This is a genomic window from Halobacillus faecis (assembly GCF_007991335.1).
Classification (GTDB): Bacteria; Bacillota; Bacilli; order Bacillales; family Halobacillaceae; genus Halobacillus; species Halobacillus faecis.
Map to the genome: position 1 here is coordinate 230,687 of NZ_BJYD01000017.1, position 57,671 is coordinate 288,357.

The following is a 57,671-nucleotide window of genomic DNA, read 5'->3' on the forward strand; positions in this document are numbered from 1 at the left end:
TGTATCTGCGTATGTGAACATATCTTCCGGTGTACGATGTGCCGAGATGATCTCTTTTTCATAATCGATCGAAAGCTCATCCAAAACGCTGCACGCTTCTTTCATCGTTTCCCAATCTGAAATGCTGCCCATGATGATGCCTACACTTGCCATCGAATCCCTCTTTTCTTTCGTAGCATTAAAAATGCCTGCTCGACGCCCCTCAAAAAATGAGAGGAGTCGAACAGGCACACGTGTGTCCGGTCTGAGAAAGCGCTAAAGCTTAAGCTCCCCTCATAGTCCGGAAATTTACGGTTCCCAGGTAGAGACGTACGGGCCATATCCCCGTCATATATGAGGTCGTCTATGCAATTCTGCCTTCATCATATCAATTTCTGTTTGCGGATGTCAACGCAAATATCGAACATTAATAAAAACGTTACAATTAATCGTTCGGTTTTATTCCTTCACCGCATGAAATACGATCGTTTTTCCTACAGGTTCCATCACTTTTTCCCCATTACGGGTTTCTTCGCGGAAAACAGGTTCTTCCGCACGACGGATCGGAGTATAACCTTCTTTCTTCATGCGGTCGAGACATTGACCGATCGTTTCATTTTCCTCGACTTCAAAGCGCTTCTTGTTGTTCTTTTTGGGCATCGCGAATTTTTCCTCTCTTTACGGATTTCACCCAGAATCCACCATGGATCTGCTTCGGTTCATACGCCACGATAAAAGCTTTTGGATCAATATCCCGAATCGTTTCGTACAACGACAGCTCATACTTCCGAGGCGTCAGAATCTGCATCGCTAGACGGTCACCTTCCATGCCATACGCGTACCAGCTTGTAACCCCGTATCCTTTTTCACGAAGTCTGCGGGTGAATTCGATGTCTGGGTCTGAAGATATCACATTAACTGTAATATACCCGAGAGCAAGCTTCTCTTCAATCTTCATCCCGACGATGACACCAAGACCATACCCGACAGCATAAGCTATGACGTTTTCAATTTGATCCAGGCGGTCGAGGACAAGCCCCAGTCCGAAGATGTACGTCACGATTTCGAACATGCTGATGAACGCAGCAAAATACCGCTGCCCCTTCAGTGTAAAAATCATCCGGAGGGTGAAAAACGAAACATAGACAATGTTGACAGCTAAAATGATTCCAATCAGCAATAATGGATTTTCAAGCATATTAGAGAGCCTCCTACGCTAGTGTTTGGCAAAAAACGTGACATTCACCTAGTCGATGTTCTTTGCATACACTATAAACCATGAGAAGAGACGTGCACAACAGATTTACAACGCAATCTATGACATTTTTTGGAGGCCGATGAAATGAATCAATTCAAAGATTGGAAAACCAACCTCGACCGCTTCTTCGGGCAGGATTTCTGGGGAGACTTCGACGGCATGATGAAACCCGCCGTTCCGGCCATCAACCTGTATCAATACGACAATGAACTGCTCTGCTTCGTCAATATCCCCGGGATGAACCACCCGAAGAATGTTGACGTCCTCGTCGATCATTCAACATTGACTTTGAGTGGAAAAATTGAGATCAACAACCGCGGTGGACATCAAATCAAATCAGAGATCGCCGACGGCTCGTTTGAAAGAAGCATCGATCTTCCTTTTCCGGTAAGGCATGACAAAGTGGAAGCGACGTATAAGCATGGACTGCTCGTCATACAGCTCCACCGCTATATTTCCGATTCCACAAAACAGCGACCGATTACAATTCGCCATTTAGAGGATGAATAAAACCGGCAGCCGATTGCGGCATGCCGGTTTCTTTTTGCCGATCGTGGCGGGTCACTCTAGCTTCCGCTGACATATTAGCAGCTTTGGTGCTTTTATTAGCAGGTTCAGCGATTATATTAGCAACTTCCAGCATATATTAGCGAGTTTCCCTATTATATTAGCAACTCCACCTTATCGGTGACATTAGCCATTCTATCAGGATCTTTACGCCAGGAAGATAAAGTACAGCACAAAAATAACAAACAGGAAGTACATAATCGGATGAATTTCTTTTCCGCGCCCCTTCAACACCATCGTAATTGGATAGAAAATGAACCCGATGGCAATACCTGTCGCAATGCTGTAGGTCATCGGCATTGCAGCAATCGTAAAGAAGGCAGGAACCGCGATTTCAAACTGATCCCAATCGATATTTTTCAGCGCGGAAGCCATGAGCACCCCAACAATAATCAATGCTGGCGCTGTCACTTCCGCGGTAACCACAGAAAGTAGCGGAGAGAAGAAAAGCGCCAAAATGAAGAATCCAGCTGTCACCACAGATGTGAAACCTGTACGGCCACCAGCTCCGACACCAGCCGTGGACTCAATGTAAGAGGTTGTCGTCGAAGTACCGACAGCTGCACCAACAACTGTTGCCGCTGAATCGGCAAACAACGCACGGTTGGCACGCGGCAATTTATTATCTTTCATAAAACCAGCTTGCGTCGCTACAGCTACAAGGGTTCCAGCCGTATCGAAAAAGTCGACGAATAAGAACGTCAAAATGACGACAAGCATTTCAATCGTAAAAATTTCACCGAAATGGGTGAAGGCAGCACCAAAGGTCGGCGCAACGCTAGGAGCTGTGCTTACAATTTCTCCAAAGCCAGCCGGGGGAGCAATCAAACCTGTCACCATTCCTGCGATAGATGTCAGGACCATTCCGTAAAAAATACCGCCTTTTAATCCCATTGCCATCAGCATGACACTGACGATGATTCCAAAGATGGAAAGCAACGTCGGCCCTGCCGTCAAGTCTCCAAGCTGTACGAGTGTCGCATCACTGTTCTGCACAATCCCGGAGTTCTGAAAACCGATGAAGGCGATAAACAAGCCGATTCCGGCACCTACCGCGAGCTTTAAGTTTGCAGGAATCGCATCGATGATCATCGTCCGCAGACCTGTTACCGTTAACACAATAAAAATAAGTCCAGAAGCCAAAACGCCTGCGAGCGCTGTTTCCCACGGAATCCCGAAACCTAAAACGACCGTGTAGGCGAAAAATGCATTCAAGCCCATGCCCGGAGCAAGAGCGATCGGATATTTCGCAAACAATCCCATTATCAGTGTACCGACAGCCGCTGCGATCGCCGTCGCTGTGAATACGGCTCCTTTATCAATCCTTGTTACACCCTCAGGAAGCTGCTCAATCCCATCAAGTGCAAGGGTAGATGGGTTAACGAACAAAATGTATGCCATTGCGAGGAAGGTCGTTAAACCTGCCATAAACTCTCTGCGATACGTCGTCCCAAACTTTTCAAACTTAAAAAACTTACTCATAAACGTTTCCTCCCCTTTTCCCTCATTCTCTTCGGATCGGGCACTCTCTTTATTTTTGTCCCTGACCCTTTTCTTCTTTTTTTGGTGCCTGGCACCACAAGACTATGCCCTGGTGCCTGGCACCAAACGGAGCACAAAAAAAAGACACTCCTGGAAGCTCCAAGAGTGTCTACATCTATACGAAGGAAATGGACGAAAGGTGAAACCTATAGAGGTCTCCCTTATCATCTATTCACCAACGTAGTCAGACCGATTTACGGTAGTCTGGTAGAAACTCATGGGCCTTATCCCCAAAATTATACGACGGTGTTGCTTTATTCATTTGTCTCTATCTTACAGGCTTCGACAAGATTCGTCAACCCTAAATCCGAACATTATTATCTAAATTAACTTTAATGTTCGATTATTCCCACTCAATGGTTGCTGGTGGCTTACTCGTCACATCGTACACGACACGGTTGATGTGATCGACTTCATTTACGATTCGAGTAGAGATTTTCTCAAGGACGTCCCAAGGAATACGTGCCCAATCCGATGTCATTCCATCAATGGATGTCACCGCACGGATCCCGATCGTGTAATCATACGTACGTTCATCGCCCATGACCCCAACGGAACGGATGTCCGGAAGCACGGTGAAGTATTGCCAAATGTCACGGTCAAGACCTGCTTTTTTAATTTCATCACGAAGCACATGGTCAGATTCGCGAACAATTTCAAGTTTTTCCTCAGTGACTTCTCCAAGCACACGGATGGCAAGACCCGGTCCTGGGAAAGGCTGGCGCCATACAATATGCTCAGGTACACCCAGCTCTGTTCCAAGCGCACGTACTTCATCTTTGAACAATGTGTTGAGAGGCTCAATCAATTCGAATTGCATGTCCTCAGGAAGACCACCGACATTGTGATGAGACTTGATCGTCTGTGCTGTCTCTGTACCACTTTCGATAATATCAGTGTACAACGTCCCTTGTGCCAGGAAGTCGATTTCCTTCAATTTTTCTGCTTCATCATCAAAGACATAAATGAATTCATTGCCGATGATCTTCCGCTTCCTCTCAGGATCGGATACACCTGAAAGCTTGCTCATGAAGCGGTCTTTGGCGTCAATTTTGACAATGTTCATATTAAAGCCGTCTCCAAGGGTGCGCATAACATCATCTGCTTCATTTTTACGGAGAAGCCCATGGTCCACGAAAATACATGTAAGCTGATCACCAATGGCACGGTGAATCAAAGCAGCGACGACAGAAGAATCCACGCCACCACTCAAGGCACACAACACTTTACGGTCGCCGACTTGTTCACGAATTTTCTCCACTTCCATCTCGACGACATGTTCCATTGTCCAATCATCGGTCGCCTCACAAACATCGAAAACGAAACTGCGGAGGATGTCATTTCCATATTCAGAATGACGGACTTCCGGGTGGAACTGAACACCGTACATGCGCGCTTCATCGTTGCTGATGGCGGCTACCGGGCAGGACGGGCTTGTCGCATCCACTTGGAACCCTTCCGGAGCTTCGATGACTTTATCACTGTGACTCATCCAAACCGTTTGTTCTCTCGGTGTTTTAGCAAAAATAGCCGGCTCTTTTGCCACGTTAATATCTGCTTTTCCATATTCACGCTCTTTGGCACGTTCGACTTTTCCACCAAAATGATGGGTCATCAATTGCATACCATAGCAAATCCCAAGGACTGGAATGCCAAGTTCGAAAATCTGCTCATCACAACGGAAGCTTTCCTCCCCGTAGACGCTGTTCGGTCCACCGGATAGAATGATCCCACTTGGGTTCATCGATTTAATCTCTTCGATGCTCATTTTGTGAGAATGAAGTTCACTATACACACCGAATTCACGGATTCTTCGTGTAATCAATTGGTTATACTGGCTCCCGAAGTCCAGCACGAGAATCATACCTTGCACTTGTTCCATTTGTTCCACTCCTTGATCTATAGACTTTATTTTTCATAAAAAAATGGATGGATTCCCTGCCTCAAATCTACGACGACGAAGGCAGAAATCCATCCATGTACATACATGTCACGTGATTCCCACCTTCATAGTCAGGGCGTTTACGGTGCCCCGGTAGAGACTCTCGGGCCATATTCCCGAGGATATACGAAGGAAGAATGCATCTGATAATTTTCATTCATTCTATCAACCGCATGAAAAGGAATCAAGACAATGTCTTTTTGATTAAATTTTCCCATAATTCAGTGACTTTAGGCCAGTGTGTACTTTGGGCCTCATTCCTGTAGATGACACGCTCGTAATGGTTGGTCAACCGCCGCATGTCATTCGACTGATAATACCGATCAACCGCTAATGCAAACTCACGTAAAGTCTGTTCCGGCTTCCGCTTGAACCCTTTATGATCAAGTACTTTCAATAGGTAATGATAGGCTTTTTCGTACGTTTCTTCATCTTTGTTTTTCCGGTACTTACGAATGAGCAGCGCTGTCATCCAACGGTACCTTGTAAAGTAAAGAATGATCGCTGCCACAAGAATTGCGCTTAACAACACCCATAACCATGTGTAACTTTGATTGGAAGACCCTGCCGCTCCTGCAGCATCAGACCTTTCTTCTTCTTCTATTTGCTGCGGATTCCCCATTTGGTCTTCTGGTGTTTCACTATCCGGGGCCGCTGCTGGATCTTCCCCTTCTTCTGTTTCCACATCTGTATAGAAGTCCGTGTTGTTCGTGAATCCTTTGGTCGGCTCAAAAGGCACCCAACCGACCTCAGGGAAATAAACCTCTACCCAGGAGTGGGCGTTCCCGCTTGTGACTTGATATACATTTTGTAAATCATCACTAAGATCGGTATCCCGTGTGTCTATGCGCTCTCCTCCAGTAAAGCCTTTCACCCACCGGGCTGGAATCCCTTCAGATCGAAGCATGACGACCATCGATGTTGAAAAGTTATCACAATACCCGAGCTGGGATTCGAACAAGAACTGATCGACATAGTCTTCATTTTCGTCTGGAACGGGCACATCAGTCGTTGAGTATTCAAAGCCATTGGAAGAAAAGTAAGACTCGATGGCTTTGGCACGATCATATCGGTTGTCTTCTGCCTCGACAATTTGACCCGCCAGGTTTCTTACACGGTTCGGCAAACCATCTGGAAGCTGAAGATACTGATCACGTATTTCTTGAGGATCGTCATCTCCCGCTTCACGTAATTGATCGTATTCAAAAGATGGGTACTCATAATTGGCGATGAACTCATTCACCTTCGCCGGCGATTCCCCTTTTAACGTGTCCATCTCCCCCGTGTTCTCGTGGACACGAAGTTCATAGTCGTTTGGGAACCTGACGAGGGAAGATAATCCATAGGGATAGACCAACTTCCGGAAAGAGGCCTGGCGTGACATTTCAATCATGACCGTCTGCTCTTCCACTTCTACATTGTCCGTAAATAATTCGTAGGTGATGTTTTGCGGGTCCATGTTGGTCACTGGCTCTTCCAGCGTATCTTCCCAACCTTTGCCTGTGTAGGTATCCTTCGACTCGATGCGCCAATAACGCTCTCCATCAGCGGTCGCACGGAACACTGGGGTATCGTCTTGAATGAAAGAACCCCCCAGCCGGCTGTCGTCTTCCCCATAACCGACTTTTTGAACGGTGCCACTGCCACTTCCACCTGGTCCAGCTCCGCCTGCCGCACTTTCAATATAAGGGACAGGGTCCGGCCATTGCGGATCAAGTTTCGGTGAGGCGTAAGCAGCCGCAGAGGAAAACAAAATGATCGCAAGAAGTGGGAGAGCCCATACTTGTGCTTTTTGCAATCCTTTAAAGGAAATCGATTCTTGATCCATCACTTTGGCAAAACTCGATAACCCGAGTGCGACCATGCCAAGGATGAACGTTCTGACAATTGCCCATTTACCATCATAAACCGTAAACGTATCGACGACTGTGACATAAATCAGTGTCAACAAAACAAAAAAGAACATCCGGCGGGCAACGACGAACCAGTAATACAGCAAATAGCTCATCAGCCATAAAAGAATCAAAAACAGTAAACTACGGAAAAGTGGCGTCATCTGCCACCATTCCTGTAACTGGATCATCTGGATATTAAATAGAACCTGGTCATATAAGACTGAAAACCAGTCACGTGAAAAGATGCGTTCTGCAATATAGAGTCCATCAATGATGAAGGCAAGACCAAGCCCTTTTAAGGGGATGGAGAGATACCACGGCACTTGTATAAAGGACACAAAGAAGCAGAACGTCGCATAGATAAGAAACACACGAACATCATCAGTATCAGAAATCTGCTCCATCGGCCGCATCCATTCACAGAACAAGAGAAAACCAGTAATATAGAGAATCAGTTTATAGATGAACGATTGTCGCTCTTCCATCATGTGTTCACCTCGAATTGTTGTTTCGTCAGCTGTTCCTCATTCAACACGTTGACAACGACACCCTGACTTTTCATCTGCTTCACCGCTTGATGGTCCTGGAACGACATTTGTCCATGAGGACGCACATAGAAAAAGACGACACGCTTACTCCTTTTTGCGAGTTTACTAATGGCAACCTGGATATCCTTATCCAAATGATGACTGACGATCATGAGCATCACACCACTAGGGATCAAGGACTTTTCGCGTTCCATCTGTTGCGCAAAAGGAATACGCCCGACAGGACGGATCTTTGCTAAATGACCTTGCATTTGCTGTTGATGGGCGTGATCCTGGTGAAAAGGAAAATATTTACGACCATCACCAAGAGACATGAAAGACAAGGGGGACGATTTCTTATGAAACTCCCTCATCAAAGAAGCCGTGAATTCCACAGCTCCTTCAAAACTCAATTCATTCATAGTCGGATGATAGACCCCATTCAGGATCAGCATCATGTCGACGCTTTTTTCCTGTTCGAATTCTTTCGTCATCATCTCGTTCTTCTTGGCTGTTGTTTTCCAGTCCACCCAGGCAAAGCGATCACCAGGCATGTATTCACGGACACCTGTTACCATGTTCGTGTTCTTTTCATTCAGCTTGAAAGAAGGGCTCGCCCCCTGTTCAAAACTGTACACCCTGTCCTTCATTTTCACAGGTCGGACATAAGGAAAAACAAGCAATTTGCTTTCTTGGTGATACACATGCTCTTTTTTCACAAAGCCAAAGAAATCACCTGTTTTGATCCGGAGTGCCTTCAGCTTATGGTCTCCGCGTGGGACCTTTTCAAGTTGATAACGGTAAGTAATGGTTTTACTGAACCAAGGAAAAACGACCTTTTTCACTTGACGAGGTTCAAAAAAGTGATCCGTTTTATCCATATCTTTGTATTTATCCAAGTGCTCGTCGACTTTCTTCAGCGATTCCGGTAAGTGTTCTTCGATAATACAATAATAGATCGGAAAAGGAACTTTCCTTTTCAACTTCACTTCGACGTCGATGGTTTCACTTCCCATAGCCATCCGTTTGGAAAGATTCCGTTCGATTTTCCAATTATGAACCGGATAGATGAGGACGGCTGCCATATATAGGAGAAACGGCAAAAAGGCATAAAAGAGAAACCAACTGACAAAACCGCCCTGAAACATGGCGTAGGAAAAGAGGATAGCGAAAAGGATCGCTACGACAAGGCTTCTAGCGATGATTCCAAGTTTCCGTCTCATTCACTGATGTTCCTCTTCACTGGAATGGACGTAGAAGATAGCAGACTGTCTATGATCGACTCAGCCGTCTGTCCTTCAAACCGTGCTTCAGAAGTAAGGATCATACGGTGAGAGAGGACATACGGAGCCATGAATTGAACATCATCAGGCACAACATAGTCGCGGTCGTGAATGAATGCATAAGCCTTGGCCGCTTTCATGAGGGCAATGGATCCACGAGGGCTGACCCCAAGGTAAACGCCGTCATGAGTCCTTGTCCCTGTCACAAGATCGATGATATAGCGGTTGACCGTACGATCGACATAAACATCCAACACTTCTTTCTGCAAACCAACGAGCTCTTCCCTTGTGAGCACAGCGGATATGCCTTCGATCGGGTGGCCGTTTGATGTTCTAGAAAGCATCTCCATTTCCTGCTTCGCTGTAGGGTATCCCATCTTCATTTTAATAAGGAAACGGTCGAGCTGGGCTTCCGGCAATGGATAAGTCCCTTCATACTCAATCGGGTTTTGCGTTGCCATGACGAAAAATGGATCACTGAGTGGAACCGTATTCCCATCCACCGTAATACTCGTCTCTTCCATCCCTTCCAATAAAGCAGACTGGGTCTTCGGGGATGTACGGTTGATCTCATCTGCTAAGACGATATTTCCGAGGATCGGACCAGGTCTAAATTCGAATTCCATACTTTTCGGATTATATATCGATACACCCGTCACATCAGAAGGTAGCAGATCTGGCGTGAACTGGATGCGTTTAAAGTCACAATCCAGAGATTTAGCCAGCGTTTTCACAAGCATCGTCTTCCCGACACCCGGAACATCCTCTAAAAGGACGTGCCCTTTCGCAAGTAAGGCGACAAGGCTCAACATCGCTGCTTCTTCCTTCCCGATCATGACCTTCCTCATATTTTTAAGTACTTCCGATATTTTCGGTTGATACAAAAATGTCTGCTGAGTCATTTGGTGTACCCCTTTCTCCCTAAAATACTATTTTTTCTGAAAAATCAAGCTCCTTTTAACTATACTATAACGCACGGGCATGAACAAAGGTTGCGAACCATTGGATATTAAAGGAAATCGCGCCGTAACAGGTCTCATCCATTATAAAAAAATTTGTCGATAGAAGAAGAATAAAATTCTTAAGAGTCCTTCTGATTTTTCAAAAAATGGTTAACTTCCATGACTTTTTGTGGTATCTTGAATTTGAGCCATCTTAATTAAAGATAAAAGAATTCAAAGAGACGAAAGTTTGTATAGGTATAGGTGGCGGGAGCCTCAGCGTTGAGCTGAGGCTTTTCATATGTATGGACTTGTGAATGTACGAGCAGAAAGTCTGGCACCATCGAAATCTTTCCGGTGCCTGGCACCAGAAAGATTGGAAAGCGCAAACACCCTACTCCACTGAAAAATCCTCCTCCATCCAACAAAAAAAGCGCAAACTTCCGTCTACGCTCGCATCGGTAAGGTTATAGAAAAACAGTGCTTCCTGCCGTCTGTTTCCAATTGAATCAGCCCGCCATGGCGTTCAATAATCTGTTTACTAATTGAAAGTCCAAGCCCCGAACGGCCATCCGAACGGGAAGGATCGACGCGGTAAAAGCGATCAAATATTTGATCCTTTTCATCTAAAGGGATCGCCTTTCCCTCTCCTTTCACCTTAATTACATATTCTTCACCATCCGGCCTTCCTACAACCTCCACTCCATTCACACCTTCGTGGTACTCAAGAGCATTTCTCAATAGATTCGTCAGAACCTGCTGGATGCCTTGTCTATTTACTGGCACTTCTGCCTGTTCAACCTCACTCTTCAGTCCAATGCCTTTTTTCTCAAACTCCAAAGTGAACATTTGAATGACCTGAGTGATGACTTGGGTCATTTCCTCCAGGTTGACCTCCAGTGGTTGAGAGAGGGATGTCGTTGTCCAGGATTCCATGTCGTCCAGCCGGGAAAGCAGTTGAGAAACTCGGTCGGTTTCTTCTGCCAGGGAGCGGTAAATCGTCTGATCCCCAGAAATCACCCCTTTTTCAAGGGCCTCCAAATATCCTTGCAAATTGGATAAGGGGGTCCGCAGCTCATGAGATAAATCACGGAGCATTTGGTGGCGGGAACGCTCCTGTTGCTGCAACCGGTGGTTCATTCGATTGAAGTGATCCACAAGTTCTCCTATTTCATCATTGGTATGGACGCTCAACCTGCCTGGATAAGTTCCTGTTTTCATTGTTTCCATGGCCGAGGTCAGCTCTTTGATAGGTACAAGCACTTTCCTTGTCACCGTAGAATATAAAAAAGCCCCCATCACAATGACCACTCCTCCAATTCCCCATGCGTAAAGGAGCAGAGAGTTGTTGAAAGTCAGCTGGGCTTCACGCTCAACACCTGTAAGATCAGCAGCGAGAAAACAGGCCGTCTGATAAAGCGTCATTCCTGTAACGATGACAACTCCGATGAGAAGAGCAATGTTTACGATTGTCATCTTCACCCAAAGTTTTGGCGGCAGGAGCCGTTCAATGAGTCGCATATTTATACCCCATTCCTCTTACCGTCACAATCCTCTTCGGAACAGAGGCATCCGTTTCTATTTTTCGACGGAGCTTTTTAATGTGCGCATCAATGGTACGGGCCATAATGTCTGCTTCTCCGTGCGGATGGATTTGCTCAAGCAGCTGCTCTCTCGTAAACACTTGATCTTTGTGGTCCATCATAAAATAAAGCAGATTGAACTCGTAGTGCGTCAACTCCAACTGTTCACCGTCCAACCATACCTCCCCTTTCCGCGGCTTCACTTCAAGGCCTTCATGGGAAAGCTTTTGACACACATGACCTGTCCTCCGTAAGACCGCTTCCACATGCGCCATCAACTCTTCCGGGCTGAACGGTTTTGTCATATAATCATCAGCTCCGAGGCGCAGTCCTGAAATCCGGTCTTCCGTCGTTCCCTTTGCAGACAGCATAATCACACCGGGAGAGTCTTTGCTTTCTTCCTTTACAAAGCGGCATAATTCCTCCCCGCTCCATTTAGGCAGCATTAAATCAAGGATCAGCAGGCAGGGGCGATGTAGAAGAAAGAACTGCTTCCCTTCTTCTCCGTCAAAAGCCTGTTTCACGCTGTACCCTTCGTTCACTAAGTAAATGCTTATGAGATTTGAAATCTTACGGTCATCTTCAACGATCAGTACTTCCGGTTTCATGTAACCACCCTTACATTTCTTCCATCCTTTGTACCATCATATCGTAATTCATCGCCCCCAGCATAACAGAACTGATCTTCCCTTCTTCATCTACAAAAATAGAAGTAGGTACGGGATTGACTTCATATTGGTTGGCAACAGACACGTCTTGATCAAGCAAGACAGGAAACGTCAACCCAAACTCATTCACGAAGTCCTGGACTCCTTGTACGCTTGCTTCCGTATCTGTTAAATTGACGGCTAATACTTGGATGTCTTCATTCTGAGAGAACTCCTGCATATCCGGCATTTCAGCCCGGCATGGCGGGCACCACGTGGCCCAGAAGTTGATCATTACCTTCTCTCCACGATAATCTGACAAAGAAACCTCTTCATCATTAAGGGTCTGCAGGGTGAAATCCGGCGCTTGCTGTCCTTTTTCCAAACCAATGTCGACTTCTTCCGTGGCCGGCCCTTCAGCGACCATCTTCTCTCCTTCAGCAACTGGATCCTGGGTTTCTCCTTCATATACAAAATCATAAACAGCCCAGACAAATAAGGCGGTTACAATAACAATGAGGCCCCATTTCTTCATTCAATCCCTTCCTTTCGATTAAAAAATCATTCCTAGATTGGCAAACCACGTATCCTGGACTAAATTCAACAGCAACGTTGAAATCCTCGTCATATACCCGGTATAGAGAAACGCACCGGCTAAAACCATCGCAACTCCGCCGATTTTCATAATCTGCTCACTATATTTCAAGATTACTCGTGTGGATCCTATGAAAAAGGAGAAGACGAGAAACGGCAGGGCAAAACCGATAACGTAAACGACGGTGTACAAGATTCCCTGTGTAGGATTGCTTGCTGACAGCAGAAGAATGGAGGCAAAAATCGGCCCGATGCAAGGCGTCCACCCTGTTGCAAACCCCATACCTGCAAAAAAAGTTCCCGCCAGGCTCAGCGACGTTTTCGGTTTCGTCTGCACCCTTTTCGTTTTCATAAACCAGCCGACCTTCAACCAACCGGCAACGAACAGTCCCATCAATATAATGAAAACTCCTGCGAGCCGCTGCAGCAACAGGCCTGAGCTTCCGGTTAAAATATTTTGTACAGCACTCCCTACATAAGAAGCGCCAATCCCTAAACTGATAAATATCGAAGACACGCCTAGAAGAAAGAGGATCGAATGTGTGAGTAACCTCTTTTTCACGTGAAGACTACGATTCTCTTTCATTTCTTTCACACTCATCCCGGTGATATAAGATAAATAGGCCGGGAACAAGGGCAGGGTGCACGGTGATAGAAAAGAAATGATCCCTGCGCCGAGTGCAAGCCAAAGCGTTACATCAGCCCCCATGATTCTTACCTCCTTTTTTCACTAAAACCAATACTAAACTCATTAAAGCGATCACAAGATAAAATACAAGATCCATCCGATACCCCATCAGGTCAGGAGCTCGATAAAGCCCCGCTGCGAGCACAGCCCCACTGAATGCAAAAAACACACTCCATAGACGCTGCTTATGTAAAACAACCATGACAAAGAAGCTGAAAGCGAAGATGACATCAACAAGATGTCCTTGATCCAACACGAGCCTCTCTAATAAGGAAAAGCTCACCATACTACTTGCCATCATGAGGAAATAAGCCTGCACATAAGGCTTATGGACATGACGTTTCCGCCACTCCCACAAGACTGTAGCTATGGAAGCGATATAAAATTCAGCCGTTCCACTTGGATAAGCGAGTACCGAAAGGGGATAGTCTAATAAAAGCTCCCATTGTGTCAAACCTTTTGCTCCTATAAAAAACAGAAGCCAAGTGGTGAGGATCGATGCATAGTGATCCATCGGTATCTTCTTTTCCTGTTGTGAAGAAAGAACCCAAAATACAGCCAGCCCCAAAAGCAATGCGATGACCCTGATGACCAGCAGTGGTTGCAAAATCATATCAAACCCTCTTTTCCTTCTGTCCATCCTAAATCACTTGTGTGAAAATATCATGAAAGAACAGTTTTTCATAATCATTTTCCCATAATAAAAGAAGCCTCTGGACTTCAAGAGCCCCGGCCTCCACAATCTTACACTATTATTCTCCCTGTTGGTTCTTTCATTATTTCAGCCATTCTCAATAAAAGAGAGGACATCTGTCATAGAAAATGCACCATTACGGGGGTGAAGTTGTTCGAAAACTTCTTTCATGAACGTAAAGTCTTCTAAATGATCCAAGGACCAATCATGATGACTGAGGTTATGATTTTGGACAATCTCCCCAATAGCTGACTCCCCTACTCTTTTCACGATAAACGGGGTGACCTGTTCAAAATCAAGAGACGAGCTTGCATTCATGTAGGCATCTTTCAACACTTCATAAGTAAAGACTTCGATATCCATTCCTTTTGGATAAGTCCTGTGAAGAGTATTGGAAGCATACAAGCAATTCGGGTAACACTGAAGAAACATTCCAATCGCTTGATCAACGATGGCAGGATCTATAAGAGGGCCTGTTGCAGACAACCGAACAATCACATCCCCGTTATATTTTCGACCCGTTTCATAAAATCGGCCAAGCACATCTTTTTCTGAACCACGGAACGTCTCGACATGTACCTGCTGGCACAACTGAACAATTGGATCATCGGTTTCCTTCGTCGATGTGCTGACTATGAGTTGATCAATCCTCTTAGAACGCCTCACTCTTTCTATTAAGTAGGCGAGAAGCGGTCTCCCACCCACCTTGTTTATGGTCAGTCCCGGACAATCGGTTTCATTCATCCCCGCCTGTAGAATCGCTAAAACCTTCATTTTCTCCCCCCTACTATAATCATCTTATGATAAAAAGAGGAGCATCATTAATCACAAAAGAGCCAAGGTGCGATCCTGCGTCACCTTGGCTTTCTTTATCATTCGTATTCTTTTTCTATATTCTTCGTACTTCGAACCGTATCGATCGGTCGAACATAATTTTCAATCTCTTCACGCTTTGGCTCAAGCTTCGGTGGAAGTGACAACTTTTCCCCAAGGGTTTCATAGGGTTCATCCCCCATGAATCCTGGTCCGTCCGTTGCCCACTCAAACAAAATCTGTGGGGAAACTTTGGCGTATAAGGAACCGAAATAATGACGATTGACAAAGCCTGAGTTCCTTAAGCCAAATTTTGATAACCGCTGGATCCATTCATCCAATGCATCCTTGTCTTCCACACGGAAAGCAGCATGGTGGACGGTTCCATATCCTTGGCGTGCCGGAGGGAGAATGGAGTTATATTCCACAATGACAGAACCCCCATTGCCACCTTCCCCCACTTCGAACAAGGTGAACGCTCCTTCTTCATCGACTTCCCTGAAATTCATGACCTTCTCAAGCATTTCCTTGAAGTATTCCTTATTGTCTACTCTCACGTATAAGGGGCCAAGACCAGTAATGGCGTACTCCAATGGGACGGGACCTTTTTGCCATGGGGTCCCCGGTGCTACTCCATCATCGTTTTCATCCGATACCAACTCATAAGCTTGATCATCAAAATCGACGAAAGGAAGCACTTTTTTGCCGAACCGTTTCTGAATTCCTTTGTGCTTCACTTCCAGGCGGTCGAAGCGTTTTACCCAGTAGCCCAAGGCCTCATCACTTGGTACACGGAAAGACGTTTTAGCGATTTCATTCGTTCCATGGGACCCTTTTGGAATGCCTGGGAAATCGAAGAACGTCATATCCGTACCAGGATTCCCCTCATCATCTGCGAAGAATAAGTGATACGTTTCGATATCATCCTGGTTGACTGTTTTTTTTACAAGACGCATGCCAAGGACATACGTGAAAAATTCATAATTCTTTTCTGCGCTGCTTGTTATGGCGGTTACATGGTGAATGCCTTTCAATTCATTCATTCGATCGCCTCCTATTTATCTAAAGCTTCTTCGTAATTATCTCAGTTTCAAGATAAATATAATACATCTCCTTTCCCTTGTCAATTTATTGAGTTCATACAATACCCGTTCCGCTCATACCTTCTGTAAAGGGAAGCTCCCTTTTTCACCCGTCCACCTCTACTGATTTTTGGGGTGAATTCTACGTTTTAACAAAAGAAAAGGAGGTCGTATGCACATGGAAACATTCTTCGTGATCGTCAACATCGCTCTTATTTTTGCTCTTATTTTTGTCCTCATCCGTTTGCAGCAAAAACACGTTTCTTTCAGTAAGCGAGTCTTTGTGGGTCTTGGGCTTGGGGTACTTTTAGGTGTTTACTTGCAGTTTGCCTTTGGTACCGATTCCAGCATCACCGCGCAGACAACGGACTGGTACAACATAGCCGGACGTGGATATGTACGCTTGCTTATGATGATTGTCATCCCGCTGATCATGGTGTCGATCATACAATCCATTATCAATCTCGAAAAAACTTCAGAGCTAGGAAAAGTATCTCTGTGGATCATCGGTGTTCTCGTAGGAACAACGGCCATTGCAGCACTTGTGGGGATCGGTAGCTCCTTTTTGTTTGATCTTGATGCAAGTCAAATAGAAGCCGGTCAAGCTGAAGAAAGCCGGGGATTATATTTAGAAGAACGACTGACAGAGGTTCAGGATATGTCCACCCCTCAAAAGATTCTCGAATTTATACCGGCGAACCCTTTTCTTGACATGACAGGAGATCGGGCAACGTCTACCATCGCGGTGGTCATCTTCTCTGCCTTCATCGGCATCGCTGTTCTCGGCGTGCGTCGCAAAAAACCGGAACAAGCAGAAATGTTTGTCAAAATCGTCAACTCCTTTTACGCGGTCGTGATGCGGATCGTTACCCTTGTCCTCCGCCTCACTCCCATTGGAATTCTAGGACTGATGGCTGTCACTGTAGCAAAAACAGATATAGCTGGAATCCTTGAATTAGGAAAATTCGTACTCGCTTCTTATGTTGCCTTAGGTGTGATGTTCATCCTCCACCTTTTATTGATCGGAATTTTCGGGTTAAATCCTTTCACCTATTTACGAAAAGTACTGCCTGTTCTCAGTTTTGCCTTCACATCAAGGTCCAGTGCTGGAACAATCCCATTGAATATTTCTGCTCAGAAAAACAGCCTTGGGGTTGAAGAAGGGGTGGCGAACATGTCCGCTTCCTTCGGTGCCACCATCGGACAAAATGGCTGTGCCGGTATCTATCCAGCCATGCTCGCGGTCATGATTGCCCCTTCTGTCGGGATCGATCCATTAAGCCCTGGCTTCCTGCTTCAGCTTGTTTTAATTGTGGCCATCAGCTCATTTGGAGTCGCCGGCGTCGGTGGCGGGGCGACATTTGCGGCATTAATCGTCCTCTCTTCTATGAACCTCCCTGTCGCTCTTGCCGGATTGCTTATTTCGGTTGAGCCTCTGATTGACATGGGACGTACGGCCTTGAACGTCAATGGTGCCATGACTTCTGGAACATTGACCTCACGCGTGATGAAGACCTTAAATCTTGAGCGCTTCAACGACAAAGAAGCAGTTGAAAAAGATATCGCCTTATGATTCAAAAAAGGCCTCTCCAATTAAGGAGAGGCCTTTTTCATCTATTGCGCTGTACTCACATCATCCATACCATCCTGATTCCCGATCTGCCATGTTCCTAAACGTCGAGGATCTCCGCCTCCGTACATTTGGAGGACATCCCCGTTTGTGCGGATCCCAAGTCCCTGGATGCCGCCATAGAAAACAGGAGAATCATGTTCAATAACAGAGTAGCCTTTCAAATCCCTTAAACGGGCGATGGGCTGCTGCTCGATCAAATTTTCAACATGGACGACGTTATCTTCTGTATAAAAACGACTGCGGCTGATGGCTTCCTGTAAGGTCAGCTGTTCACCAGTGTCTTCATTCCGCCCATACTCGTACTGGATCAAGGTTTGGATCAGCATCGCCGGAATCCTTTTTCCACCTGGAGAACCGATGCCGAGCACCGCTTTTCCATCTTTTTCAAAAATCATCGGCGAAACGAAAGAACGCGGGCGTTTGCCTGGTTCATAAGCGTTCATGGAATCCTCCGCTGTATCGAAATTGTTCATTTGGTGGTTTAAGAAGAAACCATCGATGTACAATCCTGAGCCGAAGAATTTCCCCAGCGAGTTGGTCGCAGAAACCATCATCCCGTCCTTATCGACAACAACAAAGTGCGTCGTATTGCGGTGATCCGCTTTTTCGCCTGGTGCGGTGTACAGATCCGCGGAGCTTGTCAGTGCACCTCCACCGACGGAAAATTCTTCTTCAAACAACTGCTCTGTATATTCCGTAGAAGTCAATTTTTCCTGCTCGACTTCCTCAAATGCAGGGTCACCCAGGGTGTACACACGATCGGTGTAGACCTTGTCGACGATTTTGTTCACAAGGTGGATATAAATATCTTCGTATTGTTGATCATTGACGATCTGTTCCATATTCTCAGGGAGATTCCCATCCAGAAAGGCAGGCCATCCGCCACCAGGAAGGGCATATTCCTCCTCCAAAACTTCATCCAAATTCGCTTCCAACTGCTCCAGCATCTTCAATGCCTGGATTACAATAATGCCAGATGTCGGAGAGGAGCCGGCATATAAGGTCTGGCCTTTGAATTCACCTTTTGGTGCAGGACGTTTACCGACTTCATATGCTTCAAGGTCACCTGGTTGAAAACCGAGTTGACTTGTAAGAGAATCAGCAACCTCCCCTTCATAGAAAGATCTAGCCCCTTCTTGTTGTAGTTTCTTCAAAGTCTCTGCAAGCTCTGCTTGAACAAGGGTATCGTTGATCTGCAATGGCCGATCTTCAGGATAAAACATGTTGTAAACAGCCGGGTCTTCATTTCCTGATTGAATAAAACGTCTTGAGTTTTGAAGCTGCTCATTGAAAATCCGCCCGACTTTGATGCCTTCTTCACTGTGAGTGACCGCATCTTCGAGCAGTTCATTCCACTCCATTTGATCTCCGTAATCTTCATAAACCTCTCCCATCCCTTTTACAAAGCCAGGGATAGCAATTCCGCGTTGTGGACGAGCCCCGCTGACAGGAGCTGCTTCACGGTAATCGTACGTGATCGCTCCTTCATCCGGTTCGTGGACAATCATTTGTCCACCCCCTCCAATCCCGGAGCCATAAGGTTCAACGACATTCAGCACAAAGGAAACGGCAATGGCTGCTTCAGCAGCATTCCCTCCCTCGTTAAGTACCTTCATCCCTGCTTCTACAGCAAGAGGATGTACAGCACTGACGCCATACACAAAAGCTTCTTCCTCTGAAGAAGTATCTACTTCAACCGTCTCCTCACGACCTTGGACTTCATAAGGTTCACGGAACTGGTCAAACTCTTCTTCAAAATAAACATTCCATCCAACTAAGCCGACGAAAATGATGCCGGCTAGTATATAGGTCACTTTCAAATCATTCAAACCGTGGACCTCCTATCCTTCAATGACGCCAGCTTTTTTCAAATCGATCACAAGTCTGCCGTCTTCCATCCGCCATAGTTCATCGTCCAGTTTTTTCCTAAGCGTGCGGAAAATACGGTAATCGCGGAATGGCTTCAAAATTCCATCTGTTTCTCTCGGTCTCGTATCGGATATTTGCATTGGGATAAAGGAGAGTTCCGCTCCCCCATTTTGTAAAAAGTCAAGTTGAGCGAGTGTCGAATCTTTCGTACGCGACCAGCCCTGGTCAAAGACGAAATTCCCGAGACTGTTCATGACGATTGACGTCTTATCTTCACTTTGTGGGTCATCCGGGTCTCTCTCAATATGTACACGAGTGATCGGCTCAAGCACATGAGAGTGGTGGCCGATAATCACATCCGCCCCCATATCAGTCATCAAATATGCAAGCGTTTCCTGTGTATCATTGGAACCGACTTGGTATTCATCTCCCCAGTGCGTATGGACCATGACGATGTCTGCTTGTTCTTTCGCTTCACGAATACGACTTTGCAAAACGCCTAGACCAGCATTCGTCAAAACCCCGCCGACGTATTCACTGGCACTGTAACCTTGTACAAATACATCTGTGAACCCTAGAATTGCGACATTTCTTCCGTTCGCATCGAAATAGTGAATTTCACCCGCATCGGTCAAAGTTTCCTCTTCTTCAAACATTCCTTCAGCAGGATCTAATGCCCGGCCGATTCCCAGCAGATCAAGGTCGAGGTCTTCCATATGTTTAAGGGTTTCTTCTAATGAAAGGTTTCCATAGTCCATCATATGGTTGTTTGCTAGATTGACAGAGTCGAAACCGGCATTCACCAGCGCCTCTTCGGCTCCTTTTTCTGCATACAAGTGAATATCCTTATTACGCAGTTCAAAATCTTCCATGACGGCCTCAACTTCAGGGTTTTCTGCATCAATAACCGGGTTTTCAAAGTTCCCTGTGACATAATCAGACTCATCAAAGTATGGAGTTACATAATCAAACACACGGCCAATCGGTTCTCCACTTCTTACAGCCGCATCTCGGACATGACGCCCAAGCATCATGTCTCCGACCATAGAGATTCTAAAATCCACATCATCCGGCCGTGTATCTTCGGGCATCTCAGGCTTATCAATCCATTGATGACCGAGGAAAGGCACAGCCAATAAAGCTGCAAGCACCATGGAATGGAGGGGCGCTTTCTTTTTGTGCTTCTTCGTCCATACTTTCATCTTATATTTAAGATCTTTTTCTTCCATTGAAAAATCTCCTCTAAATCAAATGGTACGCGGTAATCAATACAAATGTTGCGAAGGCAATCAGGAAAGTGGCACTGAACGTAGGCAGCACTCCCTGCTTTTGTATCGAATTTGCGATCAATCCGGGAACAATGACTCCGATTCCTCTTAATTCCATGACAGGAAAAGGGGTGAGGGGATATAAATAATCCATCGACATCTTCATCAAAACCCCGACGGTCAACATCGCAGCAAATTTACGACGACCGTATAAAACCGTAAACCTTGATAGAACTTGAGAAACGAGTAAGTATGTAATCAAGCTGATCAATCCAACAGCTAATACGTACATCACTTGATCGAATATCAAAGCTATGTAGCCCGGGACAACCAGTCCCGCGGGCACGATCCCTGTTTTCTCTGCATACAACAAACTTAATAAAACACCAATGACAATCGCGATATATAAATCTGTACCGAACACGTGGACTCCAACTCCCTACCATTATTTGTTCGTCTGCAAAACCTTCCGAGAAAAAGAACGACTCTCTTCCGGCTCTTCGATGACGTCCCAGCCTGTTTCTTCTCGAGATGAAGGACGAAATTCAAGCTCCTCAACAGCCGCCGCTACTTTCTCACCAGCTCCGACGATGTTTCCGATTCCGTAAATGACACTATCATCCGGAAGCTCTTTCAAATGATCGACAACAACTTCTGTCGATGCTTTTTCTAAGTTTATGAGATTAAGAGGCCTGATTGTTCCTTCTTCATAGGCTTTTGTAATTGGCCAGACACTTTCTCCCATGACAATCAACCGCTCCATTTCAATATGGGGCAGGACATTTTCTGCGAAATCGATCGTCCGCTCCACTCTGTCACTCCGACAGCTCATGACGACCGTACGCTCTTGATCAGGATAATCCAACTGTTGAATTCTTTCCCAAATGTTCAACGTTGATGTCGTATCATTGGCCGCGAAACCGTTGAAGAAGTATTTAGGCGCTTCCTCTTTACCGAAACGGTGCACACGCATGGCTCCCGGGTCAACGGGTGCCTGAAGCATTCCTTCAAGCGCGACTTCTCGATCGATATCCAATATCTCAGCAACAGCCATTGCAAGGGCTGCGTTTTGAGGGAAAATCATGAACGGGAACTTTTGTAAGTACGATTCATCGATCCAGCTTTCATCAGCAACGACAACCTTAGAATTCTTCTGGCGCGCGATTTTCTCGAAATACTTCTGATATGGCGTTTCCGGTATGATGACATAGCCGTTTTCCGGAATGGTCGAACTGAAAGCTTCCGCAATATCATCAAGTGTCGGGCCCATGACATCCATATGGTCTTCAATGACATTGGCGATGATGGTAATATTCGCCTTCACCAGCCGCTCCTGGAAGACCTTCTGATATTCAGGGTTTACAGCCATACATTCACTGACAAAAGCGTCCGCCCGACGTTTTACCACTTGCTCCGTAATCCTCATTTGTTCATTAATATTCGGGCCCTGCAGACCGCGGACGATTGGCTCTTCCTCTTCCTCATCCCAATAAAACATCCGTGCCGACGTCCCAGTCGTTTTTCCAACCACTTTCCGCCCGTCTTGTTTCAAAATTCCCATAACAAGACGAGTGACCGTCGACTTCCCCCGAATTCCATTTACGAGAATCCGAGTTGGAATTTTTTTCAGTCGGCGATCAAGCTTATATTTCTCCCAAAGACCTACAACGAGCACAAAAACAAAAAAGATCATCAGGTACGCTAACTCATCCACTAACTTTCACATCCTTATCTAGTTCCAAAGATACCAGGAACTCACTCTCTCTAAAACTAACAGATTATTACAACATACGCCACCGCTCGGCATAAGTCCTAGTACTCTACCATACCCTAAACACACATTTTTTAATTGGAATTTTCAAAATACTTTTTGGTAATCTTAACCATTTCATGAAAAACGATGTCCCTGCCCATTTATTTAAGCACAATAGGTGCCTTTTTACATTTCCAATAACAACCAGTAATAACCAATAACCCATGTTCCCCTTATTCCTAGTGCCTCCTCGTTTTGGCATGAAAATTGCTTGTTAAGTATTGAAACGAAAATTTGAAAGGAGCATGTACGATGCACAATCGAAAATGGCTGCTTATAGTATTCGTCACCGCTTTAACTTTTTCGTCCTTCGTTCCTGGCGTCTCAGCGATGAAAGGCGAAAAAGGCCCGATTAAAGGAAACCTGGTCATTGTAGGCGGAGCCCTTGGCTCAAGCAACAGTGACGTCTACAAAGAATTCATCCATCTCGCCGGGGGAGAAGATGATGCTCGCATTGGCATCATACCTGCCGCTTCTAGTTCCCTGAAGTCTTCCAAACAATTCAAAGAAGATATGATTACCTATGGGCTGAACCCTTCAGATGTAGAAATTCTAGAATTATCAAACCATGACTTTAAGGATACGGAGACAAACGAACGAAAATGGAAAAGCAACGCGCAAAAAAATAAAGTTGCCAATCAAATTAAGCAACTAACAGGCATTTGGTTTGTCGGGGGAGATCAATTAAAAATTACAGATACTCTTCTCAAGGCAAATGGAAAGAACACGAAAGCCCTCGATGCTATATGGGACATTTACCAAGACGGAGCCGTTCTTGGTGGGACAAGCGCAGGTGCTGCCATCATGAGTGACGTCATGATCACAGGCGGAGACAGTCTTGGCGGATTCAATCAATCATTCATTTATGAAGATATCTCAAACCCTGATGAAGAATCTGCGCCTGTTTTCATTGAACAAGGTCTCGGTTTCTTTCAATGGGGGATTGTGGACCAACATTTTAATGAACGATCAAGGCTTGGCAGATTAACCGCCACTGCACTGAAGTATGAAGACCAAGGGAACTATGCTTATGGCATTGACGAAGACACAGCAATGGTTGTATCCAATGAAAAACAAACCATTGAAGTGATCGGTAGAAGTACTGTCACAGTCCTTGATGTATCCCATGCTGCTGTTGACGGAGAATCCATAAGAGGAATTGATCTAAGCTATTTGGCAACTGGTGATCAAGTGAACGCACAAGATAAAAGCTTTCGCATAGATGAAGCACGTAATCTCGAAACTACAGGTTATGAGTATTTCAACTTTGAACCTCTACCTGCTACGGGTGTACTGACTTCCTATGGTACATTACCCAATTACCTTTCCTACTCTCTTGTAGATAACGCGGCAGCCGATGAAGTGGAAAGTTATCTCTATGACAGTACAGGAGAAGGATATGAACTTACCTTTAATCAGACGGCAGATACGAAAGGGTATTGGGGATACAAAGATGGTCAAAAAGATTCTTATTCCATTGCCCACGTCACAATGAATGCCACCCCTATCAACGTACAGTTCAAAGAGAACGGGGGGCTATTCGAAGAACACGAGCCCTCACAGTTCACGATGCCGGACTATTCCTTTAATCCTGATACCAAAGGAATGCTCATCATGGCGGGTGGTGCTTTGGGAAGCTCAAACGCAGAAGTTTACGAAGCGTTTATTGAAAGAGCTGGAGAAAGTGGAAAATATGGAATCATCCCTGCTGCAAGTTCAAGTCTTAAGAGTTCCCATCAATTCCGGGAAGATTTAATTTCTTATGGAGTCGGTTCAGAAAAGATAGAAATCCTCCCTCTATCCAATCATGATTTTAAAAACACAAAAGAAGATGAAAGCCTTTGGTTGGAGAATAAGAATGATGATCGTTTGGCAGAAGAAGTGAAAAGCTATGACGCCATATGGTTCGTCGGTGGAGATCAGACGGATATTACCGATGCCTTATTGAATGAGGATGGATCACAATCTAAAGTACTGGAAAGTTTGTGGAAAATTTACGAAAAAGGTGCTGTACTAGGAGGGACAAGTGCAGGAGCAGCCATTATGAGCGACGTGATGATCGCTGGTGGTGGAAGCTTTGATACATTAAGCAAAGGATTCACAAAAACCTACGACAGCATGTCTCAGCAAGAAGGCGGACCGGCTTACCTTGAGAAAGGTCTTGGCTTCTTCCCGTATGGGATCGTTGATCAACATTTTGATAATAAAGCTAGAATAGGCCGGTTGATTGCGACAGATGCTGCTCACGGAGAAACGAATGAATATTCTTATGGAATTGATGAGGATACAGCTTTAATCTTGGATAACAAAGAAAAATCGCTACAAGTTGTTGGTCGCGCCGGCGTTTCGGTCATTGATGTAAACACTCAAGAAGAAAGTGCTGTATGGAAAGGTGACGAAGATATTCGTCTATCCTGGCTTACTTCTGGAGATCAATTGAATCTTGATACGAAAAAATTCTCTATTAGTGATCATAAGGTATCGACAACAGACTATGAGTATTTCGATTATGAGGCTGCTCCACACTCAGGTGTGTTAACTCCTCATGCAGAATTAAACAAATATTTATCTTATGCTCTATTGGATAACGTTCGTGAAACACAGGTGAAAAGCTATAGTTTTAATAAAGGGAAAGGTTTCGAACTGACCTTTAGAGAAGGAGAGGACACAGAAGGATTCTGGGGATACAAAGATGGTAACAAGGATGACTACTCTTACTTGAATGTCTACTTGGATATACAACCTGTAGAAGTAAGCATCCAAAACCGTTAAGAACAGCTAAAAAAAAGAGAGAAACCAATGACAAAAGGTTCTTCCCCTTGCGGGAAGAACCTTTTGTATTATTTTAACTCCTCGAAAACATTTTTCACTTTCGGGACAACATAGTGGCTTCCGCCTTCAGCACCTTCAATCATCATCGAAACCATAAGATCCTGACTTTCCGTATCCCAGGCAATGAACCATCCATTTTCCTGTCCTTCCTCATCCTTGGACTGCTTCAATTCTGCCGTCCCCGTTTTACCAGCAAGACTCAACCCTTCTACAACAGGCTTATGAGCTGTCCCTGCTGGATCATCCACAACAGCTTTCAAATCCTCTCGTACGATGGAAGCCGTATCTTCACTCATCACGTTCTCATGCCATACTTGCCCCTCTTGTTCTGAAGAGAGCAACCTTGGTTTCATGACGTCTCCGCCTGTCACAAAAGGTGTATAAGTGAGCGCTAAGTGAAGACTGCTCATTTGGATTTCGCCCTGTCCGAATCCAGTATCACCAAGTAACGCATCCCGTTCGAAGGTTTCTCCATTTAACAATTGAGAAGCTTCAATTGGGAAAGTCAACGGAAGGTCCTCCCCAAACCCAAACTCACGCGCCTCTTCAAGGAAGGTTTCCCCACCGATTTCGAGGATTTTGCGCGCGAAATAGATATTATCGGAACGGACAAGCGCGTCTCTTAGATTCACACTTTCGTCTTCGGCTGCCCCTGGTACTCTCGTCACTTTGTATCCGTTCTGTTCAAACGTCGTCCCTTTAATCGAGAGTTCTTCTTCTGGTGTAATGACCCCTTGTTCAAGACCGATAGCTGCGGTGATGGGCTTGAATGTTGATCCAGGGGAATAATTACTTTTGAATTTATTCAAGGTTGTTTCTTCTCCCAACCCGAGGGTTTTTGCATTTGGATTATACGAAGGAGCACTTACTAACGCTAACACATCTCCATTCGTAGGATGAATAGCAGTAGCTGATCCAGATTCCCCTTTCAATTGTTCATGAACGGTTTGTTGAACATCAGCGGAGATCGTAAGTGTCACATCTTCCCCGTCCACTGCTATTTTCTCAGCCAATACCGATTTCCTCTCATTTTCAGAGTTGTAAATAGATAGATTCCATCCCAGTTCTCCACGCAACCTATCTTCCAGTACCTCTTCAACTCCACCTTTTCCAATACGGTCATGGGTTAAATAGCCTTCCGATTCCTCCAAGTCTTGTGCTGTTACATCAGCCATATAGCCAGTTACATGTGCAGCGGATTCACCTAAAGGATAGACCCGAGATTTTACCCCAGAATTAATTAGGTAACCTCGTGGCAGCTTTTCAATAGCAGATGACCTTTCCTCATCATCCTCTGGAATTCTTGCCAAGGGTACGAAGGTTTCAGGACCGACCCAAGATTGATTTAATTTCTCATCAATTTCGTCTACAGACAAACCAAGAATTTCTGCTAGTCCTTTTTTCAATTCTTCTTCTTTTTCCATCTTGCCTGGAACAAGACCAACTTCACGAACAGTTCCTTCAACCGCCAAACCTTTTCCATTCGCATCAAATATTTCTCCACGTTCAGGTCTTATTGGCGTTACTTTCACTGTATCTCCTTCTTCCATTTCAGGAAAAATCATAGAAGAGTCCCATTTTAACACCCAGTTACCTTCACCCTCACCTTCTTCAAACACAAAAGAGGCTTCGTTTGAAAAATCAATGCTACCAGCTATTGATTTTAAGGAAGCTTCATAAGCAAATGTAACTGTCTCTTCTTTTTCGTACTCTTGCTCTTCTTCGGGAAGTTCGTATGTAAATGAAAGATCCTTCATCTCAATTCCTTCATAAATGCTCGTATATCGATCAACAAACTCCTCTTTGTCTACCGACTGTTTAGAGTTTTCACTTAAGAATTCATACATGTTCCCATATTCTCCATTCTTCCAACTCTCCATATAGGCATGGAAGGTGTCTCCCGGCTTCGGCTGTTCCGAACAGCCCATTAGTAAAATCAACCCAACCCCAACAAACATGAACCGCCACCACTTCATATTTACCTCTCCCCTTTACATATATAGACAAAAATACCTTATTTTCATCATAGTACATTCATGACTAAATGAACAGAAAGCCACACCCTGCACAAAAAACCCTCTCCATAAAAATATGAAGAGGATTTAAGATTCACCTAATATTATGACTCCACGCACAATCTTCATCGATCATCCGCTTCGCAGCGTAAATGAGGATGAATTGGATGATCATGACCGGTAGGCCCATTAATCCTGAAATGACCTCCAGAGGTGCTAATCCACCAATCCTCATCAGAACAAGAGCGAATCCAGTAATGATCGCAGCGATGATGATCCTTAATAGTTTCGGTGGTTCATATTTACTCATGTCTCTCGTACTTGTGTAAGCGGCTACGGTGTAGGTGGTCGAATCCAAGGTTGTCGTCAGGAATATGAGAGCGACGACCATAAAGATGACAATAGCTACTTCACCGAAAGGAAGAGTAGAAAGAATGTCCGGAATCGCAGCCATCCGATCATTTTCTTTCACTAAATTCAATACGGAAAGATCCCCAGAGAGATAGCGGTGGACCCCAAGTCCACCGAGAACCCCTGTTGCTATCCAGGAAATCAGGGTAGGCGCAAGCAAATAGGTCAAAATCATTTCCTTGATTGTGCGGCCTCTAGAAATTTTTGCAGCAAATACACTGTGGAGCATCGCCCATGTCGCACTGTATGCGAACCAGAATACGGTATTACTCTGAATATGTGAAGCTTCTCCCTGGTGAACAGAGTCTGTATTCAGGGACATGTTCAAATAATTGGATAATAAAAACGATACACTATCCGAGAAATAGTTGAGGATGAACACGCCAGGTCCACCAATTAAAATAAACACAGCAAAGAAACCTGCGATATACATGTTCCACGTACTCAATCTCTTGATTCCCCGCTCGATGCCAAGGTAAGCACTCAGCGAGAATAAAAGCACCCATATGATTGTAACCGTAATCGTCAGTGTGAAGTTCACATCAATTCCAAACAAATGGGATAGATTCTGCGTGATGATCGGTGCTCCAAGACCCAGCGTCACAGATGCACCCGCAAGAATACTGATTAAAAACAGAACATCCAGCATCCGGCCCCCGAGGCCATCGGTAAACTTATCGCCGAACAACACCCGGCAGGCTTCTGAGATTCTCATCAACGGCCGCTTACGGACATGAAGAATGTACCCCATGGCGGGAGCAATCATGACGAAAATGGCGAATACCTGGAACCCCCATAAAAACATACTGTAAGCATTCCCCCACAGCAACGCTTCTGCAGAACCTGCTTCCACCCCGGCAGGTGGATCATTAGCGACAGAAGTCCATTGCAGCATCCCTGTCCGCATGATGGTTGAACCTACACCCATAGCAATTAAAATGGATGCATATTCAAATAATGTAAAACGCGGTTTTTCTTTGGGATCACCAAGAACCACCTGTCCATATTTAGAAAAAGATAAATACAACCCGGCTACCACTAAAATGACACCATACCAAAGATAACCCCAGCTGAAGTTATTCACGATGGAATCAAAAATGGCATTCAGCAGTTCCAGTGACTCTGCCTCATACAAGGCAAATGGAATGCTGATGCCAATCATGATAATTAATGAAGGAACAAAAATTTTATAGTCGATCAACTTCTTTCTCATCCAATCCTCCTAAGTTATGTAAGATTCTCCTCCCCTTCTACCCGCTGAATCCTTGCACATAACTTAAAAGAAACAATTTTCATATAACGATTAGAGATGTGTCTTTTTTCATTTCACCCGCTTCAATTCTTGAGAGTTTTCTTCTCCTCCCCCATCTTCTTGCTCCTCTTCCTCTTCCTCTTCCTCTTCTGCTTTCTTTATCTGTTCATATCGTTGCCGCTGACGGTAGCCATAGGTGGCAGAGAGCACAACTTCTTCTTTTTCGAGCACAGAACCGAGGGCTCCGATAATTGTAGAAACACTCGTTGCGGTCCAGGCGATATAAAAATAATTGATATACCCCACATCACCCGTTAACTGTGACTTCAACATACCCATTGGAATGAAGGCAACCACCGCAAGAGAGAAGATAAAGAACAGAAGCATATAATACAAACTGACAGAAACCAATAGTGTCAATACTGTAGCCCCGTTATAAAGCTTCCGTAAATACGGAGCTCTCTTGTCGTTCGGTTTCTCCCATAGTTTATGAGCAAGGATGATCCACCCGACCATCGCTACGATGGATACAACCGAAAGCATGAACATGCGCCATATGCCGTAATTGTTGCTCAGATTCCATAATGTCGGGAACACCAGGGCATAAGCACCTGTCGTAAAAGCAAAAACGATGACTTTCAGGAATGCCGGAAACATGGACCATGGACGATTGGCACGAACCATACCAGTCAACAGCCGTAAAGCGCCACTGATCCGAGATTTCACGGTGAACCGGACATCAACGTTTGAGTCCTCTTCGTAAGGCGTTTCTCTCTGAATCGGCGATAGCCATTCAAATCCCCTTTTCCCCATCAGTCTTGTAGAGCTTTTATTTCTCAATTCTTCGTGTTGGTCGTCCTCTTTTGACTGAATTCGCTGTTCTGCCTGCTCGCGCTCCTCTTCAGAACTGCCATAATAGATTTCATTCACAAGTTGTAAAATAGACTCTCTGACTCTTTTAATCATAGGAGTTGATCCAAGACCCGGCAGACTGATCAGAGCCACATGGCCATCTTCATACGCTTCCGCTACAATTGGAAATTTCCCTTTGAATAATGGCAGGTCTGTCAGACATACAGCAAAGTCCCAGTTTTTCTTTTCACTTCTGTCCATCGTCGCTTCCAGAACATCCTCTGAGTTTTCCGTAACTCCTGTAAGTGCATCGACGGTATATTCCACTTCCCAGTTGTAGTTGTCTTCCACATAATAGCTGAGAAGCTCTGGCAGTTCTTTCTCCAAAGCCTCTCCCAATTCTTTTGGGTACCCCGGTGCTGTTATTAATCCCAGTCTCTTCTCTCCTTGTCCCATAACCTTCCCTCCAACTCTCTACAAAACTATTTTTTAAAAATATATAACCGTAATATAAGATTTTAAACGGAAAAAAATAACACAAAAAAGACTACCGCCCTGGCGAAGTCGGGCGGTAGTCCTTTTTTATTGAATCCTTATGGATCAGGAAGCGATTTTCCTCACTCGCCGAATTGTTGAATTTGTTCGAGGAGACTTGTGAGCTCGTGGAATGTCTGGAAGACTTCTGTATTTTCAAGCACGGACGGATCAAGCTTTCCATTTTCCATATTGGCGAGATACATATCCATCCCCTCAAGGGCGCGGTTATTTTGTTCGACCACTTGTTGATGCAAATCAGAAGCGACCTCCGGGGGATCAAGGTCATTGAATTTTTCGATATCTGCTTTTATTCCTTCAAGCTTTGTTTCCAGTTCCTGCGCTGCTTGGGGATCTGTGATGGCGTGCTCGGCTAGTGCTGGGGCTTCTTCTGCAAACGTGGTGGCTTCAGTAGCATATTCTGTTGCTTCGTTGACGTACGAGAGAGTATCATTCACTCCATCAATCAGTCCACATCCTCCAAGAAGAGATACACTTACTAAAACCATTAGAGCCGTTTGTTTCATAGTCTTCTCCTCTTCCCCTCTCACTTTGTATGCCGGTTCTATCTATTAAACTCAATGATATTTCCATCCGGATCACTGATATACACCTGATGCCATTCGGTTTTGTTTTCAGGCTTGTTCAGCATTTCGACTCCATGCGTTTCCAGGCGATGAAGGAAAGCTTCGATATCTTTCACCCTTACTGCAAAATGGCCGTCCCGGGAATCAATTTCTGTCGTTCCTCGGAAGGTTCGTCCTTCCTTATGTACAATAAGATGAATCTGCGTGGAACCAACCTGATACCAGGCACCAGGAAAACCAAAGTCAGGGCGATCCGGACTTTCGTCAAACCCTAATACATTTCCATAAAAGTTCTTCGCTCTTTCAATATCCGTTACTAATAAGGACACGTGGTGAATACCTTCGTACATCTCTTCCACTCCTTTTTCCTTTTCTATCAGTGTAATGGAAAAGATGATTAGTAGCTACCGGAACCACTCCACCACTCCAATCATACTAAGAAGCCCGAGAAGAAAGGAAAATGTAGCGAGCCTCTCATATCCATGACCATGCGTTTCCGGAATCAATTCTTTATAGACGATGAATAACATCGCTCCAGCAGCAAACGCGAGACCATACGGAACGAGAAACAAGGCGATATGAACCATAAAGAAGCCAAATACACTCGCTAAACATTCAATGGCACCTGTTAAAAAGGCCATCGCCACCCCTAATGATTTTCGTACGCCTTGATTTAATAAAAACAAAGCGACAAGAAAGCCTTCCGGAGCATTCTGCAAGCCCATCGATAAGGCGACAACCAGTCCAAGGTTTTCAACTTCACTCGCCAAGCTTGCTCCAACAGACAGACCTTCCGGAATATTATGCAACGTCATAGCCGCAACAAACATAAGCCCCTGCTGAGGCAGTTTCACATCACTTCGTTCATGATCAAGATCGATGTGAGGGATCAAATATTCCATTACGTTCAATAACAAGGCACCCACAAGAACTCCAAAACACAGCACATATAGATTGGTTAATTTCAGCGAAGCAGGGATTAACCCATACGTCGAAGCCGCCACCATAATCCCGGCTGTATAAGCAAGAATGCTATCCATCCGCCTGTGGGAAATGGAACGTATGAATAACACAGGAAGAGCCCCGACACTTGTTGCAAACGCGGACATGACCATCACCCACAGACTCCACTCCATAGCATCCCCCCTGTCATGGACAAAGCTTTTCTTTTTTTACCCTATGACCAAGTCTCCCGAATTAGACTCCCCTGAGCTTGACAGTCCGAAAATTCCACAAACGATCTCATAGTTTAAGAGAAAAAACACCTATTTTTAAAGCCTATCGTCACTCGTCCATTCACCTTCCTTCATAGAGACATATAGTATTAATGAGTCAAAAGGAACTTGTCTGAAAGAAACTGGTAGACTTTTGACACAAAATATAGAAGGAGTGAACAATATGAGGAAAAACACAGGATGTGGAAATGGGTATGGACACGGTAAAAAATGTCCACCTCTATCTAGTGATGTAGCCAAGTCAAGAAGTTTGTTTACAGAATCAGCAGAATTTTCTACTGATACTGATGGTGTAGAAGAAACAGTCATTCTTGGTGATGTGTTGATCCAGTCTCTTACAGAGGCGGACTTTAAACTACCATCATATGCTAGAGCCATTAAAAACATCGAGAAAAACGTTTCCTTGACGCAGTGTAAAGCGATTCCTGTCGTCGGAAACCCTGGGTACGTGAAATTGTTTGTTGAAGGGGTTGTACACAAAAACATCCAGTATGTGGAAGATGGGTATGGATATGTTAAAGACTACAGCATCGATATCCCGTTCAAAGCATACGATCAGGTTGAACTTGCAAACGACGTCCAGTATCCATTCGATTTCCCATACAGCGTGAAAGACAACGTCCTCCAACGCCGTGAACTTGCCAAAGACGGCATGGGCGCCGACCGTTGCGAATTCGGTTCTTTTACGTTCGAAATCTACAACCAGCCAATCAAATGTAAGCTTCTTGCTTCTGCTGTAAACCAGTGGGACATCGTGCATCACTTTGATAACTGGGGACGTTTCAACAAAGTAACGGAAAAAATGGACATCAACCTCGTCATCAAATTGACCCAAAAACAACAGGACCTTGGTTTCCCACCAATTCCGCCAAATGGCGATAACGGTGGAGGAGAAGAAGCTCAGGCTTCAACAACTCAACAACAAGAAACGGTTTACAGCCGCTTCCGAAAAATCATCGGTCAATAACAAATAAGAGATGCTCCTTAATGGGGCATCTCTTATTTAATAGAATTATAGGCGTACATATTGTTTTTGAAAAAGATCATAGAGGATTTGAGCGGAACCTTCAATATGGAGTTTCCCATCTGTGACAGAGGCATCGCTATAACTGATAAACTGTACACTCTGCACTTCTACTTCTACCGGATCAGCAAAGGTTTGAACAAACTCATAATGGACGTTTCCTGTCCCGTCACACTCAAACGTATATTCCTTTCGATCTGCATAAGGGATCTGTGGCTTGCTCTTCCAATCTACACATACGGTCTTCTCCCACGGCATTGTCTGTTTGAGTTGCTGCAATGATTCTCCATTGTCATAAATGACCTCCACCATGAGTACACCGCTAAGAAAAATATAAGAAGATGGCAGAACAACCGTTTCATTCTGAGAATGAATAGATAAATGTATATCTATGATTTCACAGAGATCATCAGGAATATTCAACGTTTCCATAAGGTTCACTTCAACGATCTTTGTAGACAATAAGACGGGCATTTTCACGGTCATGTTCCATGAGGGACTCGATGATTCTTCCACTTCTTGACAAAGGTATTCCAAAGAAGTGGAACTCTCGATCACTTCCTGCTCGTGCTCACAAAGAGATTCTTCTTCTCCTTCCATCATACAAGATGAGCTTTCATCCAGATCAGGAAGGATTAGTGAAGATTCTTCCTCCTCGTAAGACCATTCGATTCTTTCTGACCAGGAACTGGATTCATCCAGCATGGAGAAGACCTCATGACGTAAGTTGTCGGATGTGTGTTCATTCCTCGGAATTTCAACTGACATGTCTTCCTTTGGATAATCGAAGTCTTCGTCTTCCAAAATGATATTTTTCTGAGCATGGTAGTGATCCTTGAAATCCTGCCGATGGTCCGAGGACTCTTCCATGGAAGACACGATATCCGTCAAGATGGAGTAGTCTTGTCGATCATATTCTATCATCTCTTCAGGATCGTTCATAGAATTCCAGTCTGGGCTAGGATCCTCTTTTAGTATTGCTAGTATTTCCGGAAGGAACGGGTTCTTTTTCTTCCTTTCCCTATCGGACTTCATGGAAGGATAATCCACCGATTCATCAAAAAGATCATCCTTGTTACCCATATCTTCAACTATGGACTTCTGATCTTCCCGGAACGAGGACATCCGTTTTCGGTTCTCCGCTAACACATGTTCTTCCGTGTCTTCATCCAAAATTTTGGAAGGTGGGGAAATAACGGGTCGAGGCATTTCTCCACCTGAGTTGTAAGGAGAATAGATGTCATGGTAATCGATTGAATCAGAAAGATCTTCCTCGAATTGAAAATGACGGGGAGGAATATCTTTTCTACGCTCTTCCTTTGTTTTCAATGGTTTCGGTTGGGATCGTTTCGTCCAACGTGTTTGATTGAACTTAATTTCATCTCTCTTCATCTCACTCAGAAAGGTGCTTGCCCTTCAGCATCCTTTCTCCCCTCCTTTCTTTCTTCTATTCTTCACTCAACAATCATCATTGGAAGCTGATGATACGCGGATTTGTTGGTCTTGTAGAACTTTCAAGCAGATGTCCAACACCATTTTTTCTTCGACTTGAGTAAAGTAACCCTCATTGAATGGGGCAGACCCAGGAAGTGGTTGACGATCAAGTGCTTCATCCCATTCAATTATTTTGCTGGAAAGCAGTTCACAATAAGGAAGCTCGTTATAATATTGGCTGCTTTCCTGATGGAATTGAGAAAGATCGCTGCTCAACAGTTCATCCTTCTCAGGAAATCCGGAAGGTAAGGATTGGGATACCGCAAAATCAAATTCTTCCCGCTTATTATTTTTGGGCATGACCGGCATGGATATGAAATCCTCGACCTCAATCACCGTATCGAATGGAATATCCACCGTGAACGAATGAAGATCTGATGCGACCGTTGTTTCTGTGCTCATTTCGATTTCGTTTGATGGGCTTGCATATTGGATATTTTTACGGACGAATCCTTTAATGAATAATTTTTTTGTCGGGAGGAGCAGACGACATTGGGTTAAGGCGACTCTTTTCTTAATATCTTTAATCTCAAGAACAGGCTCTGGAAAAGTGATGGTTTCATTTATGTTCAACTGGACATTGAGTTCGGCGAGAACGACAGGTACCTTTGTGACGATCTTTCCAATACTCACATGTGGCTTGCAAGGTTTACAATACCCTTTTTCACACTCATAGGAATCGTTATGTTTATCAGACATTTGATGGCCTCCTAAACGAAAGATATCCCCATCGTATGTAAAAGAATCTGCCAATGTCTGGGCTCTTATCTCGAATTTGAGATACGTTCAAGCCAACAAGCTTACGAACGATGAACCATCAGACACCTATGGAATAAAATAAAAAAGCACGATCCCTTCTAACAGGAATCATGCTTTGATTTTTAACGCTCAGTCATTAAAGTTCGATTTGTTGTTTTTGTAGGACCTTCACGCGGAATCTAACCATCATCTTTTCAACGATGTGGTGGAAATAACCTTCTTCAACAGGGCTGGACACTGTGCGGTCTGTCGCTTCATCCCACTCGATGATGTCACTTGCCACAAGCTCACAGTATGGGAGCTCGTTATACGCTTGTGTGCTCTCCTGGTGAAACTGAGAAAGATCACTGGATAGATATTGGTCTTTTTCTGGGTATCCTTCACCCAAGTCCTGAGCACGGAAGAAATCGAATTCTCTTCTTGTGTTTGCTACAGGAAGCTGGACGAATCCATCAAGGTCCACAGTCGTCATGCATTCAAAGTGGACTTTAGTTGTCAGTGACTTCATCTCAGATGAGATACATTCGCCTGAGGCACCGTAAACCGGGCTTGCATATTGAATATTTTTGCGAACGTACCCTTTCAGGAACAACGGGAATTCTCCGTCGCTGAACAAGTCATCACTGCCTGTTGACGTTCGAGTAATCAAACGACATTGAGTGATGACCACTCTTTTCTTAACGTCTTTGATTTCCAGTACAGGGTGCTCAAAATGGATATTCGCTACCAGGTGAGTCGTAACGTCATAGGCTCCCAATTCTACAGGAACTTTGATTGTACGGGTCGTTCCAGGGTTTACTGGAGTATCCACCGCATCGTTTGTGCATCTGTCAACTGAGGCTGACGTATTAAGGTTCACACAATTGTCTTGACAATTATCTTTTTGCATTAATTTTTCCTCCTTTATAATTACCTCACTGTATTCTATGCAGTCTGACCTATTAAGCCTGGTCAAATGAAGGAGTACAAACGTGGAACTTTCATCAAATCCTCTATCATAAATTGCCTTCTCTTATCAAATACACAATAGCTTTAGATTCATTTCGGGACTTATAATGAGTGATCAGGTCGCAGGAAAAAAACAGACTCCTATGGGGTATGTGCGGGACAGCTTAGATCCCATAAAACACAGCACGAAGAAGCTCAAGCATCCCCCAATGGAAAGTGTTCAAATACCTCTCCCTATTCATAAATATAAGCATGAATTATGCAGATATGGAAATTGGGTATTCGCACAGGGACTTCCCCTTCTACATAATGTGTAGAATGAGGAGGTAGAAAATGAACAGAAATAATTTTCTTGCCGTAGATGTCGGAAATAGCTGGTACAAAGCTTTAGTATCTGATCAAGGGGAAGCGTTTGATTATCAGATGCCGAACGCCATCGCTTTGTTCGATGAGGAATTCTATGAAAAGCCGTACGATGAGGAGGATGTGGATCTCGAGGAGAATTTGATCGTGGAGGTTAAAAGTCCCTCCCTTCAAGATCGACGGGAGATCTTTTACATCGGAAAGTCAGCCATGCAACAGAAGAACGTGAGTTTAACGTCTTTTAATAATCAAAAAGTTGACGAAGAACGCACCTATATTCTCCTTTTTGCAATGGCTGCCTATCACGCCTTACTAACTAATCCTGCTGAAGAAGATCTCCAATTTACCATTAATCAGCTGGCCGTCTCTTTGCCCACAACCCAATACAAGGAAAAGAAAGATGTATTTAAACAGCGCTTGATTGGAAATCATACAGTTATTTTTCATAAGGTGCCGGGTGTAAGAGAACCGAAGGAAGTCTGCATCAAAATACAAATTGAAGATGTCATCGTAGGAGCAGAAGGCGCCCTCGCCTACTTAGCTTTGACGAGAGATCAGGATACGCTTATGATCTCGGACGATTCACTTGTGAAGGATTCTTCTAAAGGCATTCTCATCGGTGACCTCGGTGGAGATTCGGTGGACTTTGTAGGAATTAAGAAAAATAAACCGGTCGCATCTGTGGAGGGTGAGCCGTTCGGCATCAATCAATACCTCGACCATATCATACAAAAAGTAAGTAAAAATGAAATGTACAGCTTCAATTCACGTTCGGAACTTGAAGAAAAACTAGTGGCTGGACAGTCCGAATGGTACGTGGAACCATTCGCGGGAGTACGGAAAGATATTAGTAAATACATCACGCCTCAACTACGCTTAATGGCCATCAAATATCTGGAGCATTTTGACAGAGTGAGAAGCCGTTCAAATGAGATTAAGGGGGCCGCCCGTTACATCGCGGTTGGCGGAGCTGCTGAAATCGCTGAAAAACAAATCAAGGAAGCAGCTGTGAAGTGGAATGAGCGTGGCCGTCCGATCGAATTGCTATTCCCTGGAAACATGTCGAAGTTGAATGTCCAGGGATTGATGATTCTTGCTAAGATGCAATGGATTAGCAAGAACAAAGAGTATGCGGACGATTACGCTTATACCAAAAGTTAGAGGGTGAAGGAATGCCAAACGTATATCACGATTACTTTAAACAGACCGTGCTTACGATCCCTGATTCCTTCATTGATATAAAAACAGGTAACTCTCACGACGTCTCGTCTAAAATTAGAGAGGAAGTCGCCTATCACTCAGAAAATAACACTCTAAACCATTTGATATTTTCTGCTTTGAGTCACTACTTCCATAAAGACGCGGGTACTCAAAAAAAGGAAACGAATAATGTTTTGTCTGAATTACTGGAAATAAAGAGAATGCTGGCAGCAGGCTCTTACCAGAGGGAAAGCATTTCACCTTCCTATAAGAGGCCACAGGTTACAAAGGATATGGACATTCAGGAGATCGAGGACTTGTTAGAAGCTTTCGGAGGGTAAGCACTTATGTAAAGAAGGTAGTCTTTTAAAGGCTACCTTCTTTTCTGATAATGGTCCTATGCAGGGAAAAGGGAATCACCGCAAGTTCTTACAAATGTACAGCGGGCAAGCAGGTGATTGCACAGAAACATGATAAATCCACACTGATGCAGACTCCCGTACCTACAAGATCATCCAAACTCTTATTATCCAATTGATGACAGGCGGATCCATGTTTACTGTGACAATGTTTAGGCTGCTTCTCTTTCAAGTCTTTCTTGAAATCAAGCAGTTCAAGAACCGCACAATCTTTATTCAGTTCTTTGATTTTAAAAATGTGGGTATGGATACACTTGATTTTTTCTTTCTTAGAATGACAGGAATAAGTAGCTACTCCTGTGCCTTTGAAAGGTTCACAACCGCAATATAAAAGGAAAGGAATCGTGTTTTTCTTCACACGCTTTTCTCCTAGAAGTTCATTGATTGATTGTTGACAAGAAGTGTAACATTCGTTTTTCACTTTCTTTTGCGCATAGAGAATGGCCGCTAATACTTCTTCAACACAGTTTTTATAATGTTTCGCTTTATGATGTTTATCTTTTTTCCCACCGCATCCACCTTTATGGTGAGAATCATAATCATACGCATGATAACTCATTTTTTTCACTCCTTAATGATTCAGATACCGTATTATACGTGGCGAAAGGATTTTCGTTTGATATGTGCGCCCACAGCACAGGAATTTTCTTTTACCTTCAAAAAAATGAAAGCTCCACATTGGCACCCGCACCCCTACAAAAGTCCCGGCGTAGGACTTTTTCATTATGAGCGTATCGTACCTTGGTTCACTCCTTTCCTTCACTTATACTGAGAATAATAGAAAGGAAAGGTCAGTGATTTTCATGCTTTACATAAGGCAGGTTGAAGAGATTATTAGGGAAACACTGCTTGAACATCAATTGGACATCGATTATGAAATCAATAATAAACTTCCAGCACCCATGAGTTTTAATGTTTCTACAAATACGGTGAATTTTAACTATCTACAAATCAATGGATATATGAGTAAAATAAAGGTAAGTGAAACCGAAGAAAACGTTGTCAAAATCATCCTCTATCATGAAATCGGCTACTACCTCACATTCAAAAAACATAGACACGATTTACGCACACTCATGTATGGAGGAGATGAGGAGATCGACGAGCTGAAGGCAGTCATTGAAACCAATGCATGGAACTATGGACGAGCATTGGTCCCTGAACATTTGCTCGAAACTTACGACCTCATTCGGGAAAAGGACGAGAGCCTTTTGCAAGGATTGAAGTGAAATTCCTTTATTCTACAAATTATCCTTGAAAATGGAAGGTCATCGCATGGACCTTGTAGAAATAGTTATACAGTCACTACATGATTAGGCTTAATAAAAAAGGAAGGTGAATGGCATGTTCAAGAATCGTTTATTCAAGAATGTCCTATTCCGATGGATGCCACATAAAGAGCAAAGCATTTGTGAAAAAAGATTGATCAAAGTGGTCAAACGCCTGAAGGTTGAGAATTTCAATTTTAATTGGGATCGTAACAGTTGTTTTGTGGAGTTTACATATCAAGGGGAGAGCTACCGTCTCGAACATTCCGTTGATAAAGCGAAAGAAAAAGGGATCATTTTAAGGAACGGTTTGGATTGCTTGAACGAATTGACACAATCCCTCGAGGATTTGGGCTTGATTATCGACCGTGGTATGTACGACTTCGACACTTGGATCGCCGGCATGAGACAGTCACCTTCCGCAGAGGAACCGCCTGAAGTGCAGGATGAGTTTCAACTTAAGTATAAATCTCTGGGAAAACAAGCAGGCGAAGATACGATTGCTCTTAAACCAGAGACCTCTTTTAAGAAATTCGAAGACAGCCATCCATCATCAAAACGAACGCAAATCAAATAAAAAAATGACCTGCCTCTTCTTCCAAAAGAGCAGGTCATTTTTTATTGATCTTTTTCTTGGAAATGTACGTCCACATAGCGATATAAGTGGTAAATAGCAGAATTAAAAACATGGGAACAGACAACACATCACGTATGAGCACGGTTGCATGACATCCTTTCTATTTTAAACTGTCCAAAGGGAACGGAAAGAATACGTAGAAAAGGACAGCAATGGGCAGGGATATGATGAGGGCGCGGACAGGGTTCCGGTAATGGATATAAAGCACGATGAATAAAACCGCATTCAACGGAATATTGAGCCAGTTGTTCCACCCATGATCATAGACGTACATCCCTTTCATAGAAAACAGCCATTCTAAAACCGTGTAAAATGCGACCCAAATCGTGATATAGATGAACTGAGCGCTTTTCGTCCGGGGGAAACGTTGTAAATAGATAATTAAGCCGACAGGGCAGATAAAGAAAGTGAACGCCATGTTAATGATGGAATGGTTCAACCACTCCAACGTCACTCCGCGGAAAGCCCACAGCGTATGATTATAATAAAGAAAATTGTAGGTCATGTTCACAGCAATAAAAAATAAGATCGTCGGGTATTGCTTCCCTACCTGCTTCCAATCAACAAATCGATAAGCAAAAAGAATCCACACAACAATGACTAATAATAAATACATCTCCCACCACTCCAAGAAATCGGTTATCTCCATTCTGCACCCACCCATTCCCCTTTATACATTAGCGCTCCTTACCAGAAATAGCCACACCAGGTCATCCAATATCTGGATGACCTGGTGTGGAAAATAATGTAAATCAAACACAAAAAAACGCCTGCTTCGTTTTCGCTTGGGAGCGATTGGAAGCAGGGCGTTGAGGGTGGTTCACCTTATCATACTTTCTTAATAGGCAAGTGCGAATAGTCCTTTAATGTGGGAAAGATAACGCACGTTACTTGCTTCTTTCATGACAGAAGCCGGAAGACCTTTCAGTGGTGTCTGGTTGGCACCGATGAAAGCAACCGCGTCTTTACGGCCAAGGCTTGCAAGCGTACCTGAGTTGACAGGTTCGAACTCTTCAAAGCTCTTGTCTTCAATGAACGCATATAGGTTGTAACCGACGGTCTCACCCATCTGCCAAGCGATTTGTGCTGTTGGTGGTTGTGGGCGCTCATCACCTGGTTTGAAGTAAACCGCACTGTCACCTACAACAAATACGTCTTTGTGAGATACGGATTGAAGGTAGTTGTTCACAGATGCACGTCCGCGATTTACTTCAATGCCGGATTCGCCGACAAGTGGGTTACCTGCAACGCCGCCCGTCCAAACGAACGTATTCGCTGTCAGCTTACGGCCGTCTTTCAATTCGATGACATTTCCTTCTACATTCGTGACAGGAAGTTCTGTCAGGAATTCAACGCCGCGTTTTTCCAAGCTCTTCGTAGCTCTTTCAATCAAGTGATCAGGAAGCATTGGCAAAATTTTCGGCATAGCTTCTACTAGTGTCAGCTTGATTTCTTCTGGGTTAACCCCATATTTTTTAGCCATTGCTGGTGTTTCATCAGCCAATTCACCGACAAGCTCGACACCAGTCAAGCCACCGCCACCGATGACGATGTGGGCATCTGCTTCGTTATTTGTCTGTGCATAATCGCGAATGCGAGCTTCCACATGTTCACGGATCTTGTTCGCATCTTCCGCAGATTTAAGAACCATGCTGTGTTCCTGCAATCCAGGGATGCCAAAGTAGTTCGTTACGCTACCCAGTGCGACGACCAAAGCATCATAGAATAGTTCAGATCCATCTTCCAGTGAAATCTTTTTATCATTGACAGAAAAGGACTCGATCGTTGCAACCTTAAGGTTGATGTCTTTTCCTTTCAATAACTTCTCAAGAGGAAGTGCTGCCGCCTGCTCAGAAATGTTTCCTGCTGCCAAACGGTGCAATTCTGTAATAATTTGGTGTGTCGGGGTTTTGTTAATGATTGTGACGTTCGCTTCAGAAGCGTCCATGTATTGGCGCACAGACAAAGCGGCAAGAAGCCCGCCATAACCGCCGCCTAAAATGACGATTTCTTTTGACATGTTGATTCCTCCATTTCCTACTCTTTGTGATTGCGTTCAGCAGATACTTTTAAGTATGCGTTAACGAAACGGAACATTTTTTGAGCTTGAGGGTCTTTCAACATCTTCATCAAGCCGAATAGTCCGATGACTTCTGAGCTGCTTTCCGCATGGTCTTTCGCTTCGATTGCGTTCTGTGCTACTTCTTTCACGGAATGTTTGAGAGGTTCAGCCACTTCTGACATAAACTCAACCGTGTCTTTTTTCAGAACTTCATCCGTCGCAAGCGATTGAACGGTGTCGTAGGAGCTTGAAAGAATCTTCACCAATTCGGTAAGCTTCGGAAGCTCTTTCACAAGAACAGTCAAAGATTCCTGTACTTCAGGTTCCAGTAGTTGGTCGAGCAGTTCACGCTCGTCACGAGCAACGTTTGTCTGCTCGTCTTTTTCTGTTGTGAATGAATCTGCCATATCCACTTCTCCTTTTTTTGAGCCCAGGGCTCATTTTTTTTATAAGTAAATAACTAGTACAAGCAACGAAAGCTCTACCTGTTATAAAACAGTAAGAGTGCCATTTTATAGCTAACGTTACTAGAGTAAAATATAATCTTGTGAAGCACAACACATTCTTACAAAATAAACGCTTACAATCATGATTTTTTTCATAATCTCCGTTCTTTTTACAGCATTCTCAATCAAAAAGACGGATTTATCGCTCTTATTATCATTCGCTAAAGATACTTTCTCATTCTAGATTCTACCTATTTTATATGAAGAAAGGTTTTCATACGAGAAGAAGGCTAACCGCAAATCCGATTAGCCCCCTACTTCAACAATGTTACGGTAAATCGTTCCCAGCAGCCCGGTAAAGCTCGTACCATTCTTCTCTGGACAACACAATATGAGAAGCCTTCGCAATATCCTGCATACGCTGCGTATTCATTGTCCCCACAACAGGTTGAATGTTAGCTGGGTGACGCAGAATCCAGGCAATCGCGATGGCAGAATCCGTCACGTCATATTTTCCAGCCAGTTCCTGAAGCTTGGCATTCACTTCCGGGAAAGCGTCATTGCCTACAAAAGGCCCCTCAATCATTCCGTGCTGGAATGGGGACCATGCTTGAATGGTGATATCATTCAGGCGGCAGTATTCCAAGACATTGCTGTCCCTGACAACGGCCGGGTCGTTCTGCATGTTCACATTGAATCCGGCGTCAATCATCGGCGTATGGACGATACTGAGTTGCAGCTGGTTGATGATCAAGCTTTCTCCCATATATTTCTTGAGTAGTTCCATCTGCATCGGGTTTTGGTTACTAACACCGAAGTAACGAACCTTTCCACTTTCTTTCAGTGTGGTAAACGCTTCTGCTACTTCTTCCGGTTCCATTAAAGCATCTGGACGGTGCAACAGAAAGCTGTCTACATAATCTGTATTTAACCGTTTCAAACTGCCTTCTACAGACTCCAGAATATGCTCTTTAGAAAAATCGAAGAAACCTTTGCGAATGCCGCACTTTGTTTGGAGCTTGATATCCTCACGTGACACGCCAGTCGTTTTCAGAGCTTCCGCAAATACAGACTCCGACTCTCCTTTTCCATAGATATCGGCATGATCAAATAAATCGACCCCATTCTCGACTGCATTCGTGATCACTTCAGATGCATCCTTCGTGCTCAGTTCACTCATTCTCATACAGCCGAGCGAAATTTCGCCGACCTGTAAATCACTTTGACCTAGTTGTATTTTCTTCACTTTGCTTCCACCTTTCTTTCCATATCTACTCTTATCTTATCACTTTTCCTTAAAACCTTAAGAAATAACGCTTACAATAAAAGGAGTACCAGGTCATCCATAATATGGATGACCTGGTACTCCTTTTATTTCCATTTATCTTGGATCCCTTATATAATCCAAGGTAGACAGATCATTTCTGAGGAGGAACTTTGAATGGGGAACATGGAAGCACTTCAGCAGTCTAACTATAAAACAGGGGCCTATCCTTTCTACGAAGAGTTGAGGGAAGGTCAACCCATTTTTTCAATGAACAGTGATGGGACCAATCACTCCTGGATGATTACCAAATATGATCACGTGAAAGAATTGTTGAAATCACCCAGTTTCATTAAGGACCAAAGCAAATTCTTCTCTACATCTCAAGACACCGAACAAAATGAATTCAATATCTTCCAAAACATGATGCTTGACGTTGACCCACCTGACCATACACGTCTGCGCAGACTCGTCCAACCTTACTTCAACCCTAAAACGATTAAGCAGCTGGAACCAAGAATCCGTGAAATTGCGGATGATTTGTTAAACCAAATGAAACAAAAAGAAACAACAGTCGACTTGATTGATGATTATGCTTTTCCGCTGCCCATTATCGTCATTAGTGAGATGCTAGGTGTTCCCGCAGAAGACCGGGATAAATTCAGAACATGGTCCAACACCATTGTCTCAGCATCCAATGAAATGGACCCTGACTTCATGGATGATGTAGAAGCTTTCACTACCTATCTAACGGAGCTTTTTGAACAAAGAAAAGCCGAACCTCAGGATGACTTGGTTTCCCATCTCATTCAAACCGAAGAAGACGGGCAGCAGCTGACGAGGAATGAACTCTATTCTATGATTGTCCTTTTGATCATCGCCGGTCACGAAACAACGGTCAATTTGATCGGGAACACCATGTATGCTCTGTTTGAACATCCTGAACAGCTTGAAAAAGTAAAGGCTGACCCTACTCTCATTCCTGGTGCCATCGAGGAAGGGCTTCGCTATTACAGCCCTGTCGATTTTTCGACCGCTCGGTGGGCAGATGAAGACATCGATTTCCACGGTCAGTTGATCCGGCGCGGTGATTTCATCTTGGCTTCCATTAGTTCCGCCAATCGGGATGAAGAAAAATTTGAACGCGCCTCTCATTTTGATGTTACGAGAGAAAGAAATGCTCACGTCGCGTTTGGTTTTGGAATTCACTTTTGTCTCGGCGCCCCTCTCGCCCGACTGGAAGGAAAAATTGCGCTGGAAAAACTGCTATCAACGCTTCCGGACATCCATCTAAACCGCGATGTACGCTCACCTGAATGGCGCTCCGTCTTCCTTTTAAGAGGACTTGATTCCCTCCCTGTTTCTTGGTGAAAAAAAAGCCACTTGATGAAGGCATCAAGTGGCTTTTATTTTTTTCTAACTGCATATAAAATGGTGATCACAAGCAGCAGTCCCGCAAGAATAAAAGCAGCGTTCACAACTAGAGGTACGTCGCTGCCTTGATTTTTTACCCCGATGCCGATAAACGCCCAGACAAAAACGAGCGGATACACCCAATCATCCTGGCTTTTCATAAAGAAGATAGCAAGCAATGTACCTATGATCATCAACAATATCGTCCAAACGGAGGCGGAAATTCCGAACCCATCCCAGCCGATGTAAGTTAAATAGTAGCTGATGTTCGCGATGGTTGCGACACTGATCCAACCGAGATAAACAGAGAACGGAAGCCGGTCGAAAAAAGAGGCCTCATTTTTCTGTAAGGTTTGATATAAGTGGATCAAAGTCAAGAGCAATCCTATCATGACCAAAACCGAAAGACCGAAAAATTCATAATGCCACATAAAAATCCAGAGACTGTTCAGCAAGCTGCTTAAGACGAAGAGTCCGCTTGTCTCTTGATAGATGGGCAGGTCCCGTCTACTTTTCGGGAACTGTCTGATCACCCAGATTCCTAGCAAAATGTAAATGAGTCCCCATATGCTAAATACATAACCAGCCGGGGTAAATAGGACATTAAGTTTATTGGAAATTTCCCCTGTTGTTTGGCCGTTCAGCGGAAGTGTGTTCGCGAGGGCATTAACGATAACCACGAGAAGAAAGGCAAACAAGTTGATGATGAACTTCCCCATTCCTACCCCTCCTTTATTCATCCATGTGTTGTATATTATTCCTTTACCCGGTGAATTAAAACTTATATATTGGCCGTAGCCCAATATTATGGTGGATTAAGAACAAAAAAACCGATTCCTTTTAGTTGGAATCGGGAGAGACAGAGGTTTGTTCATTTTGGTTTTCTTTATTTAGGACAGTCACAAGAGCTTCCACAACTTCCGCGTCGTAATGAGATCCTTTTAACCGGACGATTTCAGCAACCGCGTCGTCTATGGAAAAAGCTTTTCTATAAGCACGGTCTTTCGTCATCGCATCAAAGGTATCGCTGACTGCTATGATTTTTGATTCTATTGGTATTTGCTGATCAAGCTTCCCATAAGGATAGCCACTTCCATCCAATCGTTCGTGATGTTGCTCAATGATTGGACTCAACTCTTCGTATGAAGTGCCTATGAGCATGTCCGCACCGTCAACCGGGTGTTTTTTGATAATCTCAAACTCTTCATCCGTCAGCCTATCCGGCTTATTAAGTATTTCATTTGGAACATGAACTTTCCCTATATCATGAATCACAGCAGCTATTGTCAAATTCTCCAGCACTTCTTTCCTTAACTTCATCTCTTTGGCTATTTGAACCGCATACTTCGCCACTCGCTCACTATGCCGATGGGTGTAAGGGTCTTTTTGTTCCACTTTATTTTTTATTTGCATCAAAGAAGACATTTCTTCACTTAGGTACACAAAGGTTTGATCAGTAAATGCACACAGGAGCTCGACTCTCGATACAGCCGTAAAATGGACCGGTTCTTCCAGATTACGGGCCGTAAAGTAATCGCCTGCTCCTACCCGCTTTCTTTCAGGACCTATTTCGCAAAAAGCCTCCCCTGAAAGCACATAGTAAAATTCAAGTGCCAAAGGGTTATCACTAGGATAAACATAAAATAATTTATCTTTTTCAATAAGTTGATGGACCAGTTCGACCCCATCCCCCTTAGACAAAAGACTCAATTCCATGTTCTCCTCTATTTTGACAGATTCCAGCACCTCACCCTTACGATTCAGTTGAAAACCCTTCATAGAATCACACACCTTTATACGAATAAAAACGAATCCTGTGACAGGACTCGTTTTTATTCTACACCACTATTATCTGAATTGTCACTCAAATTAAGGTTACCATCCTACTACCCGGATTGGGTCGATCCAGACCCATCGATCTGCAAAGCGGACAAGCTTCCAACTACACTCTGCCTTTACGCCTTTCTCTGCCGCCTTTTCGATGGTATCTTGAGACATTTTTAATGTTTCATCATAAATGTCTTGAACGACTTTATCCAAATCTTCTACGTATTCCTCCGTCAATTTCTGCGCTTTCTCTGATTTCTTACCCAGTTTTTCCTTAAGTTTCTCTATTTTCTCTTTTAATTTTTCTTCATCTTTGTGACCTGTATCTATTAATGCTTCCAGTTCTGAGATGTCATCTTCAATGGAAGCTATTTTTCCTTCGACCTTCGCTTGTTCCTCTGCTAACTTTTTTTCAATCTTCGCTAACTTTTCCATCACTTTTTGTTTTTTCTCTTCATCCTTGTCCTCTTCCGCCAACTCTTTTAACACTTTCTTTCTTTCCTTTTTAAGTTTAACCACTTCTTTGCCTTCTTCTACTTTTCGTAGATCTAACGTGTACTCCGCCTTTAACTCATCGGCCTTTTCTACTGCTTTTTCAATTTTCTCTTCGATTTCAACATTAGTTTCCTCAATCCTTTCCAAAGCTTTTTCGATGTCTTTCTGCTCATCTGCATACACATTCATCCCCGAACCAAAAACAAAAGCAAGAACAACCAGCAAACTTCCCAACATTCTCTTCATGTTCGTACCTCCCGTAAAAATATATTTTCCTTAAGCCGCCAACATTGCGTCTATTCGTATAAATCTAGGATGTTAGTGAGTAGTCTTAATGAACTAGTTCTTTTTACTCTCATAAATTTTACCATTACCACCATTTTCCTTCAACAAAAAAGGTCGAATAATGAACAATTAATTCTCTATAACGAAGTAATCTTCAACCTAACCTGCCTTTTTAAACAAAGGTTATAGATAGCTCTGTTAAGGGAACAGTATAAAGGGAAATTTTCACACTACGAAAAAGGAGTGGGAAACATGAATAATAAGCAATTTGAAAAAATGAAGAACGGTAATGGATTTATCGCTGCGCTTGACCAAAGTGGTGGAAGCACACCGAAGGCACTGGCAGCTTATGGCGTCCCAGAAGATTCTTATTCAGGCGAAGATGAGATGTTCGATCTTGTCCACCAAATGCGGACAAGAATCATCACCTCCCCTTCCTTCGATGCTGATCATATCCTAGGAGCCATCCTCTTCGAGCAAACGATGGACCGGGAAATCGAAGGTCAATTCACCGCTGATTACTTGGCCAGCAAAGGTATCGTTCCTTTCCTTAAAGTCGACAAAGGGCTTGCGGAAAAAGAAAACGGCGTCCAGCTCATGAAACCGATCGATGATCTTGATGAAACATTGCGCCGTGCCAACGAACGTAACATTTTCGGAACAAAGATGCGGTCCGTCATTCATGAGCCGAATCCTAGTGGGATCAAAGAAGTCGTTCAACAGCAGTTCGATATTGGAAAGAGAATTATCGCTTCAGACCTTGTACCGATCATTGAACCAGAAGTCGATATTCACAGCAGCGACAAAGAAAAATGCGAGGACCTTCTCCGAGACGAGATTTTGAAACACTTAAATGAGTTATCTGAAGAGGAGAACGTGATGCTGAAGCTAACGATTCCAACTCAGCCGAACGCTTACAAAGAACTGGTCGATCATCCTCGAGTCGTCCGTGTCGTTGCACTTTCCGGTGGTTATTCCCGTGAAGAAGCGAACGAAAAGCTGAAAGAAAACAATGGCGTCATCGCAAGTTTCTCCCGGGCCCTGGCCGCAGACTTGAATGCCAATCAGTCTGATGATGAATTCGATGCAGAGCTTAAAAAAGCTGTCGATTCCATCTATGACGCCTCCGTCAATAAAAAATAGCAGAAAAAAAGGTGCGATCTATAGATCGCACCTTTTTTTATTTACTTCTTAATAATCTCATACTGTTGAGAATGACAAGTAAAGCTGCCCCTGTATCACTCAATACAGCCATCCACAAGGTCAGGAAACCCGGGAAAATAAGCATTAGTGCCAGTAGCTTCGTTACTAACGAAAACCACACATTCTGCTTGATAATTTTCAACGCTTTCCTACTCAATCGAATCGTGTGGGGCAGCTTTTCCAGGTTATCTGCCATTAGAACAATATCCGCCGTTTCCATAGCAGTATCTGTCCCTGCTCCCCCCATAGCGATGCCGAGATCAGAGGTCGCTAAAGCCGGGGCATCATTGATTCCATCTCCAACCATGGCCACACTCTTGCCTTCCGCTTGGAGCTTTTTCACAGCTGAAACTTTATCCTCAGGTAAAAGCTCAGCGAAATAACGATCAACGCCTGTTTCCCTGGAAATCTTATCCGCTGTTCCTTTGTTATCCCCTGTGAGCATCACCATTTCCTGCATGCCCACCTGCTTCAACTTTTGAATGGATTGAACGGTGATATCCCGAATGGTGTCAGCAACAGCGATGAGGCCTAGAGCTTTGTCTGAAGTTCCTACAACGACAATGGTGTGTCCCTCTTCTTGTAACTGTTCAATCCGGTCTTTTATCTCATAAAAAGGCACCTGCATATCTTCATACAACTTAGGACTTCCAGCGAAATATTCTACGCCATCCAACTTCGCTTTTGCCCCTTTTCCTGCAATGGCTTGAAAGTCTTCCCCTTCTATCACTGCGATGTTTCGTTCGTTAGCATACGTTGTAATCGCTTGAGCAATCGGGTGGGTGGAATATTCTTCAATGGTCCGCGCCACACGGATCAGCTCTGCTTCACTAATGCCAAGTGCGTGCACTTCAGAAACTTTCGGACGTCCTTCTGTAAGCGTCCCTGTTTTATCGAAAGCGATGGCTTTGATGGTTCCCGCCTTTTCAAGAAAAGTACCGCCTTTGATGAGGACTCCATTTTTAGCTGCATTTCCAATGGCTGAAACAATCGCGACTGGTGTGGAAATCACAAGAGCACAAGGACAGGCGACCACGAGTAAAGCGAGCCCTTTATACAGCCACTCTCCCCATGTTCCAAAGCCAAAGAGTGGGGGAAGGACCATAACCAACAGAGCGAGAGTGAATACAATCGGCGTATAAACTCGCGCAAAACGGTCTACGAATGCCTGAGTAGGAGCTCTTTTCTCTTGAGCCTCTTCTACAAGGTGGATGATTTTAGCGATGGTTGTATCCTCCACGAGCTTCGTCACTTCGATTTCTAATGATCCACTTTCATTCACTGTACCTGCATATACGATATCTCCCGTTTGTTTGTCTACAGGCAAGGATTCTCCCGTGATTGGAGCCTGGTTGACACTAGATGTTCCGGTCATCACATCACCATCTAATGGAATCTTCTCGCCTGGTTTAACGATAATGACTTCACCAATCCCAACCTCTTCTACCGCTTTACGGACGAGTTGGTCCCCCGATTTGACCGTAGCTTCTTTAGGAGTGAGATTGATCAAACTCCTGATCGATTCTCGCGTCCGTTCAATCGACCGGTTTTGAAGTGTATTTCCTAATGCGAACAACCATACGACCATGGCCCCCTCAAACCACTCGCCGATAAGGGCTGCCCCGATGGCTGCCGAAGCCATGAGGACGTTCATATCCAAAGATCCGCTCTTGATTGCATAAAAAGCACTTCTCGCAGGCTTGAAACCGCCAATCAGAATGGCCACCGCATAAAAAGCCGTTATGAATTCAGCGGGGATGCTTGTAAACGACCCTATAAAGCCAAGGCCAAGGAACAGCCCAGAGAAAGTCGTCGTTGATAGACCTTTTGGTTTGCCAGATTTCTGATTATGGCCTTCTTCTTTTCCTTCCAAGAAAGCTTGAAATCCAGCCCTGCCTACTTCTTTAATAATTTCTTTCGGAGAGGTCGTATGCTGAATCTGCATTTTCCCTGTTGAAAATTGGACTTGAACATCCTGAACGGCAGGATTTTTGCTCAAATGCTTTTCAATCGTCATCGCACAAGAGCCACAATCCATACCGTCTATTTTATAGGTTTGTTGATTCATATGACGATCCACCCGTTCGGCTTCAAAACCTAACCGGCGAATATGTTTCGGGATCTGGTTGTAAAGATCTTCATTCTCGGCACCTACCGTCATCTTCCCCGTCCCATACTGCACGTTGACGGAATGGACACCGCTGAGTTTTTGCAGCCCTTTTTCAATCGTAGCTGCACAAGAAGGACAGTCCATGCCTTTCACATCGAACTTCACCACGTTTGAACCTTCAGGCCTTCCAACATCCGCGCCTGAGGTACAGCAAGAAGCCTCTTCTTGTTCAATTCCACAACAATTGCCCTGGGAGGCTTCACCACCCTTGGTATCACTAGAACAACACGTGGAGGTTGCCTTCGCTTCTTCCGTAGCAGTGGAGCAACAAGATGTTTCCACTTTGTCTTCATCCTTAGAGCTGGAACTTGAACAACAAGTGACTTCCGGCTCCTGTTCTTCTCTAGCACTTGAGCAACAGGACACCGTTTCATCTTTCAAAACCTTTTCCCTACTTGAACAACAGCTCGATTTATTCTCCTCATTCATTCCTCTCACCTCTGTTTCTCTCTAAACTTCTTTCGAATGTTGAATCGCAATAGAAACCAGTTGGTGTACATGTTCATCAGCTAAAGAATAGAAAACAAGTTTCCCTTCTTTACGGTATTTGGCTAATTTCATATTGCGCAGCAAGCGGAGATGATGCGAAGCGGTGGCTGTGGTTGAACCAATGATGTTTGCTACGTCACACACACAGAGCTCATTTTCAAGTGTCAGTGCGTAGGCAATTTTCAAACGCGTGGCATCGGACAGGGCTTTAAAAATTAACTCCACACCAAGAACTTCCTCCACCTTTGGCTGGACTCTTTGGACAAGTTCTTCGTCATAACAAAAAGTGTAGCACGTATCTTTGGGCGTTTTCTTCACAACATTTTCACTCAATATATTCACCTTCATTCAAATAATCGTTTTAATGTTTAAATATAGTGTATGCCCTTTCTTTCAAACTCGTCAATGATATTAATCAAATAATCATTTGAATATAAAAATGACCCGATGTACCATGAGGCACTGACCAAGATCTCTATCCTTTTATCGTCAGCGCGTTATTTTTGTGCGATTCGCACACTCTTTAGCGCTACTCGCATACTCTTTGGCGCGACTCACACCCCCTTTGGCGCGACTCGCACCCCCTTTGGCGCGATCTGCACACTCTTTAGCGCGACTCACATCCCCTTTGGCGCGATTCGCACCCCCTTTGGCGCGACTCACACCTTCTTTGGCACAATTCGCATACTCTTAGCCGCGAGCCTCCCTCTTTCATACAAAAATAAAAAGCCTTCCCTCAACTAAAATTGAGAGAAGACTTTTCTTCATCTGAACAAATCCAACAAGCGATCCCAGAAACTCTTTTCTTCTTCTTTTTCGGGAGCCTCTTCTTGTTCTTCATCCTTTTTGATGCTTTCTGTTTTTATGAGGAACTGTACGGATCCAACCTTTTCATTCTTTTCCGATACGAAGGATGTTGGTTCAAAATCGGATTTATCGTATTCTTCGACCATTTTTTCAATTTCCGAGTCCATCTCACCAGGTAAATTGCTCGTGTTGGACGCTAATTCGGATGTACCTTCGTGGAGTTCTGCAGCTCCATTTTCGAGCTCGGCGGTTCCGTTTGTCAGACTTCCCATGCCACTGTGGATGTCTGCATAAGAACCTGCCAACTGATCAACTCCACCTGTATAATCCTTGAGTCCCTCGTGGAATTCACCATATTTTGATAAAAGTGACTGTAATCCTTCCTGCAATTGTTGGACAGAGTCACCGATATCCATACTTTCCATACTGGTACCGATTTGGTCAGCCATCGTATTCAGGTTTGTAGTCATTTCATTCAATGAACCTGCACTCTGTTCCAAGGCTGGGCCGACGGCTTGATACGCTTCTTTTACATTAGCGTACGTTCCTTTTGCGGTTTGTGCAGCCTGGTATGTTTCTACCAGCTTATTGACGACTTCCTGGTCCGCCCCACTTTCACGCAAGGCCTGGATTTCCTGTTCTGAAATCTGATACCCGGGAATGGCTTCAATGGACTGACTCAGCGCCTGATGGGCTTGGCTGTACTGATCCTTCAGATTCGTCAAACCTTTTTCAACCTCATTCAATCCTGTAGAAAGCTGACGCAAGCCCTCTTCCATTTTGGCAAAACCACTCACGTTCACTTCACCAGATTCAGAAGCGACAGCCTCGTTCATCTGTTGCAACGCATTTTGGATGGAAGCTGAGCCTTCCACAAGCTCTGATGAACCATTGCTCACCCCTTGGATGCCGCTGTTGAATTGTTTTGATCCGTCATAGAGACTTGCTGCGCCATCATTCAGTTCAGCAATCCCATTTCTGAGTTCCCCGACACCCTGGTTGATTTCAGCCGTGGCATTCGATAAGGAGCCCATGTCGTTCTTCATCCCACCAATGTCCGGAGCGTCAATGGACATGGAGGATGGAATCGCTGCAAATTCAATGCTTTCCATCTCCAAATCGGTAACATCCGCGGTCAGAGTGAAACTTCCTTCTTTTTCAGGCATGACGGTGAAGGTCACTTGCCGGTCTTTCCCTGCGTTCGCAACCGTTCCTTCAGGAGCTTGAATATTTTCATAAACCATGGAATCAAGCTTCATCGTGATCTGCATCAAGTAGTTGTTGAAAAAGCTCTCATCCGCCTTTTCATTTTTCGTTGTATCAATACTCACTTTGAGCTTGCCGTCTTTTCCGACCAGCTCTTCAGGATTCATGACTTCTCCATCCAATTGATAGGAAACATCAATATCCCATGGCAGTGGTTTGCCTTCTAAATTTCCTTGATAGTAATACTCTTCTTCTTTAGCATTCAATTCGACTTTTTCATTCTGCTGCTGTATTTCTGTAACATCCGTCAAGTTCTGAACACTTGTGTAAGGGCCATAATCTACGATTTTCCCAGGCTCTTCAATTGTAAAATTGTTGACGACATACATTTCTTCTTGATCACCGGAAGCATCGAGCGTGGTGTACACCACTTCATGCTTTTTCGAGTAGGAGCCTTTCCCTTCCGGCTCTGTTGTTCCGTTGTCTTCTGCCGACACAGGAACGGTCGGCAGGATGAGAAGAAATGCTGTGAACATCGCTGTCGCACGTTTGAATCTCATCCTCACTTCTCCCCCTTATAAAAGTTAGCTTTCCAAGTGGTTCTTTTTATCACACGGTCAAAGATGACGAGCAGGGCCGGAAGCACGAACACGACCATTAGGAAGGCAAGCAATGCTCCTCGTCCTAACAGCAGTCCGATGGAAGATACGATCGGATTGGAGGATGTGATCCATAAAATGAATCCGACACTCGACAATATGGCTGCTGATACGAAAATCGCGAAAATCTTGTCATCGATCGTTTTCTTAATGGCTTTTAATGCAGGCATTTCTTTTCGCAAATGATTATAGTTTTCCGTAAATAAAATCGCGTAGTCCACCGTAGCTGCGAGCTGGATGGTACTGATTAAAAGATAACCCACGTAAACAAGAGACGTATCCATAAAGTATGGGAAGGATAAGTTGATCCATACGGAAGCCTGGATCGTCACAAGCAGAACGACAGGGATTGAAATCGAACGGAACGTAAGCAGCAGTACTAGCGCTACGGTCACGACCGTCAGAATATTAACAAGCCGGTTGTCGTCCTGGACGATATTTTTCATATCATACAAAGTGACACTCTCACCGAGCATATGCGTTTCATCATAATAGTTCCCGGTGGTCTCCTTGATTTTCTCTATGAGAGAAAAAGCTTTTTCCCCCTCGGCATCCGTTTCGGTGTACAGAGTGATTCGTGCATAGTTCTCTGAATAAAACGACTCCGTGATTGAGTCTTCCAAATACGCGGGAGGGATGGCAGGACTGACCATGTTGACGTAAGAGATGACACTTGAAACAAGTGGAAGGTTTTCCAACTCCCGTACAAGCTCTTCCTCCTTGACCCGATCCCCTTCAGGTACGAGCAAAACCATCGGCATATTCTTTCCGAACTCCTCCTGAATCGCTCTTGCATCCTGGCCTGCTCGGGTATTTTCAGGGTGTTCACCCGTTCCATAAATGAATGAGGTTTCGCTTTGTGCCAAAAAGGCAGGAACGATAATCAAAAGGACAAAAATCAAACTCGGAATACGGAATTTCATAACACGTTTGCCAATTCCTTTAAAATCAGGTACGAACGGCCGGTGCTCGGTACGGTCAATCCAGTGATAGAACATCAGCGTAAGCGCTGGAAGGAAAATCATTACGCTGAGAAAGCTCAGCAGAATCCCTTTCAGCAGGTTGAGACCTAAGTCTGCCCCGATGCCGAAGTCCATGAACGTGAGAGCCGTAAATCCGAAGAAAGTCGTCGATGCACTGGCAATGATCGCCGGGAACGACCGTTTCATCGCAAGCAGCATCGCTTCTTTCGGATCGGACACTTCTTTTCGATAATCCGAAAAGCTGTGCAGGAGGAAGATCGCATAGTCTAGCGATACCGCGAGCTGTAGGATCGGTGCGACGGATTGCGTTACAAACGACACTTCTCCAATAAAAATATTCGTCCCCAAATTGATTAGGACAGAAACTCCAATCGCCGTTAGAAAGAAGACCGGCTCCATCCATGAAGTCGTAGACAAAATCAAAATGAGGATAATGATCGGAACAAGTAAAGCTGCCGCATACATCGACTCACTGCCCGCCATCTTCTGGGAAACCGCCGTATTGACCGCTTCACCTGCGACCGCGTTTTCTTCACCAATCAAATCGTAAATGGCATCGGTCGCTTCCGCTTCAAAGCCTTCTTGAATCGTCACAGAAAAAAGGGCCGAACGTTCCTGATAATACGTTTCGACTGTATCCGGGTCCGCCATTTCCAGCGGGACTTTCAAATCGATGACATCATCGAGCCACATCACATTGGTGACACCCTCGATTGAATCGAGGTCTTCTTTATAACTCAAGGCTTCGGTGACAGATATGTCCTGGATCATGACCCGGGTATTTTCCACCGGCTCATCAAACTCTTCCTCCATCAACTCCATCGCTTCCATAGACGGAGAGTTTTCCGGCAGATAATCGACCATGTTGTAATTGACCGATACCCCGAACTGAGCCACTGTACTGAGAATGGTTAAAATCATAAAAATGATGACAATGCTTTTCTTATGCTTAATTATTCTTGATGCCCAGCCAATAAGGCCTCACCTCTCTTGCAAATGACATTCATACATTCTATCATTTTATTAACACCGTGTTGGATATTCAACAAACAGTTCCTTAAGTATCGTCAGTTTCCCAACACAACTTTATTTTGTGTTGGATTGTCACAGAAATGTAACAAAAAGGGGCCAGAGCTATGAGCGAGAAACTCGACCGTAGAAAAAAATATACACGAAAAGTACTAAAGGAAAGTTTAATCAGCCTGCTTGCGGAAAAGCAGATTTCGGACATTACTGTAAAAGAATTATGCGCACTTGCTGATATCAACCGTTCGACCTTTTACACCCATTACTCGGACCATTACGACCTACTCAGCAAGATTGAAGAAGAAATTACAGAAGATATGAACCGCTACCTGCACAGCTATAACTACGAACATGAAGAAGAATCCATTCAGATGACCGAAAAGATATTGGAATACATCATTGAAAACAAACTCATGTTCCGGACCTTGCTCAACAAAGCAACGGCTCCGACTTTTGAAAAACGACTGATGGACCTGACCCGAGGGTTCATGAGGAACAATTGGATGGACGAGCATGTAGCAAATAAGCATGAGTCGGAGTATTTAAGTTCCTTTGTCATCAGTGGCGCGATTCATGTCATCAAAGATTGGATTGAAAAAGATATGGATCAGTCACCGAGAGAAATGGCGGTCATGATCAATCACTTTATTAATTATGGGTTCTCTTATCTTGAATGATGTCCTCATAGTGGGATAGCAGGGCATTCATGGATGTGTTTCAAAGATTTCATGAGTGCCCCTTCCCACTATTGGACTTTAATGTTTTAGCAGATCTTTTTATATAGATAAATGGAGAAGCCGAAAACAGGATAAGAAATAAACTCACAACGAAGGTTTCCAAAAAAGTCCCACCTTCCATTATTCCAATGGTGATTCCAAAACCCGCCCC

At 44.2% G+C, this 57,671-nt stretch carries 53 protein-coding genes and 3 riboswitches (2 of these 56 running past the window's edge); of the genes, 12 read left to right on the top strand and 41 right to left on the bottom strand.

Translation table 11 applies throughout. From position 1 onward, the window contains the following. The 3 genes from purE to HFA01_RS09820 form a co-directional block, all read right to left on the bottom strand. Window positions 1-153 carry the start of a 5-(carboxyamino)imidazole ribonucleotide mutase gene (gene purE, locus HFA01_RS09810; RefSeq protein WP_146815702.1) on the bottom strand. Its footprint begins 339 nt before the window's first position, so 153 of the gene's 492 nt are visible here — the first part of the coding sequence; it begins with the start codon at window positions 151-153; its stop codon lies beyond the left edge, outside the window. A gap of 103 nt (window positions 154-256) precedes the next feature. After that, a riboswitch (purine riboswitch) is annotated at window positions 257-357 on the bottom strand. A gap of 81 nt (window positions 358-438) precedes the next feature. Continuing rightward, the gene (locus HFA01_RS09815) at window positions 439-639 is read right to left on the bottom strand and encodes an NETI motif-containing protein (RefSeq protein WP_146815704.1); all 201 of its coding nucleotides are present in this window, start codon (window positions 637-639) and stop codon (window positions 439-441) included. Beyond that, the gene (locus HFA01_RS09820) at window positions 608-1,177 is read right to left on the bottom strand and encodes a DUF2179 domain-containing protein (RefSeq protein ID WP_146815706.1); all 570 of its coding nucleotides are present in this window, start codon (window positions 1,175-1,177) and stop codon (window positions 608-610) included. The genes HFA01_RS09815 and HFA01_RS09820 overlap by 32 nt, the downstream gene beginning before the upstream one ends. A 144-nt stretch (window positions 1,178-1,321) precedes the next feature. Between HFA01_RS09820 and HFA01_RS09825 the strand changes: the two genes are divergently transcribed. Continuing rightward, window positions 1,322-1,747: an Hsp20/alpha crystallin family protein gene (locus tag HFA01_RS09825; RefSeq protein WP_146815708.1), complete on the top strand. Its 426-nt coding sequence runs from the start codon at window positions 1,322-1,324 to the stop codon at window positions 1,745-1,747. A 204-nt stretch (window positions 1,748-1,951) separates the two neighbouring features. Here the strand turns inward: HFA01_RS09825 and HFA01_RS09830 are convergent, their stop codons facing one another. The 12 genes from HFA01_RS09830 to HFA01_RS09885 form a co-directional block, all read right to left on the bottom strand. Further along, window positions 1,952-3,286 carry an NCS2 family permease gene (locus HFA01_RS09830; protein ID WP_146815710.1) on the bottom strand — a complete coding sequence of 445 codons (1,335 nt, stop codon included), beginning with the start codon at window positions 3,284-3,286 and terminating at the stop codon, window positions 1,952-1,954. Between the two features lie 221 nt (window positions 3,287-3,507). Continuing rightward, window positions 3,508-3,610: riboswitch (purine riboswitch) on the bottom strand. Between the two features lie 79 nt (window positions 3,611-3,689). Next, window positions 3,690-5,228 carry a glutamine-hydrolyzing GMP synthase gene (guaA, locus tag HFA01_RS09835; protein ID WP_146815712.1) on the bottom strand — a complete coding sequence of 513 codons (1,539 nt, stop codon included), beginning with the start codon at window positions 5,226-5,228 and terminating at the stop codon, window positions 3,690-3,692. Window positions 5,229-5,336: 108 nt separating this feature from the next. Next, window positions 5,337-5,438, bottom strand: a riboswitch (purine riboswitch). 34 nt (window positions 5,439-5,472) lie between these two features. After that, window positions 5,473-7,668, bottom strand: a complete 2,196-nt coding sequence (locus tag HFA01_RS09840; protein ID WP_146815714.1) for a transglutaminase TgpA family protein — start codon at window positions 7,666-7,668, stop codon at window positions 5,473-5,475. Further along, window positions 7,668-8,933: a DUF58 domain-containing protein gene (locus HFA01_RS09845; RefSeq protein WP_146815716.1), complete on the bottom strand. Its 1,266-nt coding sequence runs from the start codon at window positions 8,931-8,933 to the stop codon at window positions 7,668-7,670. The genes HFA01_RS09840 and HFA01_RS09845 overlap by 1 nt, the downstream gene beginning before the upstream one ends. Next, on the bottom strand, window positions 8,930-9,895 hold the full coding sequence (locus tag HFA01_RS09850) for an AAA family ATPase (RefSeq protein ID WP_146815718.1): 966 nt from the start codon (window positions 9,893-9,895) through the stop codon (window positions 8,930-8,932). The genes HFA01_RS09845 and HFA01_RS09850 overlap by 4 nt, the downstream gene beginning before the upstream one ends. A 486-nt stretch (window positions 9,896-10,381) precedes the next feature. Next, on the bottom strand, window positions 10,382-11,455 hold the full coding sequence (locus HFA01_RS09855; protein ID WP_146815720.1) for a sensor histidine kinase: 1,074 nt from the start codon (window positions 11,453-11,455) through the stop codon (window positions 10,382-10,384). Further along, complete coding sequence (locus HFA01_RS09860; RefSeq protein WP_146815722.1) at window positions 11,442-12,125, bottom strand: response regulator transcription factor; 684 nt, start codon at window positions 12,123-12,125, stop codon at window positions 11,442-11,444. The genes HFA01_RS09855 and HFA01_RS09860 overlap by 14 nt, the downstream gene beginning before the upstream one ends. Window positions 12,126-12,135: 10 nt before the next feature. Next, window positions 12,136-12,699, bottom strand: a complete 564-nt coding sequence (locus tag HFA01_RS09865) for a redoxin domain-containing protein (RefSeq protein ID WP_146815724.1) — start codon at window positions 12,697-12,699, stop codon at window positions 12,136-12,138. Window positions 12,700-12,717: 18 nt separating this feature from the next. Then, window positions 12,718-13,467: a cytochrome c biogenesis CcdA family protein gene (locus tag HFA01_RS09870; protein WP_146815726.1), complete on the bottom strand. Its 750-nt coding sequence runs from the start codon at window positions 13,465-13,467 to the stop codon at window positions 12,718-12,720. After that, complete coding sequence (locus tag HFA01_RS09875; protein ID WP_146815728.1) at window positions 13,457-14,059, bottom strand: hypothetical protein; 603 nt, start codon at window positions 14,057-14,059, stop codon at window positions 13,457-13,459. Before HFA01_RS09875 ends, HFA01_RS09870 begins: the two co-directional genes overlap by 11 nt. 168 nt (window positions 14,060-14,227) lie before the next feature. Then, the gene (locus HFA01_RS09880; RefSeq protein WP_146815730.1) at window positions 14,228-14,914 is read right to left on the bottom strand and encodes a cytidylyltransferase domain-containing protein; all 687 of its coding nucleotides are present in this window, start codon (window positions 14,912-14,914) and stop codon (window positions 14,228-14,230) included. A 98-nt stretch (window positions 14,915-15,012) separates the two neighbouring features. Then, a complete protein-coding gene (locus HFA01_RS09885) occupies window positions 15,013-15,996 on the bottom strand; it encodes a ring-cleaving dioxygenase (protein ID WP_146815732.1) in 984 nt (327 codons plus the stop codon). A gap of 217 nt (window positions 15,997-16,213) precedes the next feature. Here HFA01_RS09885 and HFA01_RS09890 point away from each other — a divergent pair, with 217 nt between their 5' ends. After that, window positions 16,214-17,608 (top strand): L-cystine transporter, encoded by a 1,395-nt coding sequence (locus tag HFA01_RS09890; RefSeq protein ID WP_146815734.1) that lies wholly within the window; start codon window positions 16,214-16,216, stop codon window positions 17,606-17,608. A 41-nt stretch (window positions 17,609-17,649) separates the two neighbouring features. On the opposite strand, the gene HFA01_RS09895 is transcribed toward HFA01_RS09890, so the two are convergent. Genes HFA01_RS09895 through pgsB form a run of 4 tightly spaced genes read right to left on the bottom strand, consistent with a single transcriptional unit; the run spans window position 17,650 to window position 22,498 of the window. Beyond that, complete coding sequence (locus HFA01_RS09895) at window positions 17,650-19,497, bottom strand: gamma-glutamyltransferase family protein (RefSeq protein ID WP_146815736.1); 1,848 nt, start codon at window positions 19,495-19,497, stop codon at window positions 17,650-17,652. A 12-nt stretch (window positions 19,498-19,509) separates the two neighbouring features. Continuing rightward, entirely contained in the window at window positions 19,510-20,766 is a 1,257-nt protein-coding gene (locus HFA01_RS09900; protein ID WP_146815738.1) for a CapA family protein, read from the bottom strand. Window positions 20,767-20,779: 13 nt separating this feature from the next. Next, on the bottom strand, window positions 20,780-21,229 hold the full coding sequence (pgsC, locus tag HFA01_RS09905; protein WP_146815740.1) for a poly-gamma-glutamate biosynthesis protein PgsC: 450 nt from the start codon (window positions 21,227-21,229) through the stop codon (window positions 20,780-20,782). Window positions 21,230-21,250: 21 nt separating this feature from the next. Continuing rightward, entirely contained in the window at window positions 21,251-22,498 is a 1,248-nt protein-coding gene (pgsB, locus tag HFA01_RS09910) for a poly-gamma-glutamate synthase PgsB (protein ID WP_167506220.1), read from the bottom strand. Between the two features lie 372 nt (window positions 22,499-22,870). Between pgsB and HFA01_RS09915 the strand changes: the two genes are divergently transcribed. Further along, on the top strand, window positions 22,871-25,390 hold the full coding sequence (locus tag HFA01_RS09915) for a cyanophycinase (RefSeq protein WP_146815744.1): 2,520 nt from the start codon (window positions 22,871-22,873) through the stop codon (window positions 25,388-25,390). Between the two features lie 68 nt (window positions 25,391-25,458). On the opposite strand, the gene HFA01_RS09920 is transcribed toward HFA01_RS09915, so the two are convergent. The 6 genes from HFA01_RS09920 to HFA01_RS09945 form a co-directional block, all read right to left on the bottom strand. After that, window positions 25,459-27,426: a penicillin-binding transpeptidase domain-containing protein gene (locus tag HFA01_RS09920; RefSeq protein WP_146815746.1), complete on the bottom strand. Its 1,968-nt coding sequence runs from the start codon at window positions 27,424-27,426 to the stop codon at window positions 25,459-25,461. 133 nt (window positions 27,427-27,559) lie between these two features. Beyond that, window positions 27,560-29,089, bottom strand: coding sequence for a BCCT family transporter (locus HFA01_RS09925; RefSeq protein WP_146815749.1), 1,530 nt, complete (start codon window positions 29,087-29,089; stop codon window positions 27,560-27,562). Between the two features lie 108 nt (window positions 29,090-29,197). Beyond that, the gene (locus HFA01_RS09930) at window positions 29,198-30,436 is read right to left on the bottom strand and encodes an MFS transporter (RefSeq protein WP_146815751.1); all 1,239 of its coding nucleotides are present in this window, start codon (window positions 30,434-30,436) and stop codon (window positions 29,198-29,200) included. 161 nt (window positions 30,437-30,597) lie between these two features. Further along, window positions 30,598-31,041: a DUF6376 family protein gene (locus HFA01_RS09935; RefSeq protein WP_146815753.1), complete on the bottom strand. Its 444-nt coding sequence runs from the start codon at window positions 31,039-31,041 to the stop codon at window positions 30,598-30,600. A 38-nt stretch (window positions 31,042-31,079) separates the two neighbouring features. After that, on the bottom strand, window positions 31,080-31,451 hold the full coding sequence (locus tag HFA01_RS09940) for a VOC family protein (RefSeq protein ID WP_146815755.1): 372 nt from the start codon (window positions 31,449-31,451) through the stop codon (window positions 31,080-31,082). Between the two features lie 54 nt (window positions 31,452-31,505). Beyond that, window positions 31,506-32,237, bottom strand: coding sequence for a ZIP family metal transporter (locus tag HFA01_RS09945; protein ID WP_146815757.1), 732 nt, complete (start codon window positions 32,235-32,237; stop codon window positions 31,506-31,508). Between the two features lie 262 nt (window positions 32,238-32,499). On the opposite strand from HFA01_RS09945, the gene HFA01_RS09950 reads away from it, so the two are divergent. Next, window positions 32,500-33,303: a CsxC family protein gene (locus tag HFA01_RS09950; RefSeq protein ID WP_174787819.1), complete on the top strand. Its 804-nt coding sequence runs from the start codon at window positions 32,500-32,502 to the stop codon at window positions 33,301-33,303. Window positions 33,304-33,348: 45 nt separating this feature from the next. On the opposite strand, the gene HFA01_RS09955 is transcribed toward HFA01_RS09950, so the two are convergent. The 3 genes from HFA01_RS09955 to HFA01_RS09965 all read right to left on the bottom strand — a co-directional run bounded on the left by HFA01_RS09955 (window position 33,349) and on the right by HFA01_RS09965 (window position 36,568). Continuing rightward, on the bottom strand, window positions 33,349-34,752 hold the full coding sequence (locus HFA01_RS09955) for a hypothetical protein (RefSeq protein WP_146815759.1): 1,404 nt from the start codon (window positions 34,750-34,752) through the stop codon (window positions 33,349-33,351). Window positions 34,753-34,818: 66 nt separating this feature from the next. Beyond that, window positions 34,819-35,553 (bottom strand): CsxC family protein, encoded by a 735-nt coding sequence (locus HFA01_RS09960; RefSeq protein ID WP_146815761.1) that lies wholly within the window; start codon window positions 35,551-35,553, stop codon window positions 34,819-34,821. A gap of 196 nt (window positions 35,554-35,749) precedes the next feature. Further along, window positions 35,750-36,568 carry a CsxC family protein gene (locus tag HFA01_RS09965; RefSeq protein ID WP_443093382.1) on the bottom strand — a complete coding sequence of 273 codons (819 nt, stop codon included), beginning with the start codon at window positions 36,566-36,568 and terminating at the stop codon, window positions 35,750-35,752. A 326-nt stretch (window positions 36,569-36,894) separates the two neighbouring features. On the opposite strand from HFA01_RS09965, the gene HFA01_RS09970 reads away from it, so the two are divergent. Both HFA01_RS09970 and HFA01_RS09975 read left to right on the top strand, forming a co-directional pair. Beyond that, window positions 36,895-38,085 (top strand): ParM/StbA family protein, encoded by a 1,191-nt coding sequence (locus HFA01_RS09970; protein ID WP_146815766.1) that lies wholly within the window; start codon window positions 36,895-36,897, stop codon window positions 38,083-38,085. Window positions 38,086-38,096: 11 nt separating this feature from the next. Next, window positions 38,097-38,465: a hypothetical protein gene (locus tag HFA01_RS09975; RefSeq protein WP_146815768.1), complete on the top strand. Its 369-nt coding sequence runs from the start codon at window positions 38,097-38,099 to the stop codon at window positions 38,463-38,465. A gap of 88 nt (window positions 38,466-38,553) precedes the next feature. On the opposite strand, the gene HFA01_RS09980 is transcribed toward HFA01_RS09975, so the two are convergent. Next, a complete protein-coding gene (locus tag HFA01_RS09980) occupies window positions 38,554-39,102 on the bottom strand; it encodes a CotY/CotZ family spore coat protein (protein WP_146815770.1) in 549 nt (182 codons plus the stop codon). 166 nt (window positions 39,103-39,268) lie between these two features. Between HFA01_RS09980 and HFA01_RS09985 the strand changes: the two genes are divergently transcribed. Continuing rightward, complete coding sequence (locus HFA01_RS09985; protein ID WP_307725370.1) at window positions 39,269-39,772, top strand: hypothetical protein; 504 nt, start codon at window positions 39,269-39,271, stop codon at window positions 39,770-39,772. A 115-nt stretch (window positions 39,773-39,887) separates the two neighbouring features. Beyond that, window positions 39,888-40,388: a hypothetical protein gene (locus HFA01_RS09990; RefSeq protein WP_146815772.1), complete on the top strand. Its 501-nt coding sequence runs from the start codon at window positions 39,888-39,890 to the stop codon at window positions 40,386-40,388. A 160-nt stretch (window positions 40,389-40,548) separates the two neighbouring features. Here HFA01_RS09990 and HFA01_RS09995 read toward each other — a convergent pair whose 3' ends face one another. The 4 genes from HFA01_RS09995 to HFA01_RS10010 form a co-directional block, all read right to left on the bottom strand. Next, the gene (locus tag HFA01_RS09995; RefSeq protein ID WP_246139309.1) at window positions 40,549-41,097 is read right to left on the bottom strand and encodes a CBO0543 family protein; all 549 of its coding nucleotides are present in this window, start codon (window positions 41,095-41,097) and stop codon (window positions 40,549-40,551) included. A 189-nt stretch (window positions 41,098-41,286) separates the two neighbouring features. Then, complete coding sequence (locus HFA01_RS10000; protein ID WP_146815774.1) at window positions 41,287-42,468, bottom strand: NAD(P)/FAD-dependent oxidoreductase; 1,182 nt, start codon at window positions 42,466-42,468, stop codon at window positions 41,287-41,289. A gap of 17 nt (window positions 42,469-42,485) precedes the next feature. Continuing rightward, window positions 42,486-42,917, bottom strand: a complete 432-nt coding sequence (locus HFA01_RS10005) for a helical membrane plugin domain-containing protein (protein WP_146815776.1) — start codon at window positions 42,915-42,917, stop codon at window positions 42,486-42,488. 367 nt (window positions 42,918-43,284) lie between these two features. Beyond that, window positions 43,285-44,202 (bottom strand): aldo/keto reductase, encoded by a 918-nt coding sequence (locus tag HFA01_RS10010; RefSeq protein ID WP_146815778.1) that lies wholly within the window; start codon window positions 44,200-44,202, stop codon window positions 43,285-43,287. Window positions 44,203-44,397: 195 nt separating this feature from the next. Between HFA01_RS10010 and HFA01_RS10015 the strand changes: the two genes are divergently transcribed. Next, window positions 44,398-45,591, top strand: a complete 1,194-nt coding sequence (locus tag HFA01_RS10015) for a cytochrome P450 family protein (RefSeq protein ID WP_146815780.1) — start codon at window positions 44,398-44,400, stop codon at window positions 45,589-45,591. Window positions 45,592-45,626: 35 nt separating this feature from the next. Here the strand turns inward: HFA01_RS10015 and HFA01_RS10020 are convergent, their stop codons facing one another. From HFA01_RS10020 to HFA01_RS10030, 3 genes are all read right to left on the bottom strand, one after another. Continuing rightward, the gene (locus HFA01_RS10020; RefSeq protein ID WP_146815782.1) at window positions 45,627-46,352 is read right to left on the bottom strand and encodes a TspO/MBR family protein; all 726 of its coding nucleotides are present in this window, start codon (window positions 46,350-46,352) and stop codon (window positions 45,627-45,629) included. 121 nt (window positions 46,353-46,473) lie between these two features. Continuing rightward, window positions 46,474-47,412, bottom strand: coding sequence for an HD domain-containing phosphohydrolase (locus HFA01_RS10025; RefSeq protein WP_146815784.1), 939 nt, complete (start codon window positions 47,410-47,412; stop codon window positions 46,474-46,476). 96 nt (window positions 47,413-47,508) lie between these two features. Next, a complete protein-coding gene (locus tag HFA01_RS10030; protein ID WP_146815786.1) occupies window positions 47,509-48,201 on the bottom strand; it encodes a hypothetical protein in 693 nt (230 codons plus the stop codon). A gap of 291 nt (window positions 48,202-48,492) precedes the next feature. Between HFA01_RS10030 and HFA01_RS10035 the strand changes: the two genes are divergently transcribed. Further along, complete coding sequence (locus HFA01_RS10035; protein WP_146815788.1) at window positions 48,493-49,383, top strand: fructose bisphosphate aldolase; 891 nt, start codon at window positions 48,493-48,495, stop codon at window positions 49,381-49,383. 37 nt (window positions 49,384-49,420) lie between these two features. Here the strand turns inward: HFA01_RS10035 and HFA01_RS10040 are convergent, their stop codons facing one another. Continuing rightward, window positions 49,421-51,721, bottom strand: a complete 2,301-nt coding sequence (locus HFA01_RS10040; protein ID WP_281290483.1) for a heavy metal translocating P-type ATPase — start codon at window positions 51,719-51,721, stop codon at window positions 49,421-49,423. Between the two features lie 100 nt (window positions 51,722-51,821). Between HFA01_RS10040 and HFA01_RS19075 the strand changes: the two genes are divergently transcribed. Next, the gene (locus HFA01_RS19075; RefSeq protein ID WP_246139310.1) at window positions 51,822-52,067 is read left to right on the top strand and encodes a hypothetical protein; all 246 of its coding nucleotides are present in this window, start codon (window positions 51,822-51,824) and stop codon (window positions 52,065-52,067) included. Here the strand turns inward: HFA01_RS19075 and HFA01_RS10045 are convergent. The 3 genes from HFA01_RS10045 to HFA01_RS10055 form a co-directional block, all read right to left on the bottom strand. Continuing rightward, entirely contained in the window at window positions 52,064-52,450 is a 387-nt protein-coding gene (locus HFA01_RS10045) for an ArsR/SmtB family transcription factor (RefSeq protein WP_146815792.1), read from the bottom strand. The genes HFA01_RS19075 and HFA01_RS10045 overlap by 4 nt on opposite strands. 416 nt (window positions 52,451-52,866) lie before the next feature. Then, entirely contained in the window at window positions 52,867-54,675 is a 1,809-nt protein-coding gene (locus HFA01_RS10050; RefSeq protein ID WP_146815793.1) for a methyl-accepting chemotaxis protein, read from the bottom strand. A gap of 2 nt (window positions 54,676-54,677) precedes the next feature. Beyond that, a complete protein-coding gene (locus HFA01_RS10055) occupies window positions 54,678-56,678 on the bottom strand; it encodes an efflux RND transporter permease subunit (RefSeq protein ID WP_146815795.1) in 2,001 nt (666 codons plus the stop codon). 215 nt (window positions 56,679-56,893) lie between these two features. Between HFA01_RS10055 and HFA01_RS10060 the strand changes: the two genes are divergently transcribed. Further along, window positions 56,894-57,460: a TetR/AcrR family transcriptional regulator gene (locus tag HFA01_RS10060; protein ID WP_146815797.1), complete on the top strand. Its 567-nt coding sequence runs from the start codon at window positions 56,894-56,896 to the stop codon at window positions 57,458-57,460. 49 nt (window positions 57,461-57,509) lie between these two features. Here HFA01_RS10060 and HFA01_RS10065 read toward each other — a convergent pair whose 3' ends face one another. Next, a protein-coding gene (locus tag HFA01_RS10065; protein ID WP_146815799.1) for a hypothetical protein crosses the window boundary here: on the bottom strand, window positions 57,510-57,671 show its 3' portion. The gene runs 129 nt beyond the window's last position; only the last 162 of its 291 coding nucleotides appear in the window; the start codon falls outside the window, past its right edge — the gene reads right to left on this strand; the stop codon is at window positions 57,510-57,512.

What these genes read in the sequence shown, in the direction of transcription:
- HFA01_RS09990 (WP_146815772.1), top strand. Translation starts at nt 39,888, where the DNA reads ATGTTCAAGAATCGTTTATTCAAGAATGTCCTATTCCGATGGATGCCA.
- HFA01_RS09870 (WP_146815726.1), bottom strand. Translation starts at nt 13,467, where the DNA reads ATGGGGGCTGATGTAACGCTTTGGCTTGCACTCGGCGCAGGGATCATT.
- HFA01_RS09815 (WP_146815704.1), bottom strand. Translation starts at nt 639, where the DNA reads ATGCCCAAAAAGAACAACAAGAAGCGCTTTGAAGTCGAGGAAAATGAA.
- HFA01_RS09925 (WP_146815749.1), bottom strand. Translation starts at nt 29,089, where the DNA reads ATGAGAAAGAAGTTGATCGACTATAAAATTTTTGTTCCTTCATTAATT.
- HFA01_RS09820 (WP_146815706.1), bottom strand. Translation starts at nt 1,177, where the DNA reads ATGCTTGAAAATCCATTATTGCTGATTGGAATCATTTTAGCTGTCAAC.
- HFA01_RS09955 (WP_146815759.1), bottom strand. Translation starts at nt 34,752, where the DNA reads ATGAAGAGAGATGAAATTAAGTTCAATCAAACACGTTGGACGAAACGA.
- HFA01_RS09865 (WP_146815724.1), bottom strand. Translation starts at nt 12,699, where the DNA reads ATGAAGAAATGGGGCCTCATTGTTATTGTAACCGCCTTATTTGTCTGG.
- HFA01_RS10025 (WP_146815784.1), bottom strand. Translation starts at nt 47,412, where the DNA reads ATGAAGGGTTTTCAACTGAATCGTAAGGGTGAGGTGCTGGAATCTGTC.
- HFA01_RS10000 (WP_146815774.1), bottom strand. Translation starts at nt 42,468, where the DNA reads ATGTCAAAAGAAATCGTCATTTTAGGCGGCGGTTATGGCGGGCTTCTT.
- HFA01_RS09935 (WP_146815753.1), bottom strand. Translation starts at nt 31,041, where the DNA reads ATGAAACAAACGGCTCTAATGGTTTTAGTAAGTGTATCTCTTCTTGGA.
- HFA01_RS09885 (WP_146815732.1), bottom strand. Translation starts at nt 15,996, where the DNA reads ATGAATGAATTGAAAGGCATTCACCATGTAACCGCCATAACAAGCAGC.
- HFA01_RS09860 (WP_146815722.1), bottom strand. Translation starts at nt 12,125, where the DNA reads ATGAAACCGGAAGTACTGATCGTTGAAGATGACCGTAAGATTTCAAAT.
- HFA01_RS09930 (WP_146815751.1), bottom strand. Translation starts at nt 30,436, where the DNA reads ATGGGACAAGGAGAGAAGAGACTGGGATTAATAACAGCACCGGGGTAC.
- HFA01_RS09840 (WP_146815714.1), bottom strand. Translation starts at nt 7,668, where the DNA reads ATGGAAGAGCGACAATCGTTCATCTATAAACTGATTCTCTATATTACT.
- HFA01_RS09825 (WP_146815708.1), top strand. Translation starts at nt 1,322, where the DNA reads ATGAATCAATTCAAAGATTGGAAAACCAACCTCGACCGCTTCTTCGGG.
- HFA01_RS10050 (WP_146815793.1), bottom strand. Translation starts at nt 54,675, where the DNA reads ATGAGATTCAAACGTGCGACAGCGATGTTCACAGCATTTCTTCTCATC.
- HFA01_RS09995 (WP_246139309.1), bottom strand. Translation starts at nt 41,097, where the DNA reads ATGGAGATAACCGATTTCTTGGAGTGGTGGGAGATGTATTTATTATTA.
- HFA01_RS09985 (WP_307725370.1), top strand. Translation starts at nt 39,269, where the DNA reads ATGAGCGTATCGTACCTTGGTTCACTCCTTTCCTTCACTTATACTGAG.
- pgsB (WP_167506220.1), bottom strand. Translation starts at nt 22,498, where the DNA reads ATGATCTTTTTTGTTTTTGTGCTCGTTGTAGGTCTTTGGGAGAAATAT.
- HFA01_RS09845 (WP_146815716.1), bottom strand. Translation starts at nt 8,933, where the DNA reads ATGAGACGGAAACTTGGAATCATCGCTAGAAGCCTTGTCGTAGCGATC.
- HFA01_RS10015 (WP_146815780.1), top strand. Translation starts at nt 44,398, where the DNA reads ATGGGGAACATGGAAGCACTTCAGCAGTCTAACTATAAAACAGGGGCC.
- HFA01_RS09970 (WP_146815766.1), top strand. Translation starts at nt 36,895, where the DNA reads ATGAACAGAAATAATTTTCTTGCCGTAGATGTCGGAAATAGCTGGTAC.
- HFA01_RS09975 (WP_146815768.1), top strand. Translation starts at nt 38,097, where the DNA reads ATGCCAAACGTATATCACGATTACTTTAAACAGACCGTGCTTACGATC.
- HFA01_RS09945 (WP_146815757.1), bottom strand. Translation starts at nt 32,237, where the DNA reads ATGGAGTGGAGTCTGTGGGTGATGGTCATGTCCGCGTTTGCAACAAGT.
- HFA01_RS09830 (WP_146815710.1), bottom strand. Translation starts at nt 3,286, where the DNA reads ATGAGTAAGTTTTTTAAGTTTGAAAAGTTTGGGACGACGTATCGCAGA.
- HFA01_RS10020 (WP_146815782.1), bottom strand. Translation starts at nt 46,352, where the DNA reads ATGGGGAAGTTCATCATCAACTTGTTTGCCTTTCTTCTCGTGGTTATC.
- HFA01_RS09980 (WP_146815770.1), bottom strand. Translation starts at nt 39,102, where the DNA reads ATGAGTTATCATGCGTATGATTATGATTCTCACCATAAAGGTGGATGC.
- guaA (WP_146815712.1), bottom strand. Translation starts at nt 5,228, where the DNA reads ATGGAACAAGTGCAAGGTATGATTCTCGTGCTGGACTTCGGGAGCCAG.
- HFA01_RS10060 (WP_146815797.1), top strand. Translation starts at nt 56,894, where the DNA reads ATGAGCGAGAAACTCGACCGTAGAAAAAAATATACACGAAAAGTACTA.
- HFA01_RS09915 (WP_146815744.1), top strand. Translation starts at nt 22,871, where the DNA reads ATGCACAATCGAAAATGGCTGCTTATAGTATTCGTCACCGCTTTAACT.
- HFA01_RS09900 (WP_146815738.1), bottom strand. Translation starts at nt 20,766, where the DNA reads ATGGAAGAAAAAGATCTTAAATATAAGATGAAAGTATGGACGAAGAAG.
- HFA01_RS10035 (WP_146815788.1), top strand. Translation starts at nt 48,493, where the DNA reads ATGAATAATAAGCAATTTGAAAAAATGAAGAACGGTAATGGATTTATC.
- HFA01_RS10005 (WP_146815776.1), bottom strand. Translation starts at nt 42,917, where the DNA reads ATGGCAGATTCATTCACAACAGAAAAAGACGAGCAGACAAACGTTGCT.
- HFA01_RS09960 (WP_146815761.1), bottom strand. Translation starts at nt 35,553, where the DNA reads ATGTCTGATAAACATAACGATTCCTATGAGTGTGAAAAAGGGTATTGT.
- HFA01_RS09850 (WP_146815718.1), bottom strand. Translation starts at nt 9,895, where the DNA reads ATGACTCAGCAGACATTTTTGTATCAACCGAAAATATCGGAAGTACTT.
- HFA01_RS09875 (WP_146815728.1), bottom strand. Translation starts at nt 14,059, where the DNA reads ATGATTTTGCAACCACTGCTGGTCATCAGGGTCATCGCATTGCTTTTG.
- HFA01_RS09940 (WP_146815755.1), bottom strand. Translation starts at nt 31,451, where the DNA reads ATGTACGAAGGTATTCACCACGTGTCCTTATTAGTAACGGATATTGAA.
- HFA01_RS10030 (WP_146815786.1), bottom strand. Translation starts at nt 48,201, where the DNA reads ATGAAGAGAATGTTGGGAAGTTTGCTGGTTGTTCTTGCTTTTGTTTTT.
- HFA01_RS10045 (WP_146815792.1), bottom strand. Translation starts at nt 52,450, where the DNA reads ATGAAGGTGAATATATTGAGTGAAAATGTTGTGAAGAAAACGCCCAAA.
- HFA01_RS09950 (WP_174787819.1), top strand. Translation starts at nt 32,500, where the DNA reads ATGAGGAAAAACACAGGATGTGGAAATGGGTATGGACACGGTAAAAAA.
- HFA01_RS09920 (WP_146815746.1), bottom strand. Translation starts at nt 27,426, where the DNA reads ATGAAGTGGTGGCGGTTCATGTTTGTTGGGGTTGGGTTGATTTTACTA.
- HFA01_RS09890 (WP_146815734.1), top strand. Translation starts at nt 16,214, where the DNA reads ATGGAAACATTCTTCGTGATCGTCAACATCGCTCTTATTTTTGCTCTT.
- HFA01_RS10055 (WP_146815795.1), bottom strand. Translation starts at nt 56,678, where the DNA reads ATGATTTTAACCATTCTCAGTACAGTGGCTCAGTTCGGGGTATCGGTC.
- HFA01_RS09880 (WP_146815730.1), bottom strand. Translation starts at nt 14,914, where the DNA reads ATGAAGGTTTTAGCGATTCTACAGGCGGGGATGAATGAAACCGATTGT.
- HFA01_RS09855 (WP_146815720.1), bottom strand. Translation starts at nt 11,455, where the DNA reads ATGCGACTCATTGAACGGCTCCTGCCGCCAAAACTTTGGGTGAAGATG.